This window comes from Bacteroides sp. MSB163 (assembly GCF_036416795.1).
Classification (GTDB): domain Bacteria; phylum Bacteroidota; class Bacteroidia; order Bacteroidales; family Bacteroidaceae; genus Bacteroides; species Bacteroides maternus.
In genome coordinates this window covers 807,401-865,071 of record NZ_CP143867.1, presented here as the reverse complement: position 1 = coordinate 865,071, position 57,671 = coordinate 807,401, and the positions used below count along the sequence as shown (strand labels likewise).

40 protein-coding genes and 2 pseudogenes (2 of these 42 running past the window's edge) are annotated in these 57,671 nt (G+C 43.9%); 10 read left to right on the top strand and 32 right to left on the bottom strand.

The window, feature by feature from the left end; all coding sequences use genetic code 11:
- From VYM24_RS03055 to VYM24_RS03005, 11 genes are all read right to left on the bottom strand, one after another.
- Positions 1-486, bottom strand: partial view of a S41 family peptidase gene (locus VYM24_RS03055; protein WP_330941414.1) — the start only. Its footprint begins 540 nt before the window's first position; 486 of the gene's 1,026 nt are visible here — the first part of the coding sequence; its start codon is at positions 484-486; the stop codon falls past the left edge of the window.
- Positions 487-525: 39 nt separating this feature from the next.
- Positions 526-1,386, bottom strand: coding sequence for a DUF3316 domain-containing protein (locus tag VYM24_RS03050; protein WP_330941413.1), 861 nt, complete (start codon positions 1,384-1,386; stop codon positions 526-528).
- Between the two features lie 40 nt (positions 1,387-1,426).
- Positions 1,427-4,105 carry a DNA gyrase/topoisomerase IV subunit A gene (locus tag VYM24_RS03045; protein WP_330941412.1) on the bottom strand — a complete coding sequence of 893 codons (2,679 nt, stop codon included), beginning with the start codon at positions 4,103-4,105 and terminating at the stop codon, positions 1,427-1,429.
- A gap of 28 nt (positions 4,106-4,133) precedes the next feature.
- Positions 4,134-5,117, bottom strand: coding sequence for a ParA family protein (locus VYM24_RS03040; RefSeq protein ID WP_330941411.1), 984 nt, complete (start codon positions 5,115-5,117; stop codon positions 4,134-4,136).
- Positions 5,105-6,304, bottom strand: coding sequence for an RNA-binding domain-containing protein (locus tag VYM24_RS03035; RefSeq protein WP_291551048.1), 1,200 nt, complete (start codon positions 6,302-6,304; stop codon positions 5,105-5,107). The genes VYM24_RS03040 and VYM24_RS03035 overlap by 13 nt, the downstream gene beginning before the upstream one ends.
- A 273-nt stretch (positions 6,305-6,577) precedes the next feature.
- The gene (locus VYM24_RS03030; protein ID WP_330941410.1) at positions 6,578-6,949 is read right to left on the bottom strand and encodes an OmpA family protein; all 372 of its coding nucleotides are present in this window, start codon (positions 6,947-6,949) and stop codon (positions 6,578-6,580) included.
- Positions 6,950-7,081: 132 nt separating this feature from the next.
- Positions 7,082-7,648: a hypothetical protein gene (locus VYM24_RS03025; protein ID WP_330941409.1), complete on the bottom strand. Its 567-nt coding sequence runs from the start codon at positions 7,646-7,648 to the stop codon at positions 7,082-7,084.
- A gap of 12 nt (positions 7,649-7,660) precedes the next feature.
- Positions 7,661-8,239 (bottom strand): DUF4369 domain-containing protein, encoded by a 579-nt coding sequence (locus VYM24_RS03020; RefSeq protein ID WP_330941408.1) that lies wholly within the window; start codon positions 8,237-8,239, stop codon positions 7,661-7,663.
- Between the two features lie 106 nt (positions 8,240-8,345).
- Positions 8,346-9,227, bottom strand: coding sequence for a BT1926 family outer membrane beta-barrel protein (locus tag VYM24_RS03015; protein ID WP_291551054.1), 882 nt, complete (start codon positions 9,225-9,227; stop codon positions 8,346-8,348).
- Between the two features lie 30 nt (positions 9,228-9,257).
- Positions 9,258-12,050 carry a hypothetical protein gene (locus VYM24_RS03010; RefSeq protein ID WP_330941407.1) on the bottom strand — a complete coding sequence of 931 codons (2,793 nt, stop codon included), beginning with the start codon at positions 12,048-12,050 and terminating at the stop codon, positions 9,258-9,260.
- A gap of 27 nt (positions 12,051-12,077) precedes the next feature.
- Positions 12,078-12,581, bottom strand: a complete 504-nt coding sequence (locus tag VYM24_RS03005; protein ID WP_291551056.1) for a helix-turn-helix domain-containing protein — start codon at positions 12,579-12,581, stop codon at positions 12,078-12,080.
- Positions 12,582-13,069: 488 nt separating this feature from the next.
- Here VYM24_RS03005 and VYM24_RS03000 point away from each other — a divergent pair.
- Positions 13,070-13,246, top strand: a pseudogene (locus tag VYM24_RS03000) (Rpn family recombination-promoting nuclease/putative transposase); the annotation flags it as partial.
- An 11-nt stretch (positions 13,247-13,257) separates the two neighbouring features.
- Here the strand turns inward: VYM24_RS03000 and VYM24_RS02995 are convergent.
- Positions 13,258-13,734 (bottom strand): hypothetical protein, encoded by a 477-nt coding sequence (locus tag VYM24_RS02995; RefSeq protein WP_330941406.1) that lies wholly within the window; start codon positions 13,732-13,734, stop codon positions 13,258-13,260.
- A gap of 146 nt (positions 13,735-13,880) precedes the next feature.
- Between VYM24_RS02995 and VYM24_RS25375 the strand changes: the two are divergent.
- The 4 genes and pseudogenes from VYM24_RS25375 to bamJ form a co-directional block, all read left to right on the top strand.
- A pseudogene (locus VYM24_RS25375) lies at positions 13,881-14,006 on the top strand (ISAs1 family transposase); the annotation flags it as partial.
- Between the two features lie 352 nt (positions 14,007-14,358).
- Positions 14,359-14,751, top strand: a complete 393-nt coding sequence (locus tag VYM24_RS02990) for a DUF4143 domain-containing protein (RefSeq protein WP_330941405.1) — start codon at positions 14,359-14,361, stop codon at positions 14,749-14,751.
- A 118-nt stretch (positions 14,752-14,869) separates the two neighbouring features.
- The gene (locus VYM24_RS02985) at positions 14,870-16,411 is read left to right on the top strand and encodes a glycine--tRNA ligase (protein WP_299091615.1); all 1,542 of its coding nucleotides are present in this window, start codon (positions 14,870-14,872) and stop codon (positions 16,409-16,411) included.
- A gap of 21 nt (positions 16,412-16,432) precedes the next feature.
- Positions 16,433-17,101 (top strand): BamJ family beta-barrel-assembly machinery protein, encoded by a 669-nt coding sequence (gene bamJ / locus VYM24_RS02980; protein ID WP_330941404.1) that lies wholly within the window; start codon positions 16,433-16,435, stop codon positions 17,099-17,101.
- A 67-nt stretch (positions 17,102-17,168) separates the two neighbouring features.
- Here bamJ and VYM24_RS02975 read toward each other — a convergent pair whose 3' ends face one another.
- The 14 genes from VYM24_RS02975 to VYM24_RS02910 form a co-directional block, all read right to left on the bottom strand.
- Entirely contained in the window at positions 17,169-19,028 is a 1,860-nt protein-coding gene (locus tag VYM24_RS02975; protein WP_330941403.1) for a serine hydrolase, read from the bottom strand.
- Positions 19,025-19,846, bottom strand: coding sequence for an N-acetylmuramic acid 6-phosphate etherase (gene murQ, locus VYM24_RS02970; protein WP_291551068.1), 822 nt, complete (start codon positions 19,844-19,846; stop codon positions 19,025-19,027). Before murQ ends, VYM24_RS02975 begins: the two co-directional genes overlap by 4 nt.
- Before the next feature lie 53 nt (positions 19,847-19,899).
- Positions 19,900-20,739, bottom strand: a complete 840-nt coding sequence (locus tag VYM24_RS02965; protein WP_299091603.1) for a BadF/BadG/BcrA/BcrD ATPase family protein — start codon at positions 20,737-20,739, stop codon at positions 19,900-19,902.
- A gap of 56 nt (positions 20,740-20,795) precedes the next feature.
- Positions 20,796-21,983: an acyltransferase family protein gene (locus VYM24_RS02960; protein ID WP_291551072.1), complete on the bottom strand. Its 1,188-nt coding sequence runs from the start codon at positions 21,981-21,983 to the stop codon at positions 20,796-20,798.
- Between the two features lie 18 nt (positions 21,984-22,001).
- The gene (locus VYM24_RS02955) at positions 22,002-25,076 is read right to left on the bottom strand and encodes an FAD-binding and (Fe-S)-binding domain-containing protein (RefSeq protein ID WP_330941402.1); all 3,075 of its coding nucleotides are present in this window, start codon (positions 25,074-25,076) and stop codon (positions 22,002-22,004) included.
- A gap of 182 nt (positions 25,077-25,258) precedes the next feature.
- A complete protein-coding gene (locus tag VYM24_RS02950; RefSeq protein ID WP_291551074.1) occupies positions 25,259-26,491 on the bottom strand; it encodes an exo-beta-N-acetylmuramidase NamZ family protein in 1,233 nt (410 codons plus the stop codon).
- Positions 26,492-26,549: 58 nt separating this feature from the next.
- Positions 26,550-27,872, bottom strand: a complete 1,323-nt coding sequence (locus VYM24_RS02945; RefSeq protein ID WP_299091590.1) for an MFS transporter — start codon at positions 27,870-27,872, stop codon at positions 26,550-26,552.
- Between the two features lie 24 nt (positions 27,873-27,896).
- Positions 27,897-29,267, bottom strand: coding sequence for a SpoIID/LytB domain-containing protein (locus VYM24_RS02940; protein WP_299091586.1), 1,371 nt, complete (start codon positions 29,265-29,267; stop codon positions 27,897-27,899).
- A gap of 16 nt (positions 29,268-29,283) precedes the next feature.
- The gene (locus tag VYM24_RS02935) at positions 29,284-30,222 is read right to left on the bottom strand and encodes a DUF4922 domain-containing protein (protein WP_330941401.1); all 939 of its coding nucleotides are present in this window, start codon (positions 30,220-30,222) and stop codon (positions 29,284-29,286) included.
- A 2-nt stretch (positions 30,223-30,224) separates the two neighbouring features.
- Positions 30,225-31,688: a glycosyltransferase family 2 protein gene (locus tag VYM24_RS02930; protein WP_291551163.1), complete on the bottom strand. Its 1,464-nt coding sequence runs from the start codon at positions 31,686-31,688 to the stop codon at positions 30,225-30,227.
- Between the two features lie 108 nt (positions 31,689-31,796).
- Positions 31,797-33,656, bottom strand: a complete 1,860-nt coding sequence (locus tag VYM24_RS02925) for an outer membrane protein assembly factor BamB family protein (protein WP_299091577.1) — start codon at positions 33,654-33,656, stop codon at positions 31,797-31,799.
- A gap of 23 nt (positions 33,657-33,679) precedes the next feature.
- The gene (locus tag VYM24_RS02920) at positions 33,680-36,811 is read right to left on the bottom strand and encodes a golvesin C-terminal-like domain-containing protein (protein ID WP_330941400.1); all 3,132 of its coding nucleotides are present in this window, start codon (positions 36,809-36,811) and stop codon (positions 33,680-33,682) included.
- A 22-nt stretch (positions 36,812-36,833) separates the two neighbouring features.
- Positions 36,834-38,282 (bottom strand): sodium:solute symporter, encoded by a 1,449-nt coding sequence (locus VYM24_RS02915; protein ID WP_330941399.1) that lies wholly within the window; start codon positions 38,280-38,282, stop codon positions 36,834-36,836.
- Between the two features lie 34 nt (positions 38,283-38,316).
- The gene (locus tag VYM24_RS02910; RefSeq protein WP_291551102.1) at positions 38,317-39,483 is read right to left on the bottom strand and encodes an exo-beta-N-acetylmuramidase NamZ family protein; all 1,167 of its coding nucleotides are present in this window, start codon (positions 39,481-39,483) and stop codon (positions 38,317-38,319) included.
- Positions 39,484-39,661: 178 nt separating this feature from the next.
- On the opposite strand from VYM24_RS02910, the gene VYM24_RS02905 reads away from it, so the two are divergent.
- On the top strand, positions 39,662-40,768 hold the full coding sequence (locus VYM24_RS02905; protein WP_291551103.1) for a family 10 glycosylhydrolase: 1,107 nt from the start codon (positions 39,662-39,664) through the stop codon (positions 40,766-40,768).
- A gap of 83 nt (positions 40,769-40,851) precedes the next feature.
- Here the strand turns inward: VYM24_RS02905 and VYM24_RS02900 are convergent, their stop codons facing one another.
- From VYM24_RS02900 to VYM24_RS02880, 5 genes are all read right to left on the bottom strand, one after another.
- Positions 40,852-41,895, bottom strand: a complete 1,044-nt coding sequence (locus VYM24_RS02900; protein WP_330941398.1) for a hypothetical protein — start codon at positions 41,893-41,895, stop codon at positions 40,852-40,854.
- Positions 41,896-41,975: 80 nt separating this feature from the next.
- Positions 41,976-43,628, bottom strand: a complete 1,653-nt coding sequence (locus VYM24_RS02895; protein ID WP_330941397.1) for a SusD/RagB family nutrient-binding outer membrane lipoprotein — start codon at positions 43,626-43,628, stop codon at positions 41,976-41,978.
- A gap of 13 nt (positions 43,629-43,641) precedes the next feature.
- Complete coding sequence (locus VYM24_RS02890; RefSeq protein ID WP_330941396.1) at positions 43,642-46,791, bottom strand: SusC/RagA family TonB-linked outer membrane protein; 3,150 nt, start codon at positions 46,789-46,791, stop codon at positions 43,642-43,644.
- A 681-nt stretch (positions 46,792-47,472) separates the two neighbouring features.
- On the bottom strand, positions 47,473-48,321 hold the full coding sequence (locus tag VYM24_RS02885; RefSeq protein ID WP_044272636.1) for a hypothetical protein: 849 nt from the start codon (positions 48,319-48,321) through the stop codon (positions 47,473-47,475).
- Positions 48,322-48,715: 394 nt separating this feature from the next.
- The gene (locus VYM24_RS02880) at positions 48,716-48,877 is read right to left on the bottom strand and encodes a hypothetical protein (protein WP_291551120.1); all 162 of its coding nucleotides are present in this window, start codon (positions 48,875-48,877) and stop codon (positions 48,716-48,718) included.
- 239 nt (positions 48,878-49,116) lie between these two features.
- Here VYM24_RS02880 and VYM24_RS02875 point away from each other — a divergent pair, with 239 nt between their 5' ends.
- The 4 genes from VYM24_RS02875 (at position 49,117) to VYM24_RS02860 (ending at position 57,476) form a co-directional block, all read left to right on the top strand.
- On the top strand, positions 49,117-52,596 hold the full coding sequence (locus VYM24_RS02875; RefSeq protein ID WP_330941395.1) for a SusC/RagA family TonB-linked outer membrane protein: 3,480 nt from the start codon (positions 49,117-49,119) through the stop codon (positions 52,594-52,596).
- A 12-nt stretch (positions 52,597-52,608) separates the two neighbouring features.
- Positions 52,609-54,471, top strand: a complete 1,863-nt coding sequence (locus VYM24_RS02870) for a RagB/SusD family nutrient uptake outer membrane protein (protein ID WP_330941394.1) — start codon at positions 52,609-52,611, stop codon at positions 54,469-54,471.
- A gap of 52 nt (positions 54,472-54,523) precedes the next feature.
- Entirely contained in the window at positions 54,524-55,936 is a 1,413-nt protein-coding gene (locus VYM24_RS02865) for a DUF4623 domain-containing protein (protein WP_330941393.1), read from the top strand.
- A gap of 97 nt (positions 55,937-56,033) precedes the next feature.
- Positions 56,034-57,476 carry a glycoside hydrolase family 10-like protein gene (locus VYM24_RS02860; RefSeq protein WP_330941392.1) on the top strand — a complete coding sequence of 481 codons (1,443 nt, stop codon included), beginning with the start codon at positions 56,034-56,036 and terminating at the stop codon, positions 57,474-57,476.
- 102 nt (positions 57,477-57,578) lie between these two features.
- Here the strand turns inward: VYM24_RS02860 and VYM24_RS02855 are convergent, their stop codons facing one another.
- Positions 57,579-57,671, bottom strand: partial view of an ATP-binding protein gene (locus VYM24_RS02855; RefSeq protein WP_291551110.1) — the 3' portion only. The gene runs 1,224 nt beyond the window's last position; the window shows 93 of its 1,317 coding nt (coding positions 1,225-1,317); the start codon falls outside the window, past its right edge — the gene reads right to left on this strand; its stop codon occupies positions 57,579-57,581.

Below are 57,671 nucleotides of genomic sequence, written 5' to 3'. Positions count from 1 at the left end.
ACCGACACCACTGGAGAATGATTCATAATAGATATATCCGATATTGTCATCCAGAATCTTATATTTCATGCCGGCAGCGATGCGGTACGTCTTTCCGAGATATTGCCGTTCGATAATACCTTCGTTGAAGTTGCGGGGATAATCCAGATACCAGTCCCAGTAACGGGCCACATTTGAAGAACTGTACAGATTCACATGACCGTCTTTCAGTTCCGCCAGCATACTGTCAAGCACTTGGAACAATCCGTCATTACCCATGTTGGACGTAATGAGAGGTTGGTATTTATCGTGGATGGCATCCCAGTCTATTTGTTTGTAATCCAGGAAACAGTATTGCTCGTCAATGATCTTCCACAAAGCTTCGAAGTTTCCTTGTGGTGAATTGTTGAACTCTTCCTCCCGGATACAGCTGGATAGCAAAGGCAGTATCATGAGCGCTACTCCCAGCCATCTAAACTTACTATGATATATCTCTTTTATTCCCATTATTCTATTCCCTTATCACGATGTTATCGCTTTATCACTCTATTTTTTCTTCTTGTCACGAATGAGAAACAATTCTTTTACGAAACCTACCATAAACACATGCGAATAGGTATGCGTCTTTATATCATTTACTTTGGATTGTTGCGCATCCCAGAGATAGGCTAAGCGCATTTTGGCTCTTCCTACCGGGAAATCAACAGTCAGCATCTGCCGCAGGGATGGCTGGTTGTGTAGGGAAGTGAAATTAATCACTCCGTTCCAGTTGCCCAACGTAAATATTTCGTAGTACGACTGTCCGTAGTTGGGTGAGAACATAATGCCTGCAAAAGGCAAGTTAACCTGATAGCGCAGGCTAATCGGATAGTTTTTGATTCTTAAATCCCATATTGCCATTCCCGATGCATCCAGATTGACGTAAGCACGTGCCTGTGCCGGGTTGTTGCCATTGCGCAGATTGTAGACAAAACCGCCATTTAAGTCGATAAGTCCTCCGGCAAGTAATTTGAAGTTAGAAGTAATCGGAAAATTATAATGCAATCCGTAATTCCAGTTTGCCAGACCGGAGAACATATTGTTGTTGTCCACCCGGTTGTGTGTATAGCCTAAATCTGCCTGGAAGAAACTTTGCAGAGATACATTACCGTTCATCCACTTCGTCATACGCATACTTTCGCGGGAAATACGGAAGTCAACGCCTTTGTATTCCTGCGGTGACAGGTAGGTGTCGAATACATTCGTGAAGCCGACACCGTACATTGTGGCGCGGGTTATAAAGCGTGTCCTTGCAGAAGAGTCCGCCCTCAGCTCTTGCAGCGCCTTGTCTTCAACACTTTGCGCTTTTATACTTCCACCTGCCAAAAACAGGCATCCCACTATTACACCAATCTTATATAACTTCATTGATATAGTTGCTTATCGCTAATCACTAATCGTTAATCACTTAGAACAGCTTCATCTGCCCCGTTATTTCATCCCGGATATCATCTTCACTCTTTCCATGATCGGGGTCTAAATTTTCCGGCTCTTCTTCCTCCTGATCTTCTGTGTCCTGTGAAACCTCCGGTTGTCGTGTAGGTTCCAGTTCATTGACGGTTTCCATTGTGAACGTAGTGATACGTTTACCTTTTGCCTTGAACCCTTTCACGGCGATAAATTCATCAGCCTCTATAATCATAGGTTCACGGAAACTGTCGTGTCCGCCGAATATGATTTCCAGGCGAGGATAGCATTCATCCGTCAGTAAAATCAGGCGATTGTTCTTGTTTTCTCCCAGATAGTTCTGCTTGCGGTTGGTTGCTTCCATACAGAAACGTTTGATATATGGGAAATTCTGTTGATCCGCGTCATAAAGTACGGCTGTCCATACCTTGTTCGGGTCAAACTTCTCTAATATACGGATATTGGCTTCATAGTGGTTGCTGAGATCGAAGTTGGTGATGTAGAACTCTCCGTTATCATGTACCACCAAAATACTGTCGTCACTCTGGAATTCTCCCAGATATTCACCTCGTCCGTCATAGTTAAGGCGAAGTACGTCACGGTCGAACCAAACTTTTCGTCCGCCCAGAGTAGAACCGCCACGCTGTTTCAGGGCGATCTTGTGTACTGGAAGCTTGGTTAGAATGTTTCCCCTTGCCTGACGTCCCTTAATGCCGATAGCACTAAAATCTTCTTCGAAGATAATGCGTCGTACCCGTGGATTGGGTTTCAGGGTTACTTTGATGACTTCCGCTTCACCGTTGGGGTTGGCAGTGAAGTACATGATGCGTGAATCGGGTGTGCCTTGCGTCACATCATATTCGCGATCACGGATAATGCTTGTCACTGCAAAACGCTTGATGTAATGTGTACCCTCTTTTCCGTCTCGGTAAACTACATTGTAGATGGTACGCTTGTCATTTTTCTTGAATACATTGGCATAAAGAATATTTTTGCCCACAAATTTCTTATCAGAAACAGGAGTAACTATATATCGCCCGTCGCGGAAGAAGATAATGACATCGTCGAGGCTGGAACAGTTTGAGAGGAATTCATCTTTCTTCAGCCCTGTGCCGATGAAGCCTTCTTCGCGATTGATGTATAATTTTTCGTTGGCTTCCACTACCTTGCTTGCCTCGATGGTATCGAAGTTGCGCAATTCTGTACGGCGCGGGAAATTCTTGCCATATTTGTTTTTCAGCATCAAATACCAGTCTACCGTATATTCCACGATATTAGCCAGATGATGGTCTATTTCCTCTATGTCCGCCTTCATGCGGGCAATGAGTTCTTCCGCTTTGTCGGAGTTGAACTTGAGGATGCGCCCCATCTTTATTTCCATCAATTTGAGGATATCTTCCTTGGTTACTTCGCGTACGAATTGTGGATAATAAGGCGTCAGACGTTCGTCGATGTGTTCGCAAGCGGCATCCATATTTTTGGCCTGCTCAAATTCCTTGTCTTTATAGATGCGTTCTTCAATGAAGATCTTTTCCAGTGAGGCAAAGTGCAGACTTTCCAGTATTTCGTCTTTGCGTATTTCCAACTCCTGGCGCAACAGGGATAAGGTGTTATCTACTGATTTTCTCAGTATATTGCTCACGGTGAGGAAGTGGGGTTTCTGATCGTCGATGACACAACAGTTGGGCGAAATGCTAACTTCGCAATCAGTGAAAGCGTACAAGGCATCTATCGTCTTGTCCGAGGAAACACCAGGCGCCAGGTGAACCAATATCTCTACGTTGCCGGATGTCAGGTCTTCTACTTTTTTTATCTTGATTTTTCCTTTTTCGCTTGCCTTTACTATAGAGTCGCAAACACTGGCTACCGTTTTCCCGTAAGGAATTTCTTTGATGGCAAGTGTCTTATTATCAATCTTTTCAATTTTAGCGCGTATGCGTACCGCACCGCCACGTTCTCCGTCATTGTATTTAGAAACATCAATGCTGCCACCTGTCTGGAAATCCGGATACAGTTTGAACTCCTCTTCATGCAGATAGTGGATGGATGCATCGCAAAGTTCATTGAAGTTATGGGGAAGTATTTTGGATGAAAGACCTACCGCAATACCTTCTACTCCTTGTGCCAGCAGCAAAGGAAATTTAACAGGCAGGGTTACCGGTTCTTTGTTTCGTCCGTCATAGGAAAGTTTCCATTCGGTAGTTTTGGGATTGAACACTACATCGAGGGCGAATTTCGACAGGCGTGCTTCAATGTAACGGGGAGCAGCAGCACCGTCACCGGTGAGTATATTACCCCAGTTTCCCTGACAGTCTACGAGTAAATCCTTCTGTCCTAATTGCACCAGCGCATCCCCGATAGAAGCGTCACCGTGCGGGTGAAACTGCATGGTATGTCCTACGATGTTCGCTACCTTATTGTAACGTCCATCTTCCAAACGCCTCATGGAATGCAGAATGCGTCTCTGCACGGGCTTCAAACCATCATTTATATGGGGCACGGCACGCTCCAGAATAACGTATGAAGCATAATCCAGAAACCAGTTCTGGTACATACCGCTAAGTTGGTATTTTGCTTTTACGTCTTTCGCGTCAGCGGGTTTATAATCCGAATGTCCTTCGCTCCCTTCCGGGAGTCCGTTTTCCAAGTCGTCTTTTGGTGCTTCAAAGTCTTCGCTCATAATTTTTTGGAATAATGCGGTAATGCTTTTATTTGCAGTGCGTTAAAATGTTTTCTGTAAAAAGCTGGAATTCTTCATAGCTTTTCTTGACAGCGTATAAATGTGCTCCAATTGCCCCATCAGCAGGCTTAAGCAAAAAGATCGGTTTATGCGCTTCCATTGACATTGGGGCTAAACTTCTATAATGCTTTAATAAGCCTATGCAATTGGGATCGTCTTCTACCGTATAGTTGGTTGGTATATTATCATTTAATACGTATTCTTTAAATATCCGAGGGATACGGTTCGCCCATCTTAAATAGGATTGTACGGGCCTACTCTCTTTGGCCGAATATTGCATGACAATATAACCAGCGGGTTTTATGTTTCCATTTGGTATCGTAAATGTTGTTTTGGCAGGTTTTTGCTCCAGTCTTTTATCCCATTGTTGTTTCCATGTGTGTAGGGTCGCTCCTATATTCTTAATACCTTGTAACGAGAATAAATCAGAGGCTACAGGAATAATCATGTAGTCGGAACTTAGTAAAACCGCTCGATTGATAGCTCCCAAATTAGGACCTACATCTATTAAAATATATTTGGCGTGAAACCGCTGGGCGGCATCATTGATTATAGTATTAAATATACTCATAATTCGAAAGGAATAAGCATCTCCATCCAAACATTTCAGCCATGCATCACTCAACTTATCTTCAAAAGTAGATAATGCCAAATCTCCTAAAATAAGTCCCAATTTACTTGTAATAGGTTCTATATGGACGGGTTCATATGGATCGCCGGAAATAATTGGACTGATAGAGTTTAAAACAGTGTATGGCTCCTCTGATTCATAGATTGTTTCCAGTCTATCATCCGAAAGAAACATAGAAGTTAGGTTCGATTGGGGATCCAAATCTATTGCTATACTTTTTATGCCCATTTCTGATAGCATCCAAGCAACATGATAGACGGTTGTCGTTTTTCCAACGCCACCTTTGTTGTTAAAGAATGTGATAACTTTTATACTTCCCATTTTTTATTAATAGAAATCGTTACTTTAAATTTGGTGATTAGCTCTAAATCGAATACCGGTTCACCGTTCCCGTTTTTTTCTAATTCGCTGATAGCATTTTGCACTCCATAATTAAACCTGTTTACATAACCTAACAATTTCAAGGCTTCGGCTATAGCTACATTCCTATAATCGCTGGCGTAAGGAAAGTTGTTAGGGGTTACATCTCCATACAGCCCTCCTGAGTTTATAATTTCAATTCGGGATGCAAACTCATAAATGTATATCGGAGCATTCGAATCATAATTTCGATGCATGATAGCATTCATAGCCAACTCTCTTAATGCCCAGTATGAATAATTCTTTATGAGTACTTCCTGAAAGGAATCTGTTCTTATAGCTTTTTCTTTGATGATATTATTTTTAATAAAATCATCGATATTTTTTAATTCGCTAATGAGTGCTCCCGAAAATAGCTTTTCAAATTCAACTCCATCTGTCACCTGATCACCTTTGAACTTAATATACTGGATATATGCGCCCGGTAAAAAGAACAAAGGATTTAATCCAAACATTATTATACCTGCATTTGTCGGGCAGTCATTTTTGATATCGAAGAAACGCAAAGCTGCCATTTTTTGTTTAGTAGTCCTTCCGTTAAGTCGCAAGGTCTCTTCATTTATTGCCAGTGGTAGATAGGATAAGGCAAAATATTCTTCGCTGATATCATCTAAAGTGGCTCCCAAAGCTGGTACTAAATCAAAAGTTTTGGCATATGAGGCTCTTCGTTCAATAAGTATATTTTCTTCTGAAACATTGGCTATGGCCCTTCGTGGGCCAACTCGTATCCAGCATCTACCTTCAAATCTTACCGGAGGATACAATGATGGTTTTACTTCGACTGCTACTACATCCCCACCGTCAATATGAAAAACTTCACTTACAATTATTGAAGGTTGTGGTAAAACGTTTCCATTTGTTTTTACGCCGCCTATTTTTTTCAGTTCCTCATCTCCAATATTTATACCTGCAACTTTGCCATCATCTTTAACTCCTAGCAATATGTATCCGCTTCTTTTACTATTAGGGAAGTCGTTGGATAAAGCGCATACAGCCGGACCCAATTTATCTTCTCTAAAAGAAATGGTTCTTTCAATACGGTCTGATTCTAAATCGGCTATGAGCAGTCTTATTTCCTTTTCTTGCATATCTCTTGAATTAAAGATTGATTGTTGCCATATTGGCGTCGAACGCAAAAATACGAATTTTCTCGGGAAAACCTGCAAATGAAGACTTTTTAATTATCTGGAAAAGGAAGAGGCGAAGAAAAGGTTAAGTGGGCTGTGTGTTTCTGTAATATAATGAAAAAGGGTGCTGCGATATATTTTCAATATATGCACCACCCTTTTGGGAAAGCAAACAAAGATAATCATTGAGATGAAATGATTGTCTCTTCTAAATATATACTGGTTAATCGGCGATTATGACGACGACGCGGTTCCAGTCATTGGTCTGGAACGGCTGTCACTGTCTTGCATACTTGATATGGTGAGGCGGTCGCGGCTGATGCCATACTTTTCCGTCAGTTGCTTGGCTACGCTTTCCGCGCGTTGCTTGGCAAGGCGGAGGTTGATTTCACGGCTTCCCGTTCCGTTGTCGGCATATCCTGTGACGGTGGCTTTCGAATCGGGGAACTGCTTCATGTAGTCGGCAATGGCAAGCACGTTCATTTTCTGATTGGGGTCGACGTTGGTCTTTGCCAATCCGAAGGCAACATGGCTTTTGATGCCTTTTACTACTTTGGCGGGCGGACAGTCGGGCTTTATAAATACGGTGTCTGCCTTTTGCATCATTACTTCCTGCATTTCCTCCTTCACTTGTGCCCGCTGATCGTTGACGAGTTGGTTAACTTCTTCTTCAGTGTAAAGAACTTCCGGATATTCTTCGGAGATACAGGTGATACATTTGTATCCTGTTCTGAATTTCTAGGTAAGTCCCAGTGATAGGGTGAAGTAAGTGTCGAACGAGTGGTCATCGCGCCCGTTCCAGCGGTCGGATACACCGTTGGCCAAGGCTTCTATGTTGAAATCTAAGGTATCGTTCAGGCGGAAAGCGCCTTGCAGGCCAAGGCGCCCCATGAAGCTGCTGACGTTGTGGCTGTAAGTACGGTTGAAACCTACACCGGTGATAATGCTGAGATCGAATAGGCGTTCCGGATACTTCTTGATGAGTTGGCTGAAGTTCATCAGTCCGTCTACGGTGGCCGCACCATAATAAAAACCATGAGCTTGCTTGCTGATTTCCGAGCCTACACGTCCACGCCAGCCGCTGATTGCGAGTCTGGCTCCCCATACGGGTGAGAAGTATTTTTCGACGGCTATGGCGCCGGTAGGCGCTATCGGTTTTCCGAAAGCGGCGTCTCCGGTGGAGTAGGAGGCTCCCATTTGTCCCTGGATGAACCAAGGATTCGGATTTGTTTTCTTTTCTTGTGCATGGACACTTATACAAGCAGCCGTCAGTGCCATGACGGTAATGATAAATTTGAGTTTCATAGTAAACTGTTTTTAGTTTCCCATTTGTGCTTTTACCTGGGCTTTGTCATCTGTATTCAGGTGTATGCCATAATTCTGATAGATGTATTTTCCTACGGCATTATCTTTGTTAGACAGAATTTGTTGTTTGTAAAATTCGGAGAATACTTTGTCGATCTCTTCAGGTGTGATTCCTTGTTTTGTGCCAACTCCGTCTTTGCAATGTTGCAGGGCATCGAGGAATTCTTTGATCCGTGTATTCAGTGGAGTGCCGGATAGTTTGATGTATTCCCCTAACTCTACTTTTGCAATGCCTTTTTCGATGGCGACCGGCATATCCAACTGGTCGGTAGAGTCCAGCTCTGCCGTCATGTGTATGATGGCTACATACGGCTCGCCAATATTATTTTTCTTTTCAAGGTAGAAGCGGCCGTCTTTGACTTCGCAACTGTCTATCCGGATACCGGTATTATCTATCAGATACACTTTCTTGTATTCTTTGAAAGAAAGATACCCTTTGATGGTACATTCCGATTTACCGGAAGTTCCTGAGCAGGCTGCTAATCCCTTTGCTATGATGACAAGAGGTAAAAGCAATATATGTTTCTTCATTACGTTAACTGTTTTTTAGAATAAAGGCGGTTCGGCTAATTATGTTAGCAGAACCGCCTTTCCTGCATTACGTACGTTAATGTCTAACTTTAACGTAGTTTCTTTTTTAGAATCTGAAACCGAATTTCAATACAGGCATGTCGAACAACTTGATGTTATGATGTCCTATACTGTATTTATCGAAACCCTTTGGGCAGATTTGTATCACGTCGTAGCGGTAAGCTACCGGCTGGAGTTCCAGACCGACAATCATACCTTTGGCGAGACAGTATTCCAGTCCGGCTACGGCAGCACCTTTGATACCGAACATTTGTCCGGCTTTTCCGGCTGCCAGATATACGTGTTCCGGAAGTCCTTCTTCACTGTCTTCGTCTTCTCCGTCGCTATACGTTTTGCCTGTATAAGGTTCCGTGGTTTCAATGCGCGCCATCTGGAAACCGGCTACGGCTCCTATGTATGGGTGTATGCGTGGATTGCTCGTTTTGAAATAGCGGTTTGAACCTACCGATACGTACCAGTTATTGGTAACTTGCGCGTTTACATACTTTTGGGCTGGGATAATTATGTCGGGCACTGATTCATAGTCGCCCTCTAAATAGTCCTTCTTTGGGGTGATACTGATGTTCATTCCCAAAGAGAAGTTGATATCCCAACAGTCGCTTACGAAGTATTTGGCTTGCAGACCGGCGATGTTGATTAAGCTATTGTCATTGAGTCCGCTGATGTTCAGGTAGCCGTTCAGATTGCCCGATTCATCTGTTCCTCCGTTTGGAAGTCCTATCGAGCCTTCTGTGTTGGTGTATTTGGGTAAAAGGTAGCTGACGTTATCGTTGTACGATTGTCCGCTGTTGCCCAATACCAATGACACCTGCCACTGACCTTTGCGGGGAGCAAACACTACACCCTCTTTGTCGCCGCGGGTTTGTTGCGCCCATGCGGGCGCAACAAAGGCAGCTAACAATAAGATTGTGCAAAGTTTTCTAATCATCTTTTTGTTATTTAAATTTGGCATTGCCGATTATTCAGCAGTTTCCGCAGCGATAGCTGCAATCATCTTGTTCAGAGCTTCCAATGCATCGTTGTAAACCTCCTGTGCGGCTACCATGGCAGCTTCTGCATCTTCCAACGCTTCTTTTGCAGTCTGCAAAGCGGTGAGGTTGCCATTGTTGTAACCATCCAAATTGTGTTGAGCTGTTTCGATAGCATGATTTTGGTCTTCGATTGATGCTTCCAGTTGCTCGATTAGAGTTTTCAACTTCGTAACTTCTCTGTCGATAAGGTCTTGGCTCCATTCATCGAAACCTGCATCTCTATAGTCTTTGATAGCTTGCCAAACAGCTTCTTTCAAATCGTAAATAGGGCCAGAAGTAGCACGCAATTCGTTGAGTGCGTCAACGGCATCTTGAAGCTTTTTGTTAATAGCCAGAAGTTCTTTATCTAATGCTTCACCTTGTTCTTTATAGCTGAGTTCTTGTTCGTCATACTTGGCTTGCATGGTTTCAATAGCTTCTTCAGTTGCGCTAATCAACTTGTTAACAGAACTGTTCTTGTCAGCCAACCATGCTTCAGCAAATTTCACTTGAGCTTCAAAAGCAAATACTGAACCCATTCTACCAAATTGACGGCATGCAGTGATATAATCATTTCCGTACAAAGGCTCTTCACTGCTTTCAGCAATCAACTTTTCTACATCTTCAAAAGTCAAATCAAGCAAACGTGCATCAGGGTCACCGTATTCATTCTGTCCAAAGCCATAAGCATTACCGAACAGTGCTCGTGATCTGTACTGAATCAGCGTTTTGATGTTGTCTTTGCTGATTTCTGTTACGGCATCAGCGTCTACTTCATATGTGGAAACATTATTTGGGTAGTGAACCCATTCACTATTAATATAATTACCATCTGCATCATTCCATCCGCTAATATAGTAGCTATTGTCATAAGAACCTTGGTAAAGTCCTGCTGCTTCTGCGAAATTTGCGTGGTTATAGATTGTCTGATATGTAGTCCACTCATCAATACGAGAAGCGTTCGTATAGAAATTATCATATAACGGTGTTACAATGTCTACCTCTGCAGTAAGTGCATCCCTCTTGGCTTTATATGCTTCTACAGTAGTACGAACGGCAGCTTCAGCTTCCAAACGTTTTGTATCTTCTGCTTTAAGAGCAGCATCACGCTTCTCTTCAAGAGGTTTTGTCAATTCTGCTACGTAAGCATTGCTGTCAAAATCCGTATAAGCCTTCCAAGCTTCATCTTTTTTTGCCTGTTCGGCATCTGGGTTACTGTTTAAAGTGTTCCAAGCTTCGTATAGCTTTGTTCTTTCCTCTTCAGCCTTTGTGTATGGATCCAGTTTGTTATACTCCGCATTATATGTATAGTTGATATTATCCTTATTATTCCAAAATTCATTTGTTACTTTTTGATGAGCCTTGCGTGCATCCTCGAAAGCCTTCCATGCCTTTTGATAATCCGTTACGGCTGTATTAAACGGCTTAATAGCAGCAACAGCTTCTGTGTAACCGGTAATCTTACTCATATTGATAACTACATCAGCCGGAGTCCGATGATAAACATCTACTGCTTCTTTCCAGTCTTTTTTCATACCTTCGATAGCAGTATTTGCATCTTCAATATCTTTCTTCCACTCTGCAATGCGTTGTTGTGTCCACTCATTGTCGTTCTCATCGCGAGTCCATTGCTGAACCTGTGTTAATAACGTATTCAGTTCCTCTAATCTATAATTATAATAATATTGGTTCATCCATGTGTATGTCAGAGGCTCATATTCTTTATCTTTGATATTATTCCAAGCGAAGGGCAAGGCGTCACCTATTACCTCCGGATAAGTAAATGCGGGAATCTCAACATCTTTCTGCATACTTTCTGTCATAGCCTGAACTTTTTTGTTTAATTCAGCCAATTCCCCTTTCTGAATAGCACGTCTTTCTTCAGCAGCCTTTACGCTCTCATCTGCAATTTTCTTCTTCAGGGCATTGAGTTCCTGTTCCAGAGCTTCATACTTAGCGGCAAGTTCTGTAGGCTTCATGTTTTCGAATTCACCTAATCCTTCTTTAGCTTCCTTTAAAGCCGCTTCAAGACCTTCCAACTTCTTGTTTTCCAGTTTCAAAGTGCGTGCCAATTCGTATTGCCAGTATTCCTTGTCAGCTTCGGTTTCTTCCACCAACTGTGCAGCCTTATTCACAGCACGCTGTGCTAAGCGGACATCTTCCTTTTTCTCAGCTAAATCTTCTTTGGCAGTCTTTACATCATTGACGTAATCAGCCAACAAAAGCTGTTGCTGCTTTGTGAGTGAAGCTTTCTGTGCAGCGAGTTCCAACAGCACTTTTTCATATGCTACTTCTGCTTGCTTATATGCTAATTCCCAGCTTTTCACAGCTTGTTCTGCAGCAGCTATAGCACTATTTTTTTCAATTTCCCACATCTCTTTTTGGTGTTCCAATTCTGCGATTGGGGCTTGTAGTTTTTGTTTTTCCTGCTCGTTTTGAGTTTCAATCAACTTAACCTTTGCTTCTTCTTGCTTGGCGATAGCCTCTTTGATTTTTGCATTGGCGTTTTCTGTTGCAGCAAGAGCCTTTTGATATTCAGCTTGTGCCAGTAAATAAGCGGCTTTTGCCTTCACTTGCTCCGCTTTTGCAGTTTCTACGGTAGCTTTTGCCTTCAGCAGTTCAGCCTTTGCGCCACGCAATACGGTGATCCCTTCCGGCTCATCATTGTCAATACATCCGGTAAATACCGGCGTCGCTCCCAGCATTATGCCGGCTGCGACTAAGTAAGTCCACTTTTTCATAACAATAAAAATTTGATTAATTAATTACTAGATGGTTAATAAATTATCTATTTCCATATCTATTTTTTTTCTGATTTCTATGCTCATATAGTGTGCTCTGAAGTCCATTGGTGCTATATGCTCGTACTTCATGAAAGCGGCATAAAAAGAACTTCTGGAAGCAAAACCGCATCTTTTGGGTAGGGTTTTGAGGTCACAATGCTCCATCTTCAGCAATTCTTTGGCATATTCTATGCGATACTTATTTAATAAGGTTTTTAAATTACATTTAAAGAATATGTTTATTACTTTTGAAAGATAAGTCGTGTTAGTACACAATAAAAGACTGAATTTACTTAAATTAATCGTTGTGTCCAAGTAAATCATTTTATTCTCTATGCAGTATAAAATGTTCTCGTATATTTCTTTCATTCTGCAGGAAGCGTGAGTCTCCTCTTCTTTACCTGCATGAACTCTCCGTTCTGGGAGGATATCTTGGATGTCTCTCTCAAATAAGATTTTATCAGTGTTTTTTGTTAATAGCGTTTCCATCGTACGTTTTCTGTTGTTGACCCCACAAACTTATGTATTTATTTTATAAGAAAACCTCCTTTTGCGAAATATTCTTTAAATTAGTAGTAAAAAATTTAAAAAGCTGGACAAAGTAATGGTTTTCTGTTACGAAATTTAAAATGTATTTACTTTTTATTGGTTTTAGGACTGATATGTGATATTTGTTGCTTGAAAAAAAGAGAAAAAACAGGTTATTTGTTCTTGAAACTGGATATAATGACTTTTTGATGGATTATGTGGGAAAATCTCAGAACAAGGTTTTGATGTACAACAAAGAAAATGTTTCCCTGTCCCATTCCGTCGGATTTGCAATCATAAGTGGTCGAAAGATTTTATAATGAGGTTCAGTGACAGAACACCACATTTATAATAATTGTCGGGAAAGATTGCTGACTATCAAATCTATGCATTATTTTTGCATTAAAATTGTGCACAAAGAACTTGTTAAACTATAGAACTATAATCGCATGAGATACTTAGCCCCCAAGGCCGACCTGACGTTCAAGCGCGTCTTCGAGGAACACCCCGACCTTGTGAAGAGCCTGCTCAACGCACTGCTGCCGCTGGAGCCCGGTCAAGAAGTGGAAAAAATAGAATACCTCCCCGTGGAGCTTGTGCCGGACAACCCGCTGCGCAAATACAGCTCATTAAGCAATCAATGATTATTCTCATCAAGTAATGTACAAGTTACATATAACATATTCGTCTTATCAATCAGGAAGTGTAAGGAAACCGAAAAATCCGCTATTTCTCCTCTTACAAGAAATTGATGCTTTGTAGTATCTTGATAATCAGTGATAAACTCTCTTTTCATAAAAAGGATATTCGTACACATATATGACTTACCCTTACGCATGGGGAATGGGCGAGTGTCCCCAATCTGGATGGTGATGAAGCCTATGATGCGCAATGCAAAGCGGAAATGAATGCGCGCAATGTGCTGAGCTATGCACTGCCGATCACAGGAGCAAAAGGTATCCGGACAGTACCCGGAATGCACTTGCTCCGTACCAAGTCCGTGGTTTCTTCGCTCAGAGGTACTTCTGACCGAAGAACGTACGGAGCAAGTACGGCTCAGATACGTCTCGGGTACGGTGTTGTCTTTAGTTAATGGTGTCCCTTTTGAAGGCACCTTTGAACGTGTTTTTAAGAGTATTTTTCCGGATGAACTTGAACACTGCCTTCGTTCGTATGGACAATCCATCTTATCTGAACTATCGGAGAAACAAATAGTCATAGACGGTAAAAAACAACGTGACGTCTCCCCAATCACACGGGGTAACGGTGCTAAGAAAAATGGCTTTGCATATCATCTCAGAGCAGAAAGACAAGTTAAGTTTAAAGAAGAGGCTATATAAAGCGGCATTGGATATAGAATATCTGAAGAAAATATTGAAAATTTGATGCGGCTGCCCTGATAAAAACTAAGTTTAAACTGTTTATTAGTAATATGAAGATTTGAATATTACTAATACTTGGATTTGTTTATTAGCAATATATAAGCTACCTTTACTCTATAACAAATAAATAGACGTATGGTGATTTTCTGATATCAAAGAGGTTTATAATCAACAGCAGGAGTTCTTTAGGCATGATGAATCTCTTTCGCGCGAGTTATTGGCGACATTGCCTGTAGATAATACAAATCATGCTTTAGTGATTTCAGGGATACGTCAAAGTACGTTGATGCGGCAGCATGTAGGTTCAACTTGAAGAAGCTTATTTCATCAGTCGTATACCTAAGTTTTCATGGTCATTGAAAGCACAATATGTCAATCCTCTGAAAATATATTTCATTGATACAGCCCTTTCGCAAGCTGTTACCGTTTCCTTTACCGGAAATACGGGGCATATACTGGAAAATGTAGTTTATTGGGAGTTGCGCCGTCGTTATCGGCAACTTTATTATTTTAGTGAGAATAATAGTGAATGCGACTTTGTGGTATGTGAGAAGAATGTACCGATGCAGCTTATTCAGGTCTGTCTGGAGCTGCATCGGGAAAATGAATCACGTGAAGTGGGAGGATTGCGCGAAGCCATGCGTTTCTTTAAAATGGATAAGGGGATTCTCATAACTCTTAATCAGGAGGATAAAATTCGTACGGAAGAAGGTTGGATTGATGTTATTCCTGTGCGTCAGTTTGTGTAACAACGTGCAACGATAAGATAAATTAATACCCCGCCTGCCCGACTTATGATATAAATCCCTATCTTTGTGGCGCTTTTTAATAAGGAACAGGATTAAAATTAATAGATATAACAAAAAAATGGCACAAGAAGACGTTTTTAAGAAACTCGTATCACACTGTAAGGAATACGGTTTCGTATTCCCCTCCAGCGACATCTACGACGGATTGGGAGCAGTGTATGACTACGGTCAGATGGGTGTGGAACTGAAAAATAACATTAAACAATACTGGTGGCAGAGCATGGTGTTACTGCACGAAAACATTGTCGGTATCGACTCCGCTATCTTTATGCACCCCACCATCTGGAAGGCTTCCGGACACGTAGACGCATTCAATGACCCTTTGATTGACAACCGTGATTCCAAGAAACGTTATCGTGCTGATGTGCTGATTGAAGACCAACTTGCAAAGTACGACGATAAAATCAATAAAGAAGTTGCCAAAGCTGCCAAGCGTTTCGGAGAGGCTTTTGATGAAGCGCAGTTCCGTAGCACAAACGGCCGCGTGCTGGAACACCAGGCTAAACGCGACGCGTTGCACGAACGTTTTGCAAAGGCTCTGAATGATAATAACCTTGACGAGCTTCGCCAGATTATTCTGGATGAAGAAATCGTTTGCCCCATCAGCGGTACAAAGAACTGGACGGAAGTTCGTCAGTTCAACCTGATGTTCTCTACAGAGATGGGTTCTACTTCGGATGGTGCCATGAAGATTTACCTGCGTCCTGAAACAGCTCAGGGTATCTTTGTGAACTACCTGAATGTACAGAAGACCGGTCGCATGAAGATACCTTTCGGTATTGCACAGATTGGTAAGGCATTCCGTAACGAGATTGTTGCCCGTCAGTTCATTTTCCGTATGCGTGAGTTCGAACAGATGGAAATGCAGTTCTTCGTGAAGCCGGGTACTGAGCTGGAATGGTTCAAGAAATGGAAAGAAATCCGTTTGAAATGGCATAAGGCATTGGGATTCGGTGATGACCACTATCGTTATCATGATCATGATAAGTTGGCTCATTATGCGAATGCAGCTACAGATATCGAGTTCTTAATGCCGTTTGGCTTCAAGGAAGTGGAAGGTATCCATAGCCGTACGAATTTTGACTTGTCTCAGCATGAGAAGTTCTCAGGTAAGAATATTAAGTACTTCGATCCTGAGACAAATGAAAGTTATACTCCGTACGTTATCGAGACTTCTATCGGTGTGGACCGTATGTTCCTCAGTATCATGTCCGCTTCTTATTGCGAAGAACAACTGGAGAGTGGAGAAAGCCGCGTAGTACTGAGATTGCCTGCCGCACTTGCTCCTGTGAAATTGGCTGTAATGCCGTTGGTGAAGAAAGACGGTCTGCCTGAAAAGGCTCGTGAGATCATCGACTCATTGAAGTTCCATTTCCACTGCCAGTATGATGAAAAAGATAGTATTGGTAAACGTTACCGTCGTCAGGATGCCATTGGTACTCCGTACTGCGTGACTGTTGACCACCAAACTCTGGAAGATAACTGCGTGACGCTGCGTAATCGTGATACGATGCAACAGGAACGCGTGGCTATTGCTGAACTGAATAACATCATTGCAGACCGTGTTAGCATCACTTCATTGCTGAAGGGGTTGCAATAAGTAATACAATAAATTAATAGAATGAATAAAAGACTCTTAATATTTCTACCTTTCCTGTTACTCTTGGCAGGTGTATTTACTTCTTGTGAAGAAGTAGAGGAAGTAGGTAAGTATGATAACTGGCGAGAACGGAATGAAGCTTATATTGATTCATTGAATCTGATCATAGGTGGTCGGACTGATAGAATTATAGAAGGGGCGAAATATGAAGGTGATAACGGTGACTCTGTTAAGCTTAGCAAGATTCCTGTAGGTGAATTATTTGCTATTAAGGATAACTACAAGAGTACAACAGAGAATTCTTTGTATATTTATTGTAAGAAAATATCGCCAGATAATCCCGATGGGGAGCGTCCGCTTTATACGGAGTCAGTTACGACATACTATTATGGTACAATAATACTAGGGGATAGATTTGATGGTAATTTTGTTGGTTACAGCGCAATAGACCGGGGGGGACTGCTTTCTGAAGGCGAGGGCGCCAAGGTACCTACGGACTTCGATTCTCCATCTTCTTTTAGTGTGACAGGTGTCGTTTCTGGATGGACTACAGTATTGCAATATATGCATACGAAAGAACGCTGGATGTTGTATATCCCTTATCAATGTGGATATGGAGAAAGCGGATATGGCTCAATTCTTGGTTATTCAACTTTGACATTTGATATGCTGTTAGAGGCAGTAAAGTAGAGGCTCTTTATAAAATAGATAGAGAGGCTGCTCATTTATGGGCAGCCTCTTGTGTTTATAGAGGAGTCTACATCTTCTTTTTTAACGCTTTCACCCAAATTTTATATCCTTCTTCATTCAGGTGTAAGCCGTCACTGGTCAATTCTTTGCGAAGCACATTCGTACCTTTCTCTGTAAATAACGGGAAGAGATTGATGAATGTAATTTTGTGATCTTTAGCTAAGACTTCCAGTTGTGTATTGATTTCGGGAACCATGTCGGTTTTCCCGGTTAGTTTTTTGTAGTGTCCGAAACTCTCATCGAAAGGCAGGAGACTTTGCAGGTAGAGTTTCGTATCAGGCGATTCATGCTGAATACGCTCAACGGTCATGCGTATCATACTGACAATGCTGTCCGCAGTGAGGTCGTGTGAGATATCGTTGACACCGGCAAGGAGGAATAGTTTCTCTGGGTGTCCCGGAAGTATCTGGTGCAGGCGGTCGTAAATACCCATAACTTCGTCACCGATGATACCACGGTTACGGATATTTTTCTTGTTGAGGCGGGTGTTCCAGTTGCCGCCACCTTCTGTAAGGCTGTTGCCCACCATGACGATGTCTTTGGAGGTAATGGCAGGTTCATCCATGAATTGGAGGAAGCGCTTATAATAATGATCCGTATAAATACGTGGGGTGGGATAGATAGAAGCAGCAACAACATTGGCTATCAGAGAGCGCAGACGAACCATGCTGTGACCGTCTTCGGGATGCACGGCGTTGACGAGCAGGATGACCGAAGTATCGTTGTCCGGATCTATGATGATGGAAGTACCGGTGTATCCGGTGTGTCCGTAGGTATTCGGACCAAAATAATCTCCGTTATTGGAAGCGTAGGCGGTGAAATTATCCCATCCTAAAGTGCGTCCTAATGTTGCGGTGGCACGAGGGACGGTACGCATAGCTTTAACTCCCAATGGGCTGAGGATGCGGCGTCCGTTCCATTCTCCGCCGTTTTGCAGGGCGGCGCAGAGGATAGCTATGTCTTCGGCACAAGAGAATACGCCGGCATTGCCGGAAATACCGCCATTCATTACACGGGCGAGTGGATCGTGTACTTGTCCGCAGAGGACGCTCCCGTCAGATTGCTTCTCGGTAGGAGCGATGAGGCTGTGCCAGTCACCTTCGGTAGAGGTTGCCCAATGGGCATCTGCTGTATTGATCCATTTCCCATCCTTGTCGTGCTTGCAGGGGAGATAGTCGGTATGGGCCATACCTAATACATCAAATAGATTTTCGCGGGCGAAGTCACGTAAGGATTGTCTGCTGACGGTTTCGATGATGCGTTGCAGGGTGATGTAGTTAAGGCAACTGTATTGGAAGTCGGTCTGCGGCTTGAAGTCGCGGCGGCAGTTGGCTATGTACTCTATCATTCCGTCGGGGCTGGGGGAACCATATTGTTTTTCCAATTCACTGGTTGGGGCATAAGGGGGGAGACCGGAAGTGTGTGTCAACAGGTCGGCGATGCGGATGATTTTCTTATCTTTTCCGTCTTCGCTCACCCAGGGCTTAAAATCAGGTATGTAGAGGCTGACGGGATCCAGGAGGCGGAGCTTGCCACGTTCTGCCAGGATATGGGTACAGATGGCAGTGGACATGGGTTTACTGCATGAAGCCATATCGAAAATTGTGTTTACGGTCATAGGCTCGGTGTTAGGGTACACGCGCTTGTTGCCGTATGCTTTGAGGTAGGCCATCTTCCCGTTGCGTACTACAGCAAGTACGGCACCGGGAATGTCTTTATTGGCGATGGCGGTTTCTATCGCTTCGTCAGCGTACAACAAATGACGGGAATCCATGCCGACTTGTTCGGGGGCAACGCGTTGCAAGGATTGTGCATTGGCTTGCAAGGCAAGCAACACAAAGAAGAAAAAGGAAGGGAGGAGTTTCATAATGTTACCCCCCTGTAAGCATCTACTGCCTTTTTCACTGAACCATGCATTAGCAACAGTGCCTTTGCCTTTCCATAGTCCAATCCCAGTTCTTCTACGATCATGCGGGTGCCGCGGTCTACCAATTTCTGGTTACTCAGTTGCATGTTCACCATCTTATTACCTTTCACGCGGCCCAGTTGTATCATGACAGAAGTGGTAATCATGTTCAGTATCATTTTCTGTCCCGTACCCGATTTCATGCGTGAGCTTCCTGTTACATACTCCGGTCCTACAATCATTTCGATGGGAACATCTGCTTCGGCTGCCATCGGAGAGTCGGGGTTGCTGGTGATGCAGCCTGTAAGAATGCCGTGCTCGCGTGCTTGCTGCATGGCACCGATAACATAGGGAGTCGTGCCGGAAGCGGCAATGCCGATGACGGTATCTTTATCCGTAATATTACGTTCAACTAATTCTTCCCAACCGCGACGCATATCGTCCTCCGCATTTTCCACCGGATTACGCAAAGCTGTATCACCGCCTGCTATCAGTCCGATGACGAGCGTAGGAGGCATACCGAATGTTGGAGGAATTTCTGATGCATCCAGCACACCTAGGCGACCGCTGGTGCCTGCTCCCATATAAAAGATGCGTCCGCCTTGCTTCATGCGCGGAACGATTTGTGTTACCAGTTTCTCAATCTGTGGGATGGCTTTTTGAACAGCCAATGCCACTTTCCGGTCTTCTGTGTTGATGTCCTCCAATATTTCGTGGACAGATTTCTTTTCCAAGTCGTTGTAGAGCGAAGGTTGCTCTGATATCTTTACGAATGCCATGATGATGATGAGATTTATGATTTATAATTTATGATTTATGGGGGCTGGGATGATTAGCTATGGTAGCTAATCAGACCTTCCATGGGGCTCTGGAGGATGGTGCCTATTTGAACGCCCATTTCCTGTGCGGCCTCGGCAAGTACCTCCTTATAATGGAATGCTATGGAGCCGATGAAATGTACCTTGCTATGCTGATAATCGTATTGCATGACGTTCCTTTTCAGGAAAGCCTTGAAACTGTTCAGCACCAGCGTACGCACGCAAGGTTCGTCCAGATTCTGAGCGAGGAATGGAGACAGGCTTGCTAAGAAGCGGTTCGGAAATGGTTTACGGTATACGCGGTCGATGATGTCTGCCGGTTCCAGATTGAACTGCTTGAGGAACTTCTCTTTCAGTTCCGGAGTCATCTGGTTTTTCAGAATATCACCTACCAGCAACTTACCCAGGCAAGCACCGCTACCTTCGTCGCCAAGAATGAAACCCAGGGGAGAGACGTTGGCACCAATGTGTTTGCCGTCGTAGTAACACGAGTTGGAACCTGTGCCCATGATGCAGGCTATGCCCGGTTCGTGTCTGCAAAGTCCGCGAGCGGCGGCAAGCATGTCCGTATTTACTTCCACTTCGTCGCCCGAAACCTGAAGATGTCGGATAATGGCACGGTGTACCATGGCAATTTTGTCGGGGAAGCCACAGCCGGCACCATAAAAGTACACAGCGTCGAAGGCATGGGTCGTTAACTGGGGCAGCAGCGCTGTCGCAATTTCATTACTGATCTCCTCTTCCGACTGAAAGAAAGGGTTGGTACCTTTCGTAGAAATCTGCTGGATGAGTTTACCTTTCTCTACAACACACCAATCGGTTTTTGTAGAGCCACTGTCTGCTATTAATATCATATCGTTTTAAGTTTAATTATTTACTTGTTGTTTTAAGGAGTTAGAGGAGGTATCTCCTATATCTTGATATATATCTTCCGTTTATACAATTGATAGCCGATGCACCAGTTGATGGCTACAAAGAGCAGTGCGTAGGCCAGTGAACCGCTTGTCTCACCGAATATCGGCATAAGAACGATCTTGTATAAGAATCCGTGTATGCTGATGCTGCCATCACCCCAAGGGAAGCTGATGCTGCCGAGCAGGATACTTAGTACTCCACCCAGAACGTACATGAACAGGGGGTTGACACCGAAAGCCTCGAAGAAAGTACACCATTTCTTGTATCCTTTTACGTCGATGATCCAGATGAGCAGTGCCAGGAAACTGGAGGCCAGTCCGCAAGTGGTGAGAACGAAGGTGGGAGACCAGATTTTCTTGTTGATAGGACAACCGTAGCTCAGCAGGAAGCCTGCAAAAGTAAGAATGGCACCAACCAGGAATAATTTGATCAGGTGAGAGTTTAGTAACGCTTCGCGGCTCTCGGCTTTATTGCTGTCTAGCATCATGCGACCCACGCAGAAGCCCAGCAATACATGGGCAATGGATGGGATGGTGCTTAAAAGACCTTCGGGATCAATGCCGTTGTCCTTGTACATGTGTGCGGGGGTGAGGATGGCACGGTCCACTATGGAGAGGATATTGGTTTCGTTGTAAGCAAATCCGTTGCCACACATCAGCAGGATGAAGTAACCTACCAGTAATGTGGCAATGAGATAAGGGATATGACGGTGTTTCATGGTCAGCGCAATGATAGCGGTAGCACCGTAGCAAAGGGCCAGACGCTGCATGACACCCAGGATACGGATGCGGTCGAAAGTCCAGACGGATGCCCAGAGTTGTTCGCCGAAGCTGAGACCTTCATGGGAGCCTGCCCAGTAGTAACAGAATCTGGAGAACCAGCCGATGGCAAGTCCGATCAGGAAGATGATAATGGTACGCTTCAATATCTTTAGGGCGGCTGCATGGCTGAACTCGAAATTGTACTTCTTCAGGGAGATATAGGTAGAGATACCCATGATGAACATGAAGAAGGGGAAGACGAGGTCGGTGGGGGTGAGGCCATTCCACTCGGCGTGGCGCAGAGGGGCATATATATGTCCCCAAGTGCCGGGGTTGTTCACCATAATCATGCCCGCAATGGTGACACCGCGAAGGATGTCGAGGGCAAGAATGCGCTTGTTTGTCTTAGTCTGACTGTTCATTGTAATAAGTGTGTTAAGTTATTTATTCAATTGACAATTGACAGTTGATAATTGACAATTGGCTGCGCTGTCATGCTGCGTGGCATTGTCAATTCCTTTTGTGCATTGGTCTACGAGATAGGCGATAGAGACGTAGGGGATACCTGAGTTGGTAGTCAGTCCTATTTCGCAAGTACGACTGTTGGAGTAGCCGATGGTGATGCCGGATGCTTCTATCTGCGGACGGAGTTTGCGCAAGGCATAGGAGTTCAGTTCGGGATAGGTGAATCCGCGGTCGCCGGCAAAACCACAGCAGCCTACTTCTTCGGGTACGAAGACATGCGTAGAACAGAGTTTTGCCAGGGAGACAATTGTATCTGCCAGCCCCATTCGGCGCATGGAGCAGGTGATGTGTACTGCTACAGGGCGGTCGGTCTGCGTGAAGACCAGTTTGTCTCGCAGGAAAGTGTAGATGAATTCTGCGGGTTCGTAGAGTTTCATCTTTTGAATGGTTTCGCGCATGCGGTGCAGGCAGGGGCTTTGATCGCAGAGGACAGGGTATTTGCCTTGTTCGCTGGCTTCCCAAAGGGCGGCTTCGAGTTCGGCGGCTTTGCGGTCGGCAATGTCGAGCATACCTTTACTTTCCCAGATGGTGCCGCAGCAGAGCTTATCCATGTCCTTGGGGAAGATGACTTCGTAGCCGCCTTTTTGAAGGAGGGAGATCATCTTGTTTATCAAAGGTTGCTCCACAGGGGATTTCTTCGGGAGGCCCATGGTTTGGTTGATGCAGCTGGGGAAATAGACTACTTTCAATTGACAATTGACAGTTGACAATTGACAATTGGTTGCGCTATGTTGGGCTGTGCTGTTGGACTCTGCGCTATCATGCTGCATAGAATTGTCAATTGTCAGTTGTGAATTGTCAATTGGAAGTGGCATGGCAGGCGTCCACAAAGGTACGCCCAATACATTGTGCATTCCTTTCGTAATGCTGCTCATGGCTTTGGTTCCCAATACGGAGTGTCCGAAGTTGGCTAATGATAAAACGGGGCGCAGGCTACTCTTGACCCCGGCGAAGTGATTGGCTACGAAATTTCCTGCTTTATATCCGAGGCTACCTTTCGGCAGTGCTTCCTGGCGGATGATATGGGTCAGGTCTCCTGTATTGATATTCATCGGGCAAGACATGGAGCACAGTCCGTCTCCTGCGCAAGTTTGATTACCCGGGTAGCGGTATTGTTTTTCGAGTAGAGACAGACGTTCCGGGTCTGTACCGCTTTGTTTCAGACGTGATATTTCCCGTTGCAGTACAATGCGCTGGCGCGAAGAAAGGGTAAAGCCGCACGACAGGCAGTTCACTTCGCAGAAACCACATTCGATGCACTTGTTTAATTGACAATTGACAGTTGACAGTTGACAATTGGCTGCGCTGTGTTGCGTTACGCTATCATGCTGCATAGAACTGTCAATTGTCAATTGTGAATTGTCAATTGATAACAGCGTTAGCTGTTTCAGGTTTTTGATGTGGCATTGCGGGTCATCATTGAAGATAACTCCCGGATTGAGCAGCCCTTTCGGGTCGAACAACTGCTTGACTGCCTTCATGGCTTCAAAAGCTGCCTCTCCCCATTCATATTTCACGAAGGGGGCCATGTTACGTCCGGTGCCATGTTCGGCTTTCAGCGAACCGTCGTATTTATCGACTACCAGAGTCTTTACGTCATTCATCAGGTCCTCGTAACGCTTTACTTCGGCGTCGCTACTGAAGGATTGGTTTAGGATAAAGTGGTAGTTGCCTTCCAGAGCATGACCGTAGATGCAGGCATCATCGTAGCCGTGGCGGGCGATGAGCTGTTGCAGGTCTGCAGTGGCTTCGGGCAGGTCTTTGATGTGGAAAGCTACATCCTCGATGAGGCAGGTAGTGCCGGGTTGGCGTGTACCGCCTACGGATGGGAATATACCTGAGCGGATAGCCCAATACTTGGAATATTCTTCCGGCCGGTCAGTGAAGTGCACGGGGATGTAGGTGCTGAAAGGTTTCAGACATTCCTCAATTATTGAGATGTTCTGTTCCAGTTCCTCGCGGGTGCGGGCTTTGGTCTCGGTCAGCACAGCGGTGAGGCCGGAGGCATCGGAGACTTCCTGCTTATACCTTATATATATAGGGTCTTCTACCGAAGATAGGCTCTTGTAGTCCAGCAGTTCGGCGCCCTTCACAATAAATGAAGAATTAAGCTCCTTCATCGCCACCACTGCCCGGCAAGCATCCTTGATGCTGGTAAAATAGAGCATGGCGCTTGCCTTGTGCGGATAGTCGTACTCGGTGCGCATGGTGACTTGCGAAAGGAACGCGAGCGTGCCTTCCGAGCCTACCATCAGATGGGCGATAATATCGAACGGGTCGTCGAAGCGGACGAATGGCAGGAGGTTCAGTCCGGTTACGTTCTTGATGGAGTATTTGTAGCGGATGCGTGCGGCGAGTTCTTCGTTGGCACGTATCCGGTCGCGCAGTTCGCGGATGCGGTTAAGGAAATCAGGGTGGGTGACTTCGAAGGCGGCGCGCGAAATGTCGTCCCCTGTATCCAGTACGGTACCGTCCGCCAATACGATGCGGGCGGAGAGAAGTACCTTGTCACTATTGGCATGTGTGCCGCAATTCATGCCCGAGGCGTTGTTCATGACGATGCCGCCTACCATGGCCGATTTCACGCTTGCCGGGTCCGGAGCAAACTTACGTCCGTAGGGCGCGAGAATCTCGTTGACCCGCTGGCCGATGATGCCCGGTTGCAAGGTGATCTGTTCATGATCGGGAGAAATGCAGTACTTCTCCCAGTGCTTTCCGGCTACTATCAGGATAGAGTCGCTAATGGCTTGACCGGACAAACTGGTTCCTGCGGCACGAAACGTCACCGGCAGACCGTAACGGTCGGCAAGTTTCAACAGGTTGGAGATTTCCTCTTCGCTGCCCGAACGAATCACGATTTGTGGGATAAGACGGTAGAAACCCGCATCTGTTCCCCATGCCAACCGGCGCAGTTCGTCGGTGTATATCCTATCTTGCGGAATAAGTTCCCTTATTTCCCGCAAAAACGAAGTGTAGATACTTTTTACCATAGTGCTTTCGCCTTTCTTTTCCTATCATTCTTTTCCTCTTTTGCCTGTACCCCTGTCAGGGTGTGCTGTGGGGCTACTCTGATGTCGCCCCGATGTCACCTGTGGTGAGATGCGTATCTCACCACTCATGACATACGCATGTCTTTATGGCCTCTTCGGGTGTAAGAAGCGTTTACTATTCCCTACTTGTACAGGTAGTACTTCTTCGACAACCGGCGGAAGTCGTCAGCATCCTTATACCAATAGTCGCGCACATCTTCCCACCGGTTGCGCTGTGAGAACCGCTTGCGTATCTCTTCCGAGCCGCTTACCATGTCGAACATGCGGAAACGTCCCTTGTCGGCATGCTCAAATACGGCACGGTCGGGATAGAGCGCTGCGATTTCCTGCATCACCAGGAATTGGATGTCGCTCAGCGGGGCTTTCTGCACATCCATGATGTGTACCTGTACGCCTTGCAGCAATTCGCCCTTACCTACGGAATAGAAGGGTTTCAGATACATCGGCCTGAACTTAACACCCGGCACGTTCAATGCGTTCAGACGTTCCGCCAGTTTTTCTGCTTCTACCCATTGTGCGGCAAACATCTGGAACGGTATCGTATAGCCTACTCCGATGGATATGTATCCCAGTTCACCCAGAATGCCGCTTACGGGATAGAATATAGCCGAGTGCGGATGGGGAATATGCGGAGAAGAGGGTACCCATTGTAACCCCGTCTGTACATAGTCCATCTTGCGTTTCCAGCCTTTCATCTTCACAACGTGCAGGTTGCACGGTGCCGCCATCATCCGTTCTCCGTTCAGCATCAGTGCCAGCTCACCGCAAGTGAGCCCGTAAAGGTACGGAATCTTGAACTGACTGACAAAGGAAATGCAATCATCTTCTACCAGATTGCCTTCTATCTTGAGTCCGCCTACCGGGTTGGGGCGGTCCAATACGATAAATTCTTTACCGTTTTCGGCCGCTGCTTCCATAGCCAGCCCCATTGTACTGATATAGGTGAATGAGCGGCAACCGATGTCCTGGATATCGTAGACCAATACGTCAATGTCTTTCAGCATCTCCGGCGTAGCCTTGCGGGTTTTGCCGTAAAGGGAACGGACGGGCAGTCCGGTGCTGGCATCGCGGATGTCCGTCACGTGGTCGCCGGCATGCACGTCACCGCGAACCCCGTGCTCCGGGCCGAAGAGGGCGACCAGATTCACATTCGGTGCTTCGTGCAGAATGTCAATGGTGGATTTCATCTGATTATCCACTCCGGTGGGGTTGGTAATCAGACCTACACGTTTACCTTCCAGGCACTTGAAGTTCTGGTCTTTCAGGACTTCGATGCCTGTCTTTATCCGAATCTTTTGTGCCTGCGATGCACCACAGAGCACGCAGAGGACACAGAGGAGAATATACTTCTTCATAATCATTATTGGTTGTTGGAGGAGTTATGGGAGTTAACGCCTAATTTATATTTTAATATCACTTCTTCCCGTATGTTGGGTCAATCTTCCTGTCGGCAAACACCGTGACCACAATAGTGGCGGCACAGCAGAGTATTACGATCCAGAAGAAATTGACGTAACCGACCGCTTCCTGAAGGTAACCTGCGAACATGCCCGGAATCATCATGCTCAGTGCCATGAAAGCGGTACAGATGGCGTAGTGCGACGTCTTGAACTCTCCTTCGGAGAAGTACATCATATAAAGCATATAGGCCGTGAATCCGAATCCGTAGCCGAACTGCTCGATGGCGATGGCCGTTGAGATGGCAAACAGGTTATCGGGCTGGCCGATGGCGAGATAGACGAAGGTCAGACAGGGAAGTGTCATGCACGCCGCCATCCACCAGATGGATTTCTTCAGTCCGATGCGCGATGCGAATAATCCGCCCAGGATACCGCCTACGGTGAGGAATATTACTCCGATAGTGCCATATACAATACCTACTTCTGCCGTGGAAAGTTCCAGGCCTCCTGCCTCTTTAGAAGCTACCAGGAAAGGCATGCACATCTTGATGAGGAATGCTTCGGGAAGACGATAAAGCAGCATGAACGCGATGGCCAGCCATACGCCGGGTTTGGTGAAGTAAGTGGCGAACGTGCGTCCGAACTCTTGGAATATGGCTTTTGCATTGGCTGTTCCCGGTGTCAGTACAGACTTGTCGGAGGTAGGCTTGGGTATGGTAAAGAGGTGGTAGAAAGTCACCAGACTGAACATGACGGCTGTTACCAGCATTGTGATGGTCCATGACAGTGGAATGTCTTTGTACCTCAGCTCGATGGCGCCGGCTATGGCTACGAGTACTCCTTGTCCGAAGATGGATGCAAGGCGGTAGAAGGTGCTTCGGATGCCGACGAATGCTGCCTGGTCGCTTTGCTTCAATGCCAGCATATAGAAGCCGTCGGCGGCAATATCGTGCGTGGCCGAGGCGAACGCTGTAATGATAAACAGAATCAGCGTGATGGTGAACATGCTGATGGGAGTTGTTCCGGCAGCTATCGTCGCTTCATCCGGTTTCGGAATGGACAGTGTCAACAGAATGAATGCTATCGACATCAGGATTTGCATGGAGATGATCCACCATCGTTTGGTCTTGATGATGTCGATGAACGGGCTCCAGAAGGGCTTGATGGTCCAGGGCAGATACAGCAAACTCGTAAACAAAGCCATCTCTCCATTGGGAACACCCATCTTGGCAAACATTAGTACCGAGATGTTGTTGACTATGAAGTAGGGGATGCCTTGTGCAAAGTATAAGGTAGGTACCCATGCCCACGGTGATATTCTTTTTGTACTGTTCATGATATTGTTTATTGTTTTGTTAGATTAGTCATATAGCTTCTCGATACTTGCGCCTATGTAATAGTGCAACAGTATCGCGTCATACTTATAGCCTTGCTCGCCCATAACGGCGGCGCCGATCTGGCATAGTCCTACACCGTGTCCCCAGCCCGCTCCGGTGAGGATGAAACGGGCGGGGATACCTTCGGGAGAGATGTCTTCCTTATCTACTACGAATGCGGAACTGTACAGGTGGGAAGTGGACAGCGTGTGACGTATTTCCAGCTCTTTACCAATGGTGAGCGTCTTCTTGGTTCCTACGATTTTCAGTTTCCAGAGGCGACCTGAAGTTCCACGGGCGATAGGAACAAGATCAATGATTTGCCCGTAATCGATGCCCGAACGTTTCAGGATCAGTGCGGAAAGCTCTTCCTGGGTGTAAACTACTTTCCAGCGATAGAAGTCGGTGGTTTCCTGGTCGTAATTGTTCAGCACCTGCGAAAGGATTCTCTTATTTGTGGTGTTACAGAAGGCCGGTGGAGAGGTACGAATCCATGTTTCCGCTTCCTGTTCATCCGTCAGGTCGGGAAGGGGTGAATCAGCTATAAGTGACGAGCTACCAGCTTCCCCTCTCCAGTCGCGTTGTTTCCGGAGATACGGATGGGGCGTATCTTCCCAGCAATATTGGAATTCTTCGAATGCACCGCCGCAGCATTTGGAGAAACGGGCATCGCATATCTTACCGTCAGATGTCAATACTTGTCCGCGGGTGGCAGCGATGGCTTGCTTTACAATTTCAGTGGAGGCACGGGTAATGCCTTGATAACGCTGGCAATGATCGTCTGCACAGACGTCGAAACGGGTGTGGTCTTCGCGGTCGTACCACTTCAATTGACAATTGACAGTTGACAATTGACAATTGGCTGCGCTATTGGGTGCTGCGCTGTCATGCTGCATAGAATTGTCAATTGTGAATTGTGAATTGTCAATTGCAAGGAGCCAGCTTCGTGAAATCACGGCATGTGCCTCCAACAGCTCTAATGAAGCCGTTGCGCTCATCTCACTGGAGATTACGCTGGTCAGGTAATCTTCTACGTGAATGACATTGATAGCTGTCAGCTTCTGGTTCTCCACAATAATCTTCAGGGAACCCAGGAAGCGCTGGTCTTCTTTACGCTCCCAGTGGAAGTTGATGCCGATGGTGACGTCGAGCAGTTCGAAAGCGTCGGTGGCTTCGTTTACGGGTTCAAATAGAAGCTCGTCATAAAGGCGTCCGTTCCACAGTATCCTGTCTTCGTTGTAGGTCACAACCTGCTTACCACTGATTTCCATACCGTTGATGTGGTACGGATTCAGCAGGATAAACTCTATTTGCGGTTCGAACAATATGCCTACGTGTACTTTGGGCTCTTTCATATTATCTTATTAATTACTATCTTAATATCTTCTCTTTAATACGCTGACGCACCCGATGGAAGTCTTCGGCAGAAAGCGATACCTCACTCAGGATCTGGGCTATATCTTCAGCTGTGATCTTGAGAAAGTCTTTTTCGACCGGTGTGATAAACACTCCGCCGAGGTCTACGGATGCGGGACTACTCAATAAATTGGCATCTCCTTCGGCTGTATAGCAAGCCGGACGATGCTTCTCACGTGGAAATACGCATACGATCCATTTCTCATCTTCATACCATGCCAATACATTCATCATCGGTTCGTCATCTCCTGGTTTGATGTCCAGTGAGTGGTAAATGATATCGAACAGGGCGGCGGCATGTTTCTTATTGGTTGCTTCGATGACCAGCGTTGCACGGGGAGCGTCATTCAGGTACCAGAGGGTAGCTTCACCGTAATCTGCCACTTTGCCTGCTATCTGTCCGCGCCAGTCCTTCTCAATAGGCATGAAACCTTTGTTGCCTGCCTGGAAGTGAGCATGGTCGGGGGCGGAGGCACCGCACTTGGGACCATTATAGAATATCGTGTAATCCGTTAACGTCTGTGCCAATGCCAGCATATCCTTAAAACGGACGGCTATGCGCTGGTTCACGTGTGTCACTTCCGGTATCGTCAGGTGGCGGGGAAAGATAGGGAACGGATTGACCAGGATATTATAATGTCCTTCGAACGGAATCCCTTTCTGCACCGGCGGCAAGTTGGCCGGGCAGAGGAAACATTTGCGTTCCTTGATGGACCGGGCATCTACTTTAGCTCCCGAAGAGACGATACGTGCGGGATTGAACTGTACCTTATAAGGAATGCCGTTTACATCCAGTTCCTTCACCTGCACACCGCTGAGGGCAGCGTAGTTGTTACGTGCCGTTTCCCAGGAGGCAAGTTGCTCGATGAGTAGATTGTTTATGGTTTGGTTCATAGTTATCCTTTTTTATTCATGGCCACACGTGCCTGGAGCTCCCAGGTACGGATGCGGTCTTTATACAGATTATGACCATTCATTTTCACGATATCCAGTGAAGCATCCGAGTTGTCGTCCCAGCGGCGGCACAGGTAAACTACGTCATACACACGGCCGATCTGGTATTGGCGGGAGAAGTTCAATCCCAGTGCATAGTCTTCACCATAGCTGGTGTTCGGAACTTTCACTTCACGCAGTACCGGAGTATAGAAAGCACGCGGAGCGCCCAGACCGTTGATACGGAGTGCGTTGTTGCGTCCGTTCTCGGGTGTCCATTCTTTGTGGTCGATAATACCCGGAGCAATCATGTTCATATTGAAGTCTGTCATCATATAGGTACCTACCACCATGGCGCAATTCTGTTCATAGAAAGCGCGAACCATGATAGTCAGTGTATTTTCATCCTTGTATACATCGTCGCTGTCCAGTTGTACGGCGAACTTACCGCACTTGGGATGATGCACCCCCATATTCCAGCAACCGCCAATACCTAGGTCATTGCGTTCGGGGATGATATGGATGAGGCGTTCGTCGTTCTTGAATTCGTCAATAGCTTCTGTGGTCCCGTCCGTAGAGTGGTTGTCGATGATAATCAGGTTGAACTTAAAGTCGGTCTTCTGCTTCAATACCGAATGGATGGCATCGCGGATGGTACGGATACGATTGCGTACGGGGATGATAACCGAAGCTTCATATTCGAAGTTTCCCGCTGAGAATTCTATCTGTTTGAATTCAGGTACCAGATAGCCGCCGATTTCTTTCAGATGCGCGGTACAAGCCTGTTCCATTTCAATCTGGCGGTCGCGGTTTCTGGGATCCACGTAATCGAATATCTTCTCGCCGCTCTTGCGGGTATCATCTTCGATTTCGCTGTACAGATACTCATTGATGTGTACCAGGCTTTCGTTCTGGCTTACTTTCAGGCGAAGGTCATAAAGCCCGGCAAATTTATATTCGTCTTCATTCATGCGGGCGGCGGCTTCCTTGAATGCATCCGTACGGAATAACAGTACGGAACCGAAGTCGAAATCATCGCGCAATGAGCCGAATTGATAATCGATCACCGGGGCATTGGTTTGCTTGCCTTCCTTTACCTGGTAGCGGTCAGCATATACCATGCCTGCACCGCTGTCTTCAGCAATGTGTATCATACGCTCCAGGGCGAATAAACCCAGTTCGAGTGTCGTATATTTTGTATAGATCAGCGTATATTCTGCATCGCTATGTCCGGCTATGTCTCTTATGGCCGCACTGGACTGGATGGATTGCATGTGCAGGGTACTGCATCCGGGCAGGTTTTCTGTAACGTCCGGTAGGGCGAGCAGATAAATGTTATTCACTAAGCCGGTTTCTTGCAGGCCTTTTACTGTCTTTTCCGCTTGTGCAGCTCCCGCAAAGGGAATAAAACAATTGACAATTGACAATTGACAATTGACAATTGGGGATTTGGGATTGGCTGTAGTATTTTCTACCTTTTTGTTTTCCATATTCTATCTTTTGTTTTTAATGTTTTCTATTCTATCAAATAACTGTCAATTGTCAATTGCCAAAAGTCCCACTTCGCCACTGGTAGCTGTGAACAATACCTGTCGCCCGTTCAGCGGCACTACGGTACTGATCAGCGAGTTACCTATCTTATGTTTCCACAAGACTTTACCGGTTTGGGCTTCCAAAGCAAAGATCAGTCCTTCCTTGGTACTGCCGAACATTACGCTTCCCTTTTCCACTTGCATGGAGGGTGCATGTTCGTATCCGAAGCCGACGTTGCTTGCCCATAATTCGCGGGGTTGATCTCCTTGTGTGGCATAGCAGACAATACTGTCGTTCATGGTCTTGCTGAATACACGCGTTCCATCTTCCGACAGGCCAATCGTTTCACGTACCATAGACTGGAAAGTGCGCCACACTGTTTCTCCGTTTTCTATATTGATAGCCGTCATGGCCCGTTGCGGGTCAGTGATAAATACTTTGCCTTCTGCGGCTACCGGCCATACGGCTGCGGGTGAGAAGTGCATGCGCGTTAAACCGCCTGTCCACTTCCATAATTCCTTGCCGTCTGCCTTATTCAATGCATAGAGGGTATTGTCCCAGGCACCGAAGATCACTTTGTCGGCTGTTACCAGTGGCTTGGTTTCAATGTATCCTTTCACACCGGTATATGCCCAGACGACTTTGCCTGTATGGATATCAATAGCACGGAAAGTAGAATCGCTGGCACCAATGTAGGCAATTCCATTTTCAATGGTTACCGCACCCAGTACCGGGTCTTTTGCTTTTACAGTCCATAGCAGTTTTCCGTCTTTACTGTTCAGACCGTAGATGTTACGGTCGGCAGAACCGAATACTACTATACCATCTGCCGCAGCCGGAGTGCCTACAATGCGCTTACCGGACTGGAAATTCCACAGTTTCTTTCCATTCTTCAAGGCATAGCAAGTAAGGTACCCCATATCGTCTCCGACGAACACCTTGTCTTTTTCTACTGTAGGCGAACAATAGATGCCTGCACCGGTTTGCACTACCCACTGTTCTTTCACATTCGGGTATTCTGTGTTGACTGAAAAGTCGGGGTATTTCTCTGCTTTTCCATTACGATCATAATAGGGCTGAATCAGCGAGAAAGCAGCCCATTGCTTTTTCGGTTCGCCAATGCGTTGAGTGTAGACGAGGATCGAATCTTTCGTTATATCATAGATGCCATATCCCGGTTTTCCATCTTTATCACGCAGGTTGCTGCGCATCAAAATACCCGGAATGCCATCATAACGCAAATCCCGGTTACGGTGATAGTGCCCGCCGATGAACAAACGAATGTTATAGGGGCGCACTGCATCTGTTACTTCATACCAGTTATCAACATCTCCGTCCAGTAACGGATAGTGTGTGACGAGTATAACCGGTTTGTCTTTTCCAAACTTATCCATTTCTTCCGTCATCCAGCGGATGTCCTGCGGAACGACATGTCCGTAAGCCATACGCATCAACGGTCCGGAGTTGAAACCCAGAAACAGGATGCCTTTATGCTCGAATTCAAAGCGTTCGCCGCCGAAAATCTCACCGAAGGCAGTACAACCGGAGTCGCTCCATTTGGTTTCATGGTTGCCGAGGACCATGTAATACTTCGCTTTCAGTAAATCCAATGTCTCTTTTACTTTCAGCATGGTGGCACGGTCTCCCTCTTCGGTGATGTCGCCTGTAACCAAAACAAAGTCGATACTGTCTGTCGCATTTATTTGCGCGACGGAACGTAGTAAGTCTTCCGTCGGGTTGGGGTTGTTGGGGCTGAAATGGATGTCCGTAATTTGCGCAAAACGGAATGTGCCATGTTGTGCCTGTACCGCAAACGGTAGCAGGCACCCCAACAGGAACATTATTAAAAGTCTTCGCTTCATAGATGATGATTGGTTTTAGTATGTTATTGCTTGAATGAATCTGTTTTTTCATTGAAGAATGTCAGGATGGCACTCATCAACGCTTCTCTTTCAGCGGTGGTACGTAATGCTTCGAACGGGAAGCCCAGTATACAGGTCTTGTAGTCGCCTTTATAAGCTACTCCGGCGCTCAGGTTGTTTTCCGAATAGCGCATTACGGTGTATGTGTCTTTTGTTGCCGGTTCGATGGCATCCGGTGATTCTACCACATAGCTGTCTGCATTCAGTTCATTATGGTATGTATAGTTGCCTGAAAGGGCGGGGAACGGTGAAGCTACACATTTCACCTTACCCTCTGTAGCTGCCTGCCCCACGCGCCACTTATATTTCAGGACTTCTGTTGCAAATTTCTTATCGGACTCCTGAGCTGGGGCAAGACGATTGTCCCAAAGGTCGGTTCCTACATAAGCGCCCGAGACGAAGATGTTTCCGCCTTGTCCGCAATATGCGGTGATAGCTTCCTGCATAGGCTGGCTGAATGTTTTGAACTCTAACGGCTTCACACCGTCACGTCCCATTTTAGTCTGACACTCTTTACCCAATATCAGGTCTACATACTTATAGTCGTTCAGGTTCATTGTCTTATTTTCCACACTTTCATCGCTGCAAGATATGAAAGAATATCCGGCTTTCAAAATAGCGGCTCCATGAATAGCGGGATAATCGAATGTGTTTCCGGCGATTACTTTATCTTCGTAATTGCCATAGCTGTCGCCGAAGCCGGAAGCATCGTCGTCCATCCATGGAATGGAACGACGGTATTCTTTCATCTTACCGATGTAGCTGATATCTTTCAGATAAGGTACGCCGTGGTCCAGATCATCTAAGAAACCGGCAAGTAAAGTATCTCCGGGAACAGGTGCGACAAAATCTGCCGGAGCACTGATACGGTCGAAGCCGTTTACTACGAGTACTGTTCCTTTCTCGTTGAAAGCGCGTCCTGCAGAGAGTATTTCGGACGGGAAACTTTCTCCACCCTTGTTCACGGCGGTTACTTTATAACTGCATACCATGCCGGCAGGGAGGGGAGTGCGATAGGCATTCTTATCTACCAACACGCCATTGTCGAAATCGCCATCTCCGATGCGAGTATAAACAATGTATTTCTCAGCATTTGCCGTTGGTTCCAGTGGATCGGCCACAGGTTGCCAGGTCAGTTCTATTTCATTCTCGCCTACCATTTTCAATGCCATATTGTCGACAGGCAACGGCTGAACGATATAGTCCATGTGGTATTGCGAGCAAATGAATTGCAGCATACCTTTATAGATTGCACGGCTTACCGTAAAACGGAAGCGTGGATCTAAACCATAACGCATGTCTGCAAAGTTCTGGTGAGAAAGTAATTCCAGCAACATAGTGGGTACACGGGGCACACGTGCTTCGTAGTAGGATTGGTTCCACATACCGCGGCGTGTCCAATCCGGTTCGTATAGGCTGCGGATATCCCGTACGATATTTGACTGAATCAGGTCTGTCATGTCGTGTGCCAGATAGCGGGATGCTCCGTTAGCGTATTCTTCATTGTAAACGTTGGTATAGTAGATACCCAGTGTTCCGATGATGGAATCGTTTAGCGTAGTTCCTGCATCTGAATGGAAGGCGAAAGCCATATCTACCGGGATATTCAGTCCTTGTTCTGTCGGGTTAACCGTAGAACCACCGGCAAGGTAATTCACCCAGATACCGCGACATTTGTAATCATCCGTATAGTCATTCTTGCCCTGGCTGTCGGAATAAACACTGTCCGGAATACCTGCCCATTGAAGCCAGTAGCGTGCTGCCTCGCAGAAACGGGGATAACCGCTTATCTCGTATAGTGACGAACTGCGAGCTACGAGTGACGAGTTGGCTGCGCCGTCATGCTGCATGGCACTTGTAGCTTGTAGCTCGTAACTCGTAGCTCCTGTAGCTTGAGAACTTTTAATATTCTCTGTGGCACCTGCATCAGAGATACGGCGGGCCATATTTCCCATACCACCTCCGATTTTTACGGCATCAGCGGTAACGATACGTCCGGCTTTCTCAGAACGATTGCTTAAAACGACTTTTCCGGCATCGCTTTTTCCGGCATCAAAACCAAATGTACCCAGATAAATCCAGGTGCCGCCACCCATCTGTTGGTTCACTTTGAATTGGGATACTCCTCCTTTGTGATAAACGGTGTAAAGGGCATCATCCGTACTGTTTGGCAATGATTTATAGGATACATAAACGGCGTACTGTCCGGTTGAGGGGAGTTCAGGAATCCATTCGGCAGTACTTTCTTTCTCCTTCTTACCTTTCACCGTCTCGACAGTGCGGAAAGTTCCTTCACGGAATGGGTTCTCGAAATTGATATATTGATCGCGCAGATGGGCGAAACCTTCACCGGTACCTTGCATCCAGTTCTTATCGCCTATCTTTTCTGTATAAACGGAACGGGAGTGAAGACAACCGTCATTGTCTACGACAACTTCTGCCATTTGGCTATCCCGTTCACGGGGCATCAGCACATTAGCTCCTGCATTCTCCAACATGGGAACCAGGAAAGGCAGTACATAACTTTGCGTATATAAATCCTCCACCGTCTGGAAGATGCGGGCGCGTTGCCATTCCCAACGTGTCAGTTTGGGCTCATAATAGAAGCCGTGACTCTGCCACAAGGCAATGTGACGGTTCTTTAGGCCATTTGTAGGGGTATAGGGGGTAGAAAGGGCCGTTACTAAAGGTTTTGTCCCGGCAGGATTGAATGTTTTGGCTTTTTTGTCCTTTTTGCTGCGTAGTGCTTGGGGGATTAATTCTTCAATGCTACGCTTATTCGTGCGGATTTGCAGGTTGTATTTTGAAAACTCTGCCGGAAGCAGTGCCTGCACACCTTGATAAATCTCTGTCACATTATCTTCCCGGAAAGGAATATATGCACAGTTCATGTTAGCGAATAATTGCAACGTATTTTCTTCAATGGCGACAGAGTCAATCCGGATGCGCCCTACGGAAACCTCTTTCCGTGCGGTTGCGTCCAGAAACTTACCGATTTCCTGGCGGACATCCGTCGGAAGCTCTTGCGCGCCTCCCGTCTGGGGGATCAGGGAGGCGGTGAGCAAAGTGAACAAAAAATGAAGTCTTACATTCATGGATGATGTATTAAGTTAATTATTAGTTCTTATCTTTTCTGATCAATAGGCAGAGTCCGATAAACGTGAGCAGAGCGTTGAATATCAGTAGTTCGTAGCTGAACTGATATCCATTGAACCAGGCTTCCGAATTCTTTTGCAGGATGAAGCAAAGGATTGGGGAAAGGATGGCTACCAATGGGATATATTTGTCGCGAACCTGTTGCTTCATGAATATACCGAATGCGAATAATCCGAGAATGGGGCCGTATGTATAACTTGCCAGTATATATACGGCATCGATTACACTTGTGTTATTCAATAGGTTGAATACGAATATCGTGATACCCATAATTACAGCCATACCAATATGTACCCGCTTGCGTATCTTTACGATTTCTTCTTCCGTCCTGCCTTTTGTCCCGAGGATATCCACTGTAAAGGAAGTTGTTAAAGCTGTCAGTGCTGAGCCGGCGGCGGAATAAGCCGAAGAAATAAGTCCGATGATGAACAAGATACCTACAATTGCAGGAAAGTAGTTACCGGTGGCTATCAATGGGAAGAGTTCATCGCTCTTTTCTACCTGAATGCCTTGGTTACCAGCGAAGATATAAAGCAATACTCCCAGCATCAGGAACAACAGAATTACGAAGAACTGTGATATAACACTCGTAATCATATTTTTCTGTGAATCTTTGAAGTTCTTGCAGCTGAGGTTACGTTGCATCATGTCTTGATCCAGTCCTGTCATGGCGATCATAGTGAATGCCCCGGCAAAGAATTGTTTGAAGAAATATTGTTTACTGTTTACATCGTCAAAGAAGAAGATGCGTGACATGTCACTATCGGCTATTGTACTGATCATACTGTTAAGCGACAGATTGAGATCGGAAGCAATATAACTGATGCAGAGAACTACGGATACCACCAGGCAGAATGTTTTGAGTGAATCTGTCCAGATCAGAGATTTTACTCCACCCCGGAACGTATAGAGCCATACTAATGCTACGGTAATGGTCACATTCAAAATAAATGGTAATTCAAACGGTTCGAATACCAGCAGTTGAAGTGTCAGACATACGAGGAACAAACGTACCGCGGCTCCCAGCATCTTAGAGATGAAGAAGAACCATGCGCCTGTCCGGTAGGAAGACATACCAAAGCGATTTTCGAGATATTCATAGATGGATACCAGGTTCATCCGGTAGAACAGTGGCGTCAATACGAATGCTATAATGAACTGTCCCGCAACAAATCCCAATACCATTTGCAGGTAGCCGAAACTACTGGCAGCCACCATACCCGGTACTGATACATACGTCACTCCGGAGATGCTGGATCCAATCATGGCAAATGCCACAACATACCAGGCCGATTTACGGTTACCAACAAAAAAACCTTCATTGTCGGCTTTTCTGCCGGCTATATAAGATATAGTGAACAAGATCACGAAATAAGCGGCAATAGTAATGATTACAGATATCGGGCTCATAGGGTTGATTTATGATTTATAATAGTACATGAATTTATTCTTCGTAAAGCAGATATGGTTTGCGTTGCACCTTGAATTTCTCAACGTCATCTTTCCACATAGCTTTAATTTCATCGGCACTTTTTCCTTCTTTTATCATTTTCCGTACATAATCCCTTCCTACCAGCAATTCAAAGAATGGACGGAAGAAATGATCATCCAGATTCAGATTACGATATGCATCGATGACATAAGATAAATCTACACCTTGTTTCCAGATTTCTTCATCACTCATATTGCTTAGGTCTACTCCATGGCACAGTTTATTCAGCTGCGGCGGATTCTTTGCTCCGGGAATACTTCTTGGGGTGAAACTGTAGCTATATCCGGTCATATTGGGATGCCCATAAACCTGAAATGGGAGTGAAGTTCCTCTACCCAAGCTGACGGGAGTTGCCTCGAAAAAGCATGTAGCCGGATACAGATATATCGACTTCATGTTCGGTAAGTTAGGAGATGGGGGAATTGGCAACTGATATTTAGTCTGATGTGTATAATTCTTGCATTTGATCACTGCCAGATCACATTTGCGTGAACCAGGCAACCAACCTTCTCCATTAATCATTAGTGCAAGTTCCCCTAATGTCATTCCGTGTACAATAGGAATCGGCAACCATCCCACACCTGATTTATATTTCATATCCAGAATCGGTCCATCTACATAGTGCCCATTCGGATTAGGACGGTCTAATAACAAAACTTTCTTATTATATTCCGCACAGACATCCATTAGCCGGCACATCGTTATGTAATAGGTGTAAAAACGTAATCCTACGTCCTGTATATCTACTATCAGAATATCAAATTTCTGCATCGAAGCCTTACTTGGCTTTTTATCCTTCCCTTCATAAAGAGAAAGAATTGGCACCCCTGTTTTAGAGTCCACCGAACTGGATACATGCTCGCCTGCATCCGCATCTCCACGGAAACCATGTTCGGGCGAGAAAATGGCAACTACATTGAACTTGTTTTCTAAAAGGACATCCAATAGATGTTTATCCCCTATCATTCCTGTATGATTAGAGAAAATGCCAATCCGTTTATCTTTTAGGATGGGAAAATACTCGGAAGTTTGTTCGTCACCCAAAATAACCCGGTCTGTTTGTGCCTGACACCAGAAGGTACTGCACAATAAAAAGATCAGTAGCAGAAGTTTCTTCATAATAGTATTATTGTTAAGGGGGATATTCGTAGCAACAAAGATAGATTTTATTTTAATATCAAAAACACTTATTTTATTATTTTTAGCATTATAATTAATAATTTGCAAATAATCAGATATTCACCTTAATTATATAGAAGATATATTATCTTTGCTGTGAACCAAAAAAATCATCATCATGAAATTTACTTATTTATGTGCAGCATTTGCGTGCATTTTCAGTTTGGCTGTTCAGCCGTTATCAGCCGGTAAAAAAAAGAAAGTTCAAAACCAAGAACAAAAGGTTGCTTTGGGAGTTTGGGACGATGTGGATAAAAGTGCCACGGTGGAGTCTCTGATTCTCTGGATGAAGCCTCTCGATGAGGCCGGTATTAAGAATTATTATATGTGTGGCTCACCGGAAGAAGTGGCGCGTTATATTGAGGCTGCCAAGTCCTATCAGGGTGCAAAAGTGCATGCGTGGATGTTTACTGTGAATGCTCCCGGGGATTCTGCGGCGTTGGCGCATCCCGAATGGTTTGATGTAAACCGGATAGGTTATAACAGTCATGAATATGACCCTTATGTAAAGCATTATAAATGGCTGAGTCCTTCTGTGTCTGAGGCCCGACAGTATATGAAAGATAAGGCGGCTTCTTATGCGGCTTTGGAAGGACTGGCTTCTGTGCATCTGGATTTTATTCGTTATAATGATGCTGTACTGGGACGACGTCTACAAAAATACAAGTTTAAGATTCAGCAAGATACTTATCGTGCCGAGTATGATTTTGGCTATCATCCGGTGGCAATAGAAAAGTTTAAGAAACAGTTCGGTTATTCTCCGTTGGATTTGCAGGCTCCGTGGATGAGTCCGGAATGGTTGCAGTTCCGTTTGAATGAGGTCACTTCTTTGGTGAATGAGATTGTAGAAGCGACCCATTCTGAAGGTAAATTGGTTTCGGCGGCTGTTTTTCCTTATCCCACCCGTGCCCGCATGACAGTTTATCAGGACTGGCCTACCTGGAAAATAGATATTGTATGCCCGATGAATTATCAGTCGTTTTATTCGGAAAGCCTTGAATGGATACCGTTTAGTATAGAAAACGGTTTGCGCGAAACTTTCCATAAGAATAAGTATGTATCCGGTTTATTTGTTCCCGATATTACGGCTGAAGAGCTATATACGGCTGCAAAACTATCTATCGAAGCAGGAGCAGACGGCGTGAATTTCTTTAATGCACGTTCTTTGCTGAAGGATGGAAAGTTGCAAGTGGTCAGCAGGATTAATCAGGAATATAACTTGTAATTACCATTGGAACTGATTCATCACTGACAATTTGTATAGTACGGGGTCCTGTAGTAAGGCTTTCAAGGAATATAGTTTGCCTTCTACCAGGACCCTGAATCTTGCCGATACATGTCATAAACCTTTCTACCCATGAACTGATATCCCATTCCCTCGTATTTCGTGCCGGAGAATACTGACTGGATATAGCCATTTCGCTCTACCAGTATTGTATGGTAAATCTTTTGCTCCGGATTCTTTCGGGAGTAAAACTGAATCCGCCGGTTGTCTGCCGTGAAATGAATAATACTATCATTTTCGGTTTTATTCCATGACAGACGTTTCATTTTCTTTTTCAAATATCGTTGCATTAAATAGGTTCTGTACCAGGTCCCTCCTGTCTTTGAGATAAATGGCTTTCCATCCAGCAGAGCATTAGCATCATCATAACAAGCTACAAATAAGTGATTGTCGGGAGAAGCTTCCAGCCATTTTTGTAATTTATCTCCGTAACGTTCATTATCCCAGTTGTAATTGCTGTCAATGAAAGAGATTTTTTTCACATAATCTGGAATTTCAGAAACTGCATCCATAAAACCGAAAATGAAGTTTCCTCCTCCACTGTGGCTGTTCAGTTCGATATGTGGATTATACTTGGAAAAAAGAGAAAGAATATACTCTACGGTTTCTTTAATCTTTTGATCCCGTGTAGGTTCAGCTTTTCTCCAACTCCCCCAGCTTTTGGTGTCTGCTTCCAGGTAAACCGTAATGAAGTTACATTCCGGATCAGTAGCTCTGATATACCGTGTTTGAGCTCCTATGTGTTGTATATGATAATGCCAGTCATCACCTTCTGTCGGCATTTTCCCGATGGTCCAGTCTGTACTGTTGCCATTCGGTAGTGCATATAGTACAAGTTTTGTGGGTTTATCCTTTCCGAATTTAGTTTCTGCGGGAGCATTTATATGAACTTTGATTCCTGGAGTATGGATAAAGCTGATAACTTGTTCCTCAAAATAAGGACTGGTTACAAATCCGGGTAATTTGATTGCTTTACCGGATATTTCCGATGAAAGATTCATCTGTTCTTGTGCCCGATTGGACAGAGAAAGACAACATATAAGAATTAAGAGAAGAATATTTTTCATATTGTTTCAGATAAGAGGTTATATGTATAACAAAATGCGTAGCTGAATTACTCAACTACGCATTTCGTAAGAATCAGTTTTTAGTTAACATCCCACCATAGGTTATTTTGTATGCTGTTGCTTCCACCCATGCGTTTTTCGGCTTCTTTCACGTTAGCTTCGTTAACGGTATATTCCGAAGAAGGATAATAGATGCGCTTGATATAAGCGTTTGGAGTATTATTAGCCTGATCAGAAGGATTCATGTTGAAGACGCTTGAACTTACGCTTGCGAATGGCATAAGCGTAGGTTTGTGGAACTGGCGATGATCTGCCCAAGTTTCAAAAGAACATTCCTGGAACTGAGCAATGTATTTCTGGGTAAGAATCTTATCCATAGGTGTATTGTTAGTTCCTGTAATATCGTCATACTTGGCTGTGGTTCCATAATAGTTTGGAGAAGTTGAAGCCAGATAATTTGCGATTTTGCTTTCCGGAACTCCCAGTTCTGTCATACTTGAGCGTACGCCGGCTTCATATTCTGTTTTAGCATCCCCACTTGCAAGGCCAAGTTCGATGGCAATAGCTTTCAAGAAGCACAGTTCGCTGTACTTGAATAAAGGATACTTTCTGTCAATTGTTTCATAATACCAGGGACCGATTTTAGAGAAGTCGCTAACAAACTGTCCATTGTCCATTGCAGCACCTACACCCGAAGCTACGTGTCCCGGATCTGTGCCGTCCCAATTACCGTTCATGCTTGGAGTTGCAGGGCTTTCGATGATACCTGCGGGTTCAAAGTGGATCGGAGCGCGAGGATCGACAACTGCAGGAGCATTCTTGGCAGTAAGAATAACTTCGGTGATATTCTTATTGGCTTCGCGGTCGGCTGCGGTAGGCCATGTTTGTCCACCGATACCTTCTACAAGACGTTTGTAAGCCGTTGACATATGCAACACCGAAGAACCTTTATGATAATAAATAGGGTTCTGGGCAAATTTATCTTCTCCTTGCGTCAGGAAAGCGGCATCAGCGTCACTGCTGAATACACCTGCTGAAATGGCGGCTGCGGCTTCTGTTTTAGCCTTGGCGGCATCTACGTCGGAGATACGGACAGCCATGCGCAGGCGGATAGAGTTGGCGAATTTCTTCCATTTGGTGGCGTCACCACCATAAATAAGGTCATAAGAACCCACATTATTGGCTGCCGACTCATCCAGTTTACTTACGGCATTTTTCAATTCTTCGAATATGGTATAATATATGTCCTTCTGAGTGTCATACTTAGGCTGATCGATGTCGTTGGCAGCTTCAGAGTAAGGTACATCTCCCATACAATTCGTTAAACGCAACATAGCATACGCTTTCCAGATACGTGCCATCTGAACGACATTATTGTGAACAGGGTTGCTCTCATTGGCCCGGATTAATGAATTGGCATTGGTAAGCACGGTGTAAGTCAACTCCCAAATGTTGTCCACATATCGTGCGTCTATGTTATAGTCGGAAGCCGAGAGTCCGTCGTTAGCCGAATATTCACAGAAAGTACTGATCATCAGCTGGTCTATCTGTTGCCACTGATTGGCATACGGAATACCACGTCCCTGTATGAATATCAGCTGGAACTTAGGATCTACTGAACCCGGTGTCGGGTTGTTGGGATCGGTATTCATATCGTCAAAATCGCCTACACAGCTCGCGAAGGCCATTGAAAGACCAATAATGCTTATAATGGATTTAAATAACTTATTCATTTTATCTTCATTTTTAGAATGTAACATTGAGATTGAAACCAAATGAACGGGTAGACGGCAAAGCGGCTGTTTCTACACCCTGTCCGTTACCGGTAGAGTATGTACATTCAGGGTCGAATCCCGGAAGGTTATTGTACAGGAAGCATACGTTGTTGGCTACAGCACTGACTTTAATACCACTGATGATTGTCTTGTTGAACCATTTGTCCGGCAATATCCAAGAGAAATTAAGTTCGCGAAGGCGTACGTTGGTAGCATCATAAACGTAGTTTCCGATGTTGCCATAGAACTGTCCCCAATAAGCGGTAGGATTCAGCTCAACGGTGTTGGGAGCTCCTGTGTTTACATTAATACCCTGAGAAATCAATCCCTTACCGGTTGAATAGAATTCTTCACGTCCGGCAACAGTTTCTTTGGTCTGGCCATTGGATTGCAGACGCATCATAGATTGCAGATATACATCGCCACCATAGCGGACATCAATCAGGAATCCGAAAGAGAAGTTCTTCCATCTTAATGAAGAACCGATACCTGCTGTCCAATCCGGGTTCATATTGCCGGAAACACGGAGGGTAGGATCTACTATGTATTTGCCGTCATCACCCACAAGGCGGTTTCCTTTTTCGTCATATTTGAAACCATTCGTGTAAATCTGTCCGTAAGGTTCACCTGTTTTAGCCATGACATAACAGTTTTGTCCCATCGGGCGGGCTAATGTAATGGATTCCACTCCTTCGTAAAGTTCTACGACTTCAGAAGAGTTTTTGGCGAAGTTTACCCAAAGATTCCAGTTCCAGTCGCGTGTGCGAATCGGCGTGGCATTCATCTGAAGTTCCCATCCCCAATTGTCCACGCGTCCTGCATTGATATATTTGGCACTATATCCCGAAGTGATGGATGAAGGCATGGATATGATCTGGTTGTATGCACGTTTGTTGTAGTATGTAACGTCGAATCCCAAACGGTTATCGAAGAAGCGGATATCAGCACCGAACTCGGTAGATTTGATGATCTCCGGTTTAAGGTTAGAGTTTGCTTTCGTAGAAGGTTCTGCTACGCCCATCTGGCCACCTGCCATGTTAGAAACTGTAGATAATACAGACAACAGCTGATATGGATCGGTGTCATTTCCTGCTTCTGCATAAGATGCGCGTACTTTAGCGAAAGAAAGCCAGCTGGGAACATCTACTTTGAACTTGGTTAACATATCCGTCACTACCCAACCCAGAGAGAATGAGGGATAGAAGAATGAGCGGTTATCCTTCGGTAATGTGGAAGACCAGTCATTACGTACAGTTATATCGAGGAACAGGTAGTTATCCCATGACAATTGTCCCAGTGCATAGAGGGATTGAACTTCTTTTTCTGATTTGGAAGTCGAAGTAGTCTTGGACTGACCATTCTGAATGGTATACAGTTCAGGAATGTTCAAACCTTCGGCTGTGGCATAGAAACTATTGTACTGGCGGTTCATCAGGTTACCACCAACAGAAAGCATTCCGGAGATTTTGGAGTCTGCAATCTTATCCTTTTGTGCTGTAACCAGGAAATCTGCATTGTATTCAGCCATATTGTATTGACCGGTTGAGAAACGACCATCCTTATAACCTGCACTTGAAATCAAGTCATGGCGTATCCACTTTTCGGTCTTCTTGCCATAAGTGTCACCGCCGAAGCGAACCATAGCTTTCAGCCAGCTGCTAACCTCGTATGTCAATGAAGCGAAACCATTGATACGATTGGTTACGTCCTTGTTACCGCTGAGAGAAGTCAGTGCATACGGGTTATTTACCACCGTAAGCATACTGGGATACCAGTCGATAATCTTTCCGTCTTTATCAAAAACATCTTTCATCTCGTGCAGGTTGATGCTGCGCGGAGTATAAATAAGAGCGAATATCGGGTTGAAACCTGAAGCAGAGAATTCAGGACGTCCCTGACCTTTCTGATAAGTATAGTTCAATTTAGCATCGAGAGTCAGGTTCTTGATGATTTCGCCGCCTGCGCGAATAGAAAAGTTTGTTTTGTTTAACTCATTCTTCGGGATAACACCCTTACGCATTGTATTTGACATGCCTACACGATAGTTCATCTTACCAGCGGAACTTGTGATGTCAAGAGAATTGGTCCACGATGTACCGGTGTCCATGAAGTCGGAAAAATCGTTGTTTTTCGCTTCCAAAGGACGGGTCTGTCCTGTCCAGTCTGTAACAACCGTACCCATTTTGGGACCCCAGGAGTTACGTGAGGTAGCCACAAATGTTCCATCTGTACCCTGACCGTATTCATTCTGGAATTCCGGTTGAATCATTACATTTTCAAAAGTAAAGTTACTGTTGTATGACACTTTAGTTCTGCCGCCCTGTCCTTGTTTAGTTGTAACCAGGATCACACCGTTACCACCGCGTGAACCATAAAGGGCTGTAGCCGAAGGACCCTTCAGTACAGAAATAGATTCAACGTCATCAGGATTCAGCATAGACAATCCGTCACCGGTATCCGAATAACCTGCACCCCAAGAGTTTGTATTTACGTCGTCAACGCCTTGAGAATTGTCGAACGGCACTCCATCCACTACTACCAGCGGCATATTATTACCGGATATAGAGTTGTTACCACGGATGACGATACGGTTTGAACCGCCGGGAATAGAAGTTGAAGAAATATTCATACCGGCAATCTTACCATTCAGTGATGTGGCAATATTTGCAGTCCGGTTTTCAATAAGCGCGTCCCCTTTTACGTCTTGCACTGAATAGCCGAGCGCCTTCTTTTCACGCTTCATACCTAAAGCTGTAACAACTACCTCGTCCAGAGCATAGTCTGTTCCGCTTAACTGTATTTTGTACGTAGTATTATTTGTAACAGGAATTTCCTGTGCGTCGAATCCAATGAAAGATACTACCAAGGTTTTTCCATTCGACGGAATATCCAGAGAGAACTTGCCGTCGATATCTGTTGCTGTACCGATGCCTGTTCCTTTTACAAGTACAGTCGCTCCGATAATCGGTTCACCTTGGGTGTCTGTCACTACTCCGGAAATCTTTCTTGAGTTCTGTGTACTAGACGAAGTGGTATTTTGTGCACTTACACTCATTCCAGGGATGTAACCGCTACACATAAGCATCAGACCGGTTACTGATAGAATTAAAAGTTTTTGCATTAACATAGATTTAATAAGCAATAATGGTTAATAGTCCAGAATTATATCATCATATATGATTGGCCTTCTTTGAGTATTTGTAACTTGACTTGAATTTGAAGTCGTTATTCTTTTATACTCAAAGAATTACCAGAGGCTGTTGGGCAGCTGCACATTACCAATATCAACGAACAGTACACTTATAGTTACTACTGAGAGGAGTTTGCAGTTTGCGAATCCTTTTCTTTTGCGATCTTCATTCATAAAAAGTTGATGATTTTGTTGTTAACTAAAATAGTCTTCTCTGAAAGAGTAAGAATAGGTAATAGAGAATAGCTTTGAGGCTATTTCTGCTGTCAGGTGAGTTCTTGTTCCATAGGCTCTTTTTTGTTTTTAGGTTTAACTTATATTTTATCTCTCTTATTTTAATTATATGTTGGCTAAGTTCCAAGAGAACTTGGTAAATATATTATCGGTTAAAAATTAAAATACACTAAATACTGTTATTATTTAGTTGGTTGTTTTAAGAGATAAACTCGTTATTAACAAAGGCGACGAAACGTCATTTCTTCGTTTCTTCTTAGCAAAGATATATTATAATTTAATATCAAGAACATTCCTTTGCATTTATTTAACTTTATATTTATATATTTGCTCTTCGAGGAGATGTGTACCCCTATTGATATGCTTTATATACAAATATTAAGGTTCTTCAATATTTAGTGAGTGGAAGTCAATCAATCCATTCATGGGAGTTTCTTCAATCACATCCAGTTCAATGCCAAATTCACCGGCAACTTCTCTTAGAATCGGGGCATAACTATAGGCTAACGACCCTACAAAGCGGATTGGATAGTTCTTATAGTCATATTGGCATACATTCCTTGTGAAGAAGTTACGCAAATTAGTGGTTATTAGCTCGTATACATAATCATCACTCGTATAATCCGCCAGGAAATAAGAGATAGTGGATAGAAAGCGATTAGGAAACGGACGATTATAAACAGACTCCATTACTTCATTGGGGCTGATACGGAACTTCTCAAAGAAATCAGCCATCACATCTTTGGGTGCTAAACCTTTCAGCACATCTGAGAGAAAATGCTTGCCTAGTACAGCACCACTACCTTCATCGCCCAATATGTATCCACCTGCCCTGACATTTTTCACAATAATCTTTCCGTTGTAAAAGCAAGAATTAGATCCGGTACCTAAAATACAGGCAATTCCTGCTTCACATTTAAACAGGCCACGGGCAGCTGCAAGTAAGTCACTCTCTACTTGGATCGGGGTTTTGAACTGTGCTACTAATGAGGCACCCAATACATTCTTTTTCTCATAAGAAGTACATCCGGCTCCATAATAATATACTTGTTCCAGCTTTCTTTTGAAAAAAGTTTCGGGTAAACCTAAACGCACACTCCGGCTGATCTCTCTTCTGGTTTGGAAGAAAGGATTAAGTCCCTCTGTAAAAACACGTTGTATCAGGTGATTGTCTTCAACCAAAGCCCATTCAGTTCTTGTCGAACCACTCTCTGCAATCAGTTTCATACGCAGTTAGATTTAGAATTGGATACAAATATATAGTTTTTTTTAATATACCAAGACAAAAACTTCCAAAACTTCACTTTATCGTTTTGTTTTCATGCTTCGCATTACTTGCTAAAAAGAATATCTGAGGAATGCATGGTTAAAGTGTAAAAAACAGGTGAGCTACTGCATATCTCCTCAAATATATATGGAAGAATTGTAACCCGTTTTCTTGTGGATAAAGCATCTCTTCCACAGGGCTACACCCTTTATGGCAAAAGGTGTAGCCATCACGTCCAAAGGGTGTAGCCATCCGAAGTAAAGGGTGTAGCTATCCGAAACTGCCCTCACAGCTACTTCCTGAAGGGGGAAATCACTCTATTTCTGAAAGGCCATTCCTATAAGGAGTCAACTTTTATAAATTGGAACAAGCAACTTCTTTATCATTCTGATTATACCCGAGACGTACCTGAGCCGTAATTGCTCCGTACATTCTCCATGCAGAGGTACTTCTGACCGAAGAAAGTACGGCTTTGGTACGGAGCAAGTCCATCTCGGGTACGTTTCTAATAAGCACTGAGGAAATCAAATTTATGGAGAAACTGTCTTCCAAATATGTATTTACCAAGTTCTCTTGGAACGGTAAATGAAAACAAATAGAGATACTATAATAAGTTAAACCTATAAATTGAGAAAACGCCTATGGAACAGAAGCTTACCTAACAGAAGAAGTAGCCTTAGCTATTCCTAACTGACTATCCTTACCCTAAATTTTGAGAAAATTATTTTGATTAACAACAAAATCATCAATCTTTTATGAATGAAGATCGCAAAAAACGAGGATTAACGCATAGTAAACTCCTCATGGCAGTAGCTATTAGTACGCTGTTTTTAAACAGTGGAAATGTATTAGCTACTCAAGTTACCTCCGATAGCCCTTTGGAAGTGACAGAGCAACTACAAACTCAAACGATTAACGGCTTGGTTGTAGATGTTAACGGTGAACCTGTTATTGGAGCCAGTATTATAGAGAAAGGAACTACAAATGGCGGTATTACGGATATTAACGGTAAATTTACACTGACTGTAAAGCCAGGAGCTATTTTAAAGATTTCGTACATAGGCTACCAGACTCAGGAGGTGAAAGCTGCCCGGACTATGAAAATTATTCTGAAAGAGGATAGTGAATTACTGCAAGAAGTAGTAGTGGTAGGTTACGGTACGCAAAAGAAAGCTAACTTGACAGGAGCAGTAGCAACAGTTGATGTAAATAAGACATTAGACAGTCGTCCTATCGCCGATATTGGCCGTGGACTACAAGGTGCAGTAGCGGGAGTTAATATCACGATTCCAACCGGTGAAGTAGGATCAGACCCTTTGATTAAAATTCGTGGCCAGGTTGGTTCCATTTCAGGAAACAATACCCCACTCATCTTATTGGACAATGTGGAGATTCCAAGTATTCAGATGGTGAATCCTAATGATGTTCAATCCATTTCTGTTTTGAAAGATGCTGCTTCATCTTCTATTTACGGTTCAAAAGCTGCATTTGGCGTAATCCTGATAACCACAAAATCAGGAGCGCAAAGTGATAAATTTGAAGTAAGCTACTCGAACAACTTCTCTTGGCAAGACCCAGCTAAGAAAATCGAGATTGGTGGTATAGAAGCCTTACAATATACACTGGATGCGCAAACAAACAGAAGAGAACCAATGCCAGCCGGTGGTTTTTGGCGTATTAGTCCTGAAAGTTTGGAAAAGGCTATTGAATGGCAAAACCTATACGGTGGAAAAGTAAAATGGAATGATCCGGTAGTATATGGTCGCGACTGGTTTTATGACGGAAAAGATAAATACGGATACAGACTTTATGACGGTGCTAAAGCCATGATTAAAAATTGGACACCGACAATGACTCATAACCTGTCTGTTAATGGCAAGAGTGGTAAGACCAGCTACAATATCGGGTTAGGCTATCTGGATCAGAGTGGTATGTCGAAAACGGCTAAGAAAGATGACTTTAAACGATACAATGCCTCAGTTAGTGTCACTTCAGAAATCAATAAGTATATTACTGTAAGAGCAAGCTCAATCTATTCAGATCGTAACAAACGCTATCCGGGAATTGGAAATACAACTGCCGACCCATGGTTGTATCTTTATCGTTGGAGTCCGCTAATGCCTATGGGAGTAACTGAAAATGGTAACCCTTTGAAGGAGCCTACGTATGAAATGGCAGCTGCAAATACAGATAATTTACAAAATAAATACTACAACATTAATTTAGGTTTTACATTGAATTTAACCAAGAATTGGGATGTTAAGTTTGACTATACGTATGACAGGCAAACTACTGAAACTAATTCATCCGTCATGCAATATGAAGCGGGAGAAATGTGGTATGCTCCCACTGCCTGGATAGAGAATGGCAGTCAGGTGTATGTTAACGAACAAGGAGAAAGAGTAGATTCCGACGGTATGCCGGCATATTGCTTCCCTGTGAACAAATATTACAACAGTTCCGGTCCAAGTACCAGCCAGGTAGGCAATAACAGCAAATCTATTGACAACAATACTTTTAATATTTATACTACTTACAACTTGTTGTTGGGTCCGGAAAAGCAACATGCTTTCAAGTTTATGGCAGGTATGAACAGGGTTACCAATAAATGGAGTTCATATAAAGGGTGGAAAACAAATCTAATTGATTTGACAAATCCACAATTCCCATTGGCATCCGGAGATCAGTTTATTGAAGGAAACCGCAACTGGGAAGCACAGTTAGGCTTTTTCGGTCGTCTCAATTATTCTTTCGAAGACAGATATTTCATTGAAGCTAATATACGCCGGGATGGTTCATCTAAGTTCCCCGAGCATTTGCGTTGGAAGTGGTTCCCCTCTTTCTCTGCCGGTTGGGTATTTACCAACGAAAAATTTATGGCACCTATTAATAATATCTTAAGTTTCGGTAAATTTAGAGCTTCGTGGGGTAGTATTGGTGACCAATCCGTTTCAAACACTCTGTATAAATCCATATTGTCAGATGGTCAATCATCATGGCTGGATGGAAGTGGAAATAAAATACCTATGTTCGGTACTCCCTCATTGGTCGACAGCGATATCAGCTGGCAGCAAATCGAGACACTGGACTTCGGTATTGATCTCAGATTCTTCAATAACAAGTTCGGAGTAACTTTCGACTGGTTTCAACGTGATACGAAGAACATGATTATTCCTGGTGAAAGCCTACCGGTAACTCTTGGTGCAGCTGCTCCCAGTGGGAATTATGGCAGCCTGAGAACTAAAGGTTGGGAATTGTCAGCTGATTTCAATCATCGTTTTGCCAACGGATTAGGCATTAATGTAACGGCTTCTATATCAGACGCCTCAACTTTTATTACAAGAGGGGCCGATTACTTGACCCCGTGGGAAGATCGAAGTTTAGGAACTACCTACTCAACCGGAAGACGTTATGGTGATATTTATGGTTTTGTAACCGACAGGTTATTCCAAAAAGAAGACTTTGTATATGGAGCAGACGGCCAGATTGAAAAGATTATCGTTATTTATAACGGAACAGCCCGTACCACCTATAAGCAATCTTCAGAGTATCCGGTTTATCAGGTGCATTATGAAGATGGAAATAAGCTGATATTCTCTCCTGGTGATACCAAATTTGTAGATCTTGACGGTGATGGTTACATCACTCCGGGAACCAGTACAAATGGCAATCCGGGTGATCAGACTGTCATCGGTAATACTACTCCTCGTTATGAATACAGTTTCAGATTGGGCGCCGACTATAAAGGTTTTGACTTCTCCATCTATTTCCAAGGGATTGGAAAACGTAAAATATGGGGTAATGGCCAGTTGGCAATCCCGGGATATAACGCCAAGGAAGGTGCATTGCCTAAAACTTTTACAACCGACTATTGGACAGAAGAACGCACCAACGCTTTCTATCCCAGAGCATGGGACTTAGGTGGCAGCAATACTGGATTTGCTATGCAAAAACAATCCCGTTATTTACTGGATATGTCTTATTTAAGAATCAAGAATATTACATTGGGATACACTGTCCCGACAAATATCTTATCAAAGATATACATCAGCAAAGCAAGAGTCTATATGTCACTGGAGAACTTTTTTACATTTGACAACCTGAGAGGATTACCTATTGACCCGGAAGCCATATCAGGATATTCTATGTTCTCCACGAACTATAACCTTGGACGTACAGGTACCGGTACACCGGTATTCAAAAGCTTGTCATGTGGTGTTCAATTAACCTTCTAAAATAGAATTATTATGAAATTAAAAATATTTATAATTTTGGCCGGTTTCGTTTTATTGTTTACGAACTGTAATGATGTGCTCGACCGCCCGTCATTGACTACGGCTGAGGATGATGCATATTGGACCAATGAAGATAGAGTACGTCTATATGCTAACGCTTTTTACACAAACTTCTTTGTAGGGTATGGCTTAAAGTATACAACAACTTATGCTCCTAACGTCAATTATACGTTTAATGACGATGCGGTGAGAATGTCCACTCAAACGCAATTCGGTCGTACGGTTCCTACATCTAAGGGAAGTACAAGTCTGGATATGATGTGGCAAAGTGAATTTACCGGTCCTACATGGAATTTTGCCTGGGTTAGAAAAGCAAATGTTATGATTGATCGCATTACTAATCTGATGCCGGAAATACTGACAAACGAACAATACAACCATTGGATGGGCGTCGGACGCTTCTTCAGAGCATTGGAATATGCTCGTCTGGTAAATGTTTTCGGCGATGTTCCTTATTACGATACAGAAGTGCAGAATACGGATAAGGACGGTTTATACAAAGATCGTACTCCGAGAAACGAAGTTATGGATGCAGTTTATAATGATTTTGAGTATGCATTACAGAATGTTCGTTTAAATGATGGAGGGCAATATGTTAACCGTTATGTTGTAGCTGCCATGGTTTCAAGATGGGCTTTATTTGAGGCAAGCTGGCAGAAATATTATTACAAAAATAACGAACGGGCTAAAAAGTTCTTCGACCAAGCTGTTGCTGCTGCGGAAATGGTTATGAATAGTGGTAAATATGGTATTGTTGAAGATTTCCGCAAATTATTCGGTTCCACAGACTTAACCAACAGTAAGGATTGCATATTATATCGAAAATATGATGCAGGTCAAAACGTTACGCATTCCATCGCATCGACTTGTAATATGAATGATCCTACTGATGTTGGTCCAAACCTGGATTTGATTAAAGCGTTCATTTGCACAGATGGTAAAGATTGGCAAACTTCCTCTTTAGAAAATGTAGATGATTTCACTCTTAGCAATCTGATTAAAACAAGAGATTCTCGGTTTGAAGCCAGCTTCTATACCAAACCCACTCCAAGGGCCAAGAGTAGCTATTTATATGTAACGAAATTTATTCCACGAAGCGGACTGAGCTATATTGAAAGCGGTGGCTCTCCGGCTGCGGAATTCCAGAGTGAGAAAAATGTGACCGGTTATCCGGTGCTGCGCTATGCCGAAGTCCTGCTAAACTGGATTGAAGCAAAAGCTGAACTTGCAACATTGGGGGGTACAGAGGTTTCTCAATCTGATATAGATATATCTATCAATCAGATTCGCAAAAGACCAGTGGCAGAAGAAGCCAAAGCTTTAGGAGTAACTATGACAGCTGAAATGAAGCTGGATGCGCTCCCCCAAGATCCTCATAGAGATCCTACCGTATCGGCACTACTTTGGGAAATCAGACGGGAAAGAAGAATGGAATTTGCTTTTGAGTTCTCACGTATCATTGACCTGAGACGTTGGAAAAAACTGGAATACATGGACACCGATAAGAATGAAGATTTGCTGATTGGTACTTGGGTTAATTTCAACAATGAGGTAAAAAGCGAGTTGAAGGATGAGAATAAAGGAAAACTCAGAGTAATGGCCAAGGACGGAAGCTTTACGACATACGATGGAACTAATGCTGCCAAGATGAATGGTTTTTTCTATCCTACACAGAATCAGGGTAGACTGCCGTTCCTGAATGTTCCTAATGTTAATCCGTATCTTTCTCCTATTGGTACGAATCAAATTTCGGACTATAAGAATAAGGGATATACCTTGACTCAAACAGAAGGTTGGCCAACCGGCATCAACTGACAATATGGATCAGTGAAATCATGGAAATTATTTAAAACTAAAACATGAGATTATGCATAAATTAATAAGAAATATAGGATTTTTTGCTGTATTGCTGGGGCTTGGCTTGGCATCCTGTGATGAGGATTATCCGAAAAGCCATATAGCACCTTATGACACCGAACTTCTTTCCATTAAAATAACCAATGCAGGTGCAGATGGCAATACGGTTGTAGAAGGAACCATTGATGAAGACAACAAAATTATCAATTTCCCTCGTTTGGATATGACAACAAATTTCTCTGCTCTGAATTTAGATGCAAAACTTTCTGAAGGGGCGACTCTTCAAAACTCTGTATTGGACTTCTCTATGGATGAAGAAACAGCTTCTAAGACTTTGGTTCTTCGGATAGTAAATCAAAAGAGGTATAAAGAATATTTTATAAGAGTAAGGAAAAGAATTCCAGTATTCGGAGCTGATTTTGAAAAGCCGACTATATATGACTTTTCCGGAGATAATATTTATCCTGATTATGGAAGCCAGTTAACAAGATGCGCTTCTTATGATGGTGAACATGTATTGATTGTCAGTAGAAAAACTGCTCCTCATCTTCTTAAAGTATCTGACTTGAAGAAAGGAGAAACTAAACCGATGATGCTGGACCTTACAGGTGTAACAGGTGGTACTTTCTCTTATAATATGGGAGCATTGGCAAATGGACATGTATATATTGCATCCTTATCAGGTTCTCAAGCATCACCATTAAAGATTTATTATTGGGATACACCTACTTCTAAACCTGAAGTAATTGCTGATATCAAAGTATCGGATATTCCTGGAGCTGGTAACAGGCATGGAGATAATATATCAGTCAACATTGATAAAAATGGTAATGGATTTATCTTCTTTGGAGATAATGCATCTACTAAATTTTTGAGACTGACTGTAAGCAATCATAAAGCAATAGGCGAACCGAAAGTTTTGACTTCAAGTGCCGATGCTACTATGGTTACCAATGTATATAGGATAGAAGATACAGACCAGTATGTATGGGCAGGAGTAAGATTACCTGTTACATTGGTTGATGAATCTCTTGGAAGCAAATATGCTATGAACAAATCGAACTTAGAAACAGAAGCGGTTGCCCCCAGAATATTTACTTTTAATGAGGAACGTTATCTGATAGTTTGCAGTGCCGGACAAGGAAGTGCATCCAAAGCAACTCCTTCTTTAGTTGTTTACAATCTGACTAAGGGAAGTACAGTAGCTGAAGCAATGCAAAAGTTTGATGAAGGAGATAATCATAATCCTGATTATAAATTCATCTTGGGTGGAAGCGGTAACGGAGCAGCTCTTGCACAGACTGATTATCGTATAGAGAAAGATGAAAATGGAAAGGATGCCAAGCTCTGCATTTTCGGTTCGCGTACAGATTCAGGATTTGTAATCTGTGAATTTCCTATCAAACAAGAGGAAGAAGATTGATGATTGTCTTCGTTTTTTAATCAAATAAATTATAGTATTAACATAGGAGCCGTCTAATAAGTGAGAATTAGACGGCTTCATTATTCTGAATTTAAGAATGAAATATTTGAAATATCTAACCTTGATTATTTTCATCGCATTTGTCGCGTCTTGTAGTAAAGAGAATGACGATGATATTATACCACCCCCAGAAGAGAATACGCCTTCAGCCTTACCTAAGAAGGAATTGCGGGGAGTGTGGGTGACCACTGCCTGGGGTATCGACTGGCCGATGGAAGAGTATAATGCTGGTATTCAAAAGCAGAAGTATATCAATTATCTGGATTTATTGGTTGAGAATAAAATGAATGCAATATTCTTCCAAATTAGGGGAATGGCAGATGCATTTTATGATTCGCAATACGAGTCTTGGAGTAAGTATATCACAGGGACTGCCGGCACAAAGCCATCTTATGATGTCTTGGGATTTCTGGTTGAAGAAGCCCATAAACGAAATATCCAATTCCATGCTTGGCTAAATCCTTATCGTATTTCTACCCGAGCAAATAAAAATTCCTCATTTCCTCAGTTGGATCCTAAAATACCGGCAAAGCTGACTAAGGATTATGAGAAAATTCGGATTTACAATCCGGCTTTACCCGAAGTGCAGACTCGTATCACACAGATCGTTAAGGAAATCATTACTATGTATGATGTTGATGGTATCCATATGGATGATTATTTTTATCCATCGCTAGAAGCATCAGAAAAGATGAATGATGATGCGGAATACGAGCAATATGGAAAGAGCCAATTTAATAACATTGATGATTTCAGACGAAATAATGTGAATGTAGTGATACAGAATATTCAAAAGACTATTATTGAGACTCGCCCTGACGTTATCTTTTCAATCAGTCCTGCTGCCAATATGGATAGTAATTATAATACTCTATTTGCAGATGTAAAAAAGTGGTCAAAAGAAGGTTGGGTAGATGTTATTATTCCGCAACTATACTTTGCTACGGGTACAGATGTGAATAGTTTTAATCAAAGATTAGATTTGTGGTCGCAATATATTTACGAGAATCATTTTTTAGTAGGCTATGGCATTTACAAATTCGGAGATCCAAAATACGGTAGTATATTCCAGTCATCTGACGATCTGAAAAAACAATTTGATTTTGCAAATACAAAATCTAAAGTTAAAGGAAGTGTATTGTACAGCGTTAAATACTTGGTAGAAAACAAAGTCGGGATTATGAACGTAATCAGGAATGTGTATAAAACCCCTGTTTTACTTCCCTATTTAGGTAGAACTGTAGCCAAAAAGCCCGATACCCCTACTAATATCCATATAAATGGGAGTAATATGTCATGGAATGGAGTGCAGGCTGCTTATTACGCAATATATAAAGACAATGGAATCAACCAAATTGCCAGTTTAGTGGGAATCACTAAAGAAACTACATTTAAGTTGAATGAAAGAGGAACTTATTTTATTACAGCACTTAATAAGAAAAATGCAGAAAGTGATTTATCGGAATCAGTGACTTATTAAAATAAACTCATCCACTAAATATTGAGTAAAAAATATACAGTAAAAGGAATAGGAGAAAACACAAGTAGTTTTCTCCTATTCGATTATTAATTCCATATAATATTACTTCGTCATATCTTCCAATGAAAATCCTTTTTGACTCAAATTGTATTTTGCAAACTCTTTAGGCAAATTAGCTACCTTTTCTGTCAAAAC

Coding starts and splice junctions, on each gene's coding strand:
- VYM24_RS02950 (WP_291551074.1), bottom strand. CDS start 26,491: ATGAAGAAGTATATTCTCCTCTGTGTCCTCTGCGTGCTCTGTGGTGCA.
- VYM24_RS03030 (WP_330941410.1), bottom strand. CDS start 6,949: ATGATGCAAAAGGCAGACACCGTATTTATAAAGCCCGACTGTCCGCCC.
- VYM24_RS02865 (WP_330941393.1), top strand. CDS start 54,524: ATGCATAAATTAATAAGAAATATAGGATTTTTTGCTGTATTGCTGGGG.
- bamJ (WP_330941404.1), top strand. CDS start 16,433: ATGAATAAAAGACTCTTAATATTTCTACCTTTCCTGTTACTCTTGGCA.
- VYM24_RS02900 (WP_330941398.1), bottom strand. CDS start 41,895: ATGAAAAATATTCTTCTCTTAATTCTTATATGTTGTCTTTCTCTGTCC.
- VYM24_RS02940 (WP_299091586.1), bottom strand. CDS start 29,267: ATGAAAGAGCCCAAAGTACACGTAGGCATATTGTTCGAACCGCAAATA.
- VYM24_RS02975 (WP_330941403.1), bottom strand. CDS start 19,028: ATGAAACTCCTCCCTTCCTTTTTCTTCTTTGTGTTGCTTGCCTTGCAA.
- VYM24_RS02890 (WP_330941396.1), bottom strand. CDS start 46,791: ATGCAAAAACTTTTAATTCTATCAGTAACCGGTCTGATGCTTATGTGT.
- VYM24_RS02870 (WP_330941394.1), top strand. CDS start 52,609: ATGAAATTAAAAATATTTATAATTTTGGCCGGTTTCGTTTTATTGTTT.
- VYM24_RS03035 (WP_291551048.1), bottom strand. CDS start 6,304: ATGCAAGAAAAGGAAATAAGACTGCTCATAGCCGATTTAGAATCAGAC.
- VYM24_RS03040 (WP_330941411.1), bottom strand. CDS start 5,117: ATGGGAAGTATAAAAGTTATCACATTCTTTAACAACAAAGGTGGCGTT.
- murQ (WP_291551068.1), bottom strand. CDS start 19,846: ATGGCATTCGTAAAGATATCAGAGCAACCTTCGCTCTACAACGACTTG.
- VYM24_RS02915 (WP_330941399.1), bottom strand. CDS start 38,282: ATGAGCCCGATATCTGTAATCATTACTATTGCCGCTTATTTCGTGATC.
- VYM24_RS02925 (WP_299091577.1), bottom strand. CDS start 33,656: ATGAAGCGAAGACTTTTAATAATGTTCCTGTTGGGGTGCCTGCTACCG.
- VYM24_RS03025 (WP_330941409.1), bottom strand. CDS start 7,648: ATGAAACTCAAATTTATCATTACCGTCATGGCACTGACGGCTGCTTGT.
- VYM24_RS02910 (WP_291551102.1), bottom strand. CDS start 39,483: ATGAAGAAACTTCTGCTACTGATCTTTTTATTGTGCAGTACCTTCTGG.
- VYM24_RS02985 (WP_299091615.1), top strand. CDS start 14,870: ATGGCACAAGAAGACGTTTTTAAGAAACTCGTATCACACTGTAAGGAA.
- VYM24_RS02935 (WP_330941401.1), bottom strand. CDS start 30,222: ATGAACCAAACCATAAACAATCTACTCATCGAGCAACTTGCCTCCTGG.
- VYM24_RS03050 (WP_330941413.1), bottom strand. CDS start 1,386: ATGAAGTTATATAAGATTGGTGTAATAGTGGGATGCCTGTTTTTGGCA.
- VYM24_RS02860 (WP_330941392.1), top strand. CDS start 56,034: ATGAAATATTTGAAATATCTAACCTTGATTATTTTCATCGCATTTGTC.
- VYM24_RS02955 (WP_330941402.1), bottom strand. CDS start 25,076: ATGGTAAAAAGTATCTACACTTCGTTTTTGCGGGAAATAAGGGAACTT.
- VYM24_RS03010 (WP_330941407.1), bottom strand. CDS start 12,050: ATGAAAAAGTGGACTTACTTAGTCGCAGCCGGCATAATGCTGGGAGCG.
- VYM24_RS02945 (WP_299091590.1), bottom strand. CDS start 27,872: ATGAACAGTACAAAAAGAATATCACCGTGGGCATGGGTACCTACCTTA.
- VYM24_RS03020 (WP_330941408.1), bottom strand. CDS start 8,239: ATGAAGAAACATATATTGCTTTTACCTCTTGTCATCATAGCAAAGGGA.
- VYM24_RS02960 (WP_291551072.1), bottom strand. CDS start 21,983: ATGAACAGTCAGACTAAGACAAACAAGCGCATTCTTGCCCTCGACATC.
- VYM24_RS02885 (WP_044272636.1), bottom strand. CDS start 48,321: ATGAAACTGATTGCAGAGAGTGGTTCGACAAGAACTGAATGGGCTTTG.
- VYM24_RS02875 (WP_330941395.1), top strand. CDS start 49,117: ATGAATGAAGATCGCAAAAAACGAGGATTAACGCATAGTAAACTCCTC.
- VYM24_RS02965 (WP_299091603.1), bottom strand. CDS start 20,739: ATGATATTAATAGCAGACAGTGGCTCTACAAAAACCGATTGGTGTGTT.
- VYM24_RS02905 (WP_291551103.1), top strand. CDS start 39,662: ATGAAATTTACTTATTTATGTGCAGCATTTGCGTGCATTTTCAGTTTG.
- VYM24_RS03015 (WP_291551054.1), bottom strand. CDS start 9,227: ATGATTAGAAAACTTTGCACAATCTTATTGTTAGCTGCCTTTGTTGCG.
- VYM24_RS03045 (WP_330941412.1), bottom strand. CDS start 4,105: ATGAGCGAAGACTTTGAAGCACCAAAAGACGACTTGGAAAACGGACTC.
- VYM24_RS02895 (WP_330941397.1), bottom strand. CDS start 43,628: ATGAATAAGTTATTTAAATCCATTATAAGCATTATTGGTCTTTCAATG.
- VYM24_RS02920 (WP_330941400.1), bottom strand. CDS start 36,811: ATGAATGTAAGACTTCATTTTTTGTTCACTTTGCTCACCGCCTCCCTG.
- VYM24_RS03005 (WP_291551056.1), bottom strand. CDS start 12,581: ATGGAAACGCTATTAACAAAAAACACTGATAAAATCTTATTTGAGAGA.